Source organism: Paucisalibacillus globulus, assembly GCF_900184735.1.
GTDB lineage: Bacteria > Bacillota > Bacilli > Bacillales > Amphibacillaceae > Ornithinibacillus > Ornithinibacillus globulus_B.
The window spans coordinates 568001-625671 of sequence record NZ_LT855386.1; the positions used below are offsets into that span (position 1 = coordinate 568001).

63 protein-coding genes and 1 other annotated feature (2 of these 64 running past the window's edge) are annotated in these 57671 nt (G+C 36.1%); of the genes, 24 read left to right on the forward strand and 39 right to left on the reverse strand.

All coding sequences use genetic code 11. The features are described from left to right. The 5 genes from BN999_RS04905 to BN999_RS04925 all read left to right on the forward strand — a co-directional run. Positions 1 to 1552, forward strand: the 3' portion of a protein-coding gene (locus tag BN999_RS04905; RefSeq protein ID WP_096270259.1) for an ABC transporter ATP-binding protein. It extends 281 nt beyond the left edge of the window; 1552 of the gene's 1833 nt are visible here — the last part of the coding sequence; its start codon lies off the left edge, out of view; the stop codon is at positions 1550 to 1552. Between the two features lie 64 nt (positions 1553 to 1616). After that, positions 1617 to 2345 carry an alpha/beta hydrolase gene (locus BN999_RS04910; RefSeq protein WP_096270260.1) on the forward strand — a complete coding sequence of 243 codons (729 nt, stop codon included), beginning with the start codon at positions 1617 to 1619 and terminating at the stop codon, positions 2343 to 2345. Positions 2346 to 2458: 113 nt separating this feature from the next. Beyond that, entirely contained in the window at positions 2459 to 2977 is a 519-nt protein-coding gene (locus tag BN999_RS04915; protein WP_096270261.1) for a YjcG family protein, read from the forward strand. Beyond that, entirely contained in the window at positions 2974 to 3399 is a 426-nt protein-coding gene (locus BN999_RS04920) for a GNAT family N-acetyltransferase (protein WP_096270262.1), read from the forward strand. Before BN999_RS04915 ends, BN999_RS04920 begins: the two co-directional genes overlap by 4 nt. Before the next feature lie 93 nt (positions 3400 to 3492). Continuing rightward, complete coding sequence (locus BN999_RS04925) at positions 3493 to 4194, forward strand: DUF421 domain-containing protein (RefSeq protein WP_096270263.1); 702 nt, start codon at positions 3493 to 3495, stop codon at positions 4192 to 4194. A 238-nt stretch (positions 4195 to 4432) separates the two neighbouring features. Here BN999_RS04925 and BN999_RS04930 read toward each other — a convergent pair whose 3' ends face one another. The 3 genes from BN999_RS04930 to BN999_RS04940 all read right to left on the reverse strand — a co-directional run bounded on the left by BN999_RS04930 (position 4433) and on the right by BN999_RS04940 (position 5259). Next, positions 4433 to 4702, reverse strand: coding sequence for a hypothetical protein (locus BN999_RS04930; protein ID WP_096270264.1), 270 nt, complete (start codon positions 4700 to 4702; stop codon positions 4433 to 4435). A gap of 74 nt (positions 4703 to 4776) precedes the next feature. Beyond that, positions 4777 to 4974, reverse strand: coding sequence for a hypothetical protein (locus tag BN999_RS04935; RefSeq protein ID WP_096270265.1), 198 nt, complete (start codon positions 4972 to 4974; stop codon positions 4777 to 4779). A 90-nt stretch (positions 4975 to 5064) separates the two neighbouring features. Continuing rightward, entirely contained in the window at positions 5065 to 5259 is a 195-nt protein-coding gene (locus BN999_RS04940) for a hypothetical protein (RefSeq protein ID WP_096270266.1), read from the reverse strand. 227 nt (positions 5260 to 5486) lie between these two features. On the opposite strand from BN999_RS04940, the gene BN999_RS04945 reads away from it, so the two are divergent. Then, positions 5487 to 5975, forward strand: coding sequence for a CotY/CotZ family spore coat protein (locus BN999_RS04945; protein ID WP_096270267.1), 489 nt, complete (start codon positions 5487 to 5489; stop codon positions 5973 to 5975). A 126-nt stretch (positions 5976 to 6101) separates the two neighbouring features. Here BN999_RS04945 and BN999_RS04950 read toward each other — a convergent pair whose 3' ends face one another. Then, positions 6102 to 6719, reverse strand: a complete 618-nt coding sequence (locus BN999_RS04950; protein WP_096270268.1) for a CotO family spore coat protein — start codon at positions 6717 to 6719, stop codon at positions 6102 to 6104. Positions 6720 to 6892: 173 nt separating this feature from the next. After that, positions 6893 to 8254 (reverse strand): magnesium transporter, encoded by a 1362-nt coding sequence (mgtE, locus tag BN999_RS04955; RefSeq protein WP_096270269.1) that lies wholly within the window; start codon positions 8252 to 8254, stop codon positions 6893 to 6895. A gap of 173 nt (positions 8255 to 8427) precedes the next feature. Between mgtE and BN999_RS04960 the strand changes: the two genes are divergently transcribed. Both BN999_RS04960 and prpE read left to right on the forward strand, forming a co-directional pair. Beyond that, positions 8428 to 9606, forward strand: a complete 1179-nt coding sequence (locus tag BN999_RS04960) for an FtsW/RodA/SpoVE family cell cycle protein (protein WP_096270270.1) — start codon at positions 8428 to 8430, stop codon at positions 9604 to 9606. Between the two features lie 50 nt (positions 9607 to 9656). Next, positions 9657 to 10403, forward strand: coding sequence for a bis(5'-nucleosyl)-tetraphosphatase PrpE (gene prpE, locus BN999_RS04965; protein WP_096270271.1), 747 nt, complete (start codon positions 9657 to 9659; stop codon positions 10401 to 10403). Positions 10404 to 10410: 7 nt separating this feature from the next. Here the strand turns inward: prpE and BN999_RS04970 are convergent, their stop codons facing one another. From BN999_RS04970 to BN999_RS04980, 3 genes are read right to left on the reverse strand one after another with little or no spacing between them, the layout of a single operon-like run. Next, positions 10411 to 11289, reverse strand: coding sequence for an RluA family pseudouridine synthase (locus BN999_RS04970; protein ID WP_096270272.1), 879 nt, complete (start codon positions 11287 to 11289; stop codon positions 10411 to 10413). A 21-nt stretch (positions 11290 to 11310) separates the two neighbouring features. Continuing rightward, positions 11311 to 12111, reverse strand: coding sequence for an NAD kinase (locus BN999_RS04975; RefSeq protein WP_096270273.1), 801 nt, complete (start codon positions 12109 to 12111; stop codon positions 11311 to 11313). A 25-nt stretch (positions 12112 to 12136) separates the two neighbouring features. After that, positions 12137 to 12745 (reverse strand): GTP pyrophosphokinase, encoded by a 609-nt coding sequence (locus BN999_RS04980; RefSeq protein ID WP_096270274.1) that lies wholly within the window; start codon positions 12743 to 12745, stop codon positions 12137 to 12139. Positions 12746 to 12872: 127 nt separating this feature from the next. On the opposite strand from BN999_RS04980, the gene BN999_RS04985 reads away from it, so the two are divergent. The 3 genes from BN999_RS04985 (at position 12873) to BN999_RS04995 (ending at position 14793) form a co-directional block, all read left to right on the forward strand. Next, positions 12873 to 13439, forward strand: coding sequence for a CYTH domain-containing protein (locus BN999_RS04985; RefSeq protein ID WP_096270275.1), 567 nt, complete (start codon positions 12873 to 12875; stop codon positions 13437 to 13439). Between the two features lie 68 nt (positions 13440 to 13507). Then, on the forward strand, positions 13508 to 13885 hold the full coding sequence (locus BN999_RS04990; protein ID WP_096270276.1) for a globin domain-containing protein: 378 nt from the start codon (positions 13508 to 13510) through the stop codon (positions 13883 to 13885). 14 nt (positions 13886 to 13899) lie between these two features. After that, the gene (locus BN999_RS04995) at positions 13900 to 14793 is read left to right on the forward strand and encodes a ClpXP adapter SpxH family protein (protein ID WP_096270277.1); all 894 of its coding nucleotides are present in this window, start codon (positions 13900 to 13902) and stop codon (positions 14791 to 14793) included. An 873-nt stretch (positions 14794 to 15666) separates the two neighbouring features. Here BN999_RS04995 and pepF read toward each other — a convergent pair. From pepF to BN999_RS05050, 10 genes are all read right to left on the reverse strand, one after another. Beyond that, positions 15667 to 17481 carry an oligoendopeptidase F gene (gene pepF, locus BN999_RS05005; RefSeq protein ID WP_096270279.1) on the reverse strand — a complete coding sequence of 605 codons (1815 nt, stop codon included), beginning with the start codon at positions 17479 to 17481 and terminating at the stop codon, positions 15667 to 15669. 67 nt (positions 17482 to 17548) lie between these two features. Then, positions 17549 to 18766: a competence protein CoiA gene (locus BN999_RS05010; RefSeq protein WP_096270280.1), complete on the reverse strand. Its 1218-nt coding sequence runs from the start codon at positions 18764 to 18766 to the stop codon at positions 17549 to 17551. Between the two features lie 79 nt (positions 18767 to 18845). Then, positions 18846 to 19538: an adaptor protein MecA gene (mecA, locus tag BN999_RS05015; protein WP_096270281.1), complete on the reverse strand. Its 693-nt coding sequence runs from the start codon at positions 19536 to 19538 to the stop codon at positions 18846 to 18848. Positions 19539 to 19832: 294 nt separating this feature from the next. Next, positions 19833 to 20228: a transcriptional regulator SpxA gene (gene spxA / locus BN999_RS05020; protein WP_096270282.1), complete on the reverse strand. Its 396-nt coding sequence runs from the start codon at positions 20226 to 20228 to the stop codon at positions 19833 to 19835. Positions 20229 to 20669: 441 nt separating this feature from the next. Beyond that, entirely contained in the window at positions 20670 to 21263 is a 594-nt protein-coding gene (locus tag BN999_RS05025) for a GNAT family N-acetyltransferase (protein WP_096270283.1), read from the reverse strand. Positions 21264 to 21421: 158 nt separating this feature from the next. After that, a complete protein-coding gene (locus BN999_RS05030) occupies positions 21422 to 22648 on the reverse strand; it encodes a putative glycoside hydrolase (protein WP_096270284.1) in 1227 nt (408 codons plus the stop codon). Positions 22649 to 22948: 300 nt separating this feature from the next. Beyond that, positions 22949 to 23509, reverse strand: coding sequence for a hypothetical protein (locus tag BN999_RS05035; protein WP_096270285.1), 561 nt, complete (start codon positions 23507 to 23509; stop codon positions 22949 to 22951). Between the two features lie 4 nt (positions 23510 to 23513). After that, positions 23514 to 24146 carry an SCO family protein gene (locus BN999_RS05040; protein WP_096270286.1) on the reverse strand — a complete coding sequence of 211 codons (633 nt, stop codon included), beginning with the start codon at positions 24144 to 24146 and terminating at the stop codon, positions 23514 to 23516. After that, complete coding sequence (locus BN999_RS05045; protein ID WP_096270287.1) at positions 24127 to 25608, reverse strand: cbb3-type cytochrome c oxidase subunit I; 1482 nt, start codon at positions 25606 to 25608, stop codon at positions 24127 to 24129. Before BN999_RS05045 ends, BN999_RS05040 begins: the two co-directional genes overlap by 20 nt. Positions 25609 to 25625: 17 nt before the next feature. Continuing rightward, on the reverse strand, positions 25626 to 26150 hold the full coding sequence (locus tag BN999_RS05050) for a cytochrome C oxidase subunit II (RefSeq protein WP_096270288.1): 525 nt from the start codon (positions 26148 to 26150) through the stop codon (positions 25626 to 25628). 188 nt (positions 26151 to 26338) lie between these two features. Here BN999_RS05050 and BN999_RS05055 point away from each other — a divergent pair, with 188 nt between their 5' ends. Then, on the forward strand, positions 26339 to 28591 hold the full coding sequence (locus BN999_RS05055; protein WP_096270289.1) for a PQQ-dependent dehydrogenase, methanol/ethanol family: 2253 nt from the start codon (positions 26339 to 26341) through the stop codon (positions 28589 to 28591). 54 nt (positions 28592 to 28645) lie between these two features. Here the strand turns inward: BN999_RS05055 and BN999_RS05060 are convergent, their stop codons facing one another. Further along, positions 28646 to 29791: a PQQ-dependent sugar dehydrogenase gene (locus BN999_RS05060; RefSeq protein ID WP_096270290.1), complete on the reverse strand. Its 1146-nt coding sequence runs from the start codon at positions 29789 to 29791 to the stop codon at positions 28646 to 28648. Between the two features lie 232 nt (positions 29792 to 30023). Next, a complete protein-coding gene (locus BN999_RS05065; RefSeq protein ID WP_096270291.1) occupies positions 30024 to 30320 on the reverse strand; it encodes a DUF378 domain-containing protein in 297 nt (98 codons plus the stop codon). 235 nt (positions 30321 to 30555) lie between these two features. Between BN999_RS05065 and BN999_RS05070 the strand changes: the two genes are divergently transcribed. Then, positions 30556 to 32613 (forward strand): catalase, encoded by a 2058-nt coding sequence (locus tag BN999_RS05070; RefSeq protein ID WP_096270292.1) that lies wholly within the window; start codon positions 30556 to 30558, stop codon positions 32611 to 32613. A 103-nt stretch (positions 32614 to 32716) separates the two neighbouring features. Here the strand turns inward: BN999_RS05070 and BN999_RS05075 are convergent, their stop codons facing one another. Further along, a complete protein-coding gene (locus BN999_RS05075) occupies positions 32717 to 33574 on the reverse strand; it encodes an MBL fold metallo-hydrolase (RefSeq protein WP_096270293.1) in 858 nt (285 codons plus the stop codon). Between the two features lie 176 nt (positions 33575 to 33750). After that, positions 33751 to 33923: a binding site (T-box leader), on the forward strand. 58 nt (positions 33924 to 33981) lie between these two features. Between BN999_RS05075 and trpS the strand changes: the two genes are divergently transcribed. Then, the gene (gene trpS, locus BN999_RS05080; protein ID WP_096270294.1) at positions 33982 to 34971 is read left to right on the forward strand and encodes a tryptophan--tRNA ligase; all 990 of its coding nucleotides are present in this window, start codon (positions 33982 to 33984) and stop codon (positions 34969 to 34971) included. Between the two features lie 31 nt (positions 34972 to 35002). Here the strand turns inward: trpS and BN999_RS05085 are convergent, their stop codons facing one another. From BN999_RS05085 to BN999_RS05115, 6 genes are all read right to left on the reverse strand, one after another. Then, positions 35003 to 35776 (reverse strand): YjbA family protein, encoded by a 774-nt coding sequence (locus BN999_RS05085; protein ID WP_096270295.1) that lies wholly within the window; start codon positions 35774 to 35776, stop codon positions 35003 to 35005. Between the two features lie 139 nt (positions 35777 to 35915). Further along, entirely contained in the window at positions 35916 to 36122 is a 207-nt protein-coding gene (locus BN999_RS05090) for a hypothetical protein (protein ID WP_096270296.1), read from the reverse strand. Between the two features lie 584 nt (positions 36123 to 36706). Next, on the reverse strand, positions 36707 to 37945 hold the full coding sequence (gene fabF, locus BN999_RS05100; protein ID WP_096270298.1) for a beta-ketoacyl-ACP synthase II: 1239 nt from the start codon (positions 37943 to 37945) through the stop codon (positions 36707 to 36709). Between the two features lie 72 nt (positions 37946 to 38017). Further along, entirely contained in the window at positions 38018 to 38956 is a 939-nt protein-coding gene (locus BN999_RS05105; protein ID WP_096270299.1) for a beta-ketoacyl-ACP synthase III, read from the reverse strand. Positions 38957 to 39079: 123 nt separating this feature from the next. Further along, positions 39080 to 40039 (reverse strand): BMP family ABC transporter substrate-binding protein, encoded by a 960-nt coding sequence (locus BN999_RS05110; RefSeq protein ID WP_096270300.1) that lies wholly within the window; start codon positions 40037 to 40039, stop codon positions 39080 to 39082. 29 nt (positions 40040 to 40068) lie between these two features. Continuing rightward, positions 40069 to 40680, reverse strand: a complete 612-nt coding sequence (locus tag BN999_RS05115; RefSeq protein ID WP_096270301.1) for a hypothetical protein — start codon at positions 40678 to 40680, stop codon at positions 40069 to 40071. 122 nt (positions 40681 to 40802) lie between these two features. Between BN999_RS05115 and BN999_RS05120 the strand changes: the two genes are divergently transcribed. After that, a complete protein-coding gene (locus tag BN999_RS05120) occupies positions 40803 to 40982 on the forward strand; it encodes a YjzD family protein (RefSeq protein ID WP_096270302.1) in 180 nt (59 codons plus the stop codon). Between the two features lie 145 nt (positions 40983 to 41127). On the opposite strand, the gene BN999_RS05125 is transcribed toward BN999_RS05120, so the two are convergent. From BN999_RS05125 to BN999_RS05135, 3 genes are all read right to left on the reverse strand, one after another. Then, complete coding sequence (locus BN999_RS05125; RefSeq protein WP_096270303.1) at positions 41128 to 41451, reverse strand: hypothetical protein; 324 nt, start codon at positions 41449 to 41451, stop codon at positions 41128 to 41130. Positions 41452 to 41587: 136 nt separating this feature from the next. Then, the gene (locus BN999_RS05130) at positions 41588 to 41899 is read right to left on the reverse strand and encodes a metal-sulfur cluster assembly factor (RefSeq protein WP_096270304.1); all 312 of its coding nucleotides are present in this window, start codon (positions 41897 to 41899) and stop codon (positions 41588 to 41590) included. A 68-nt stretch (positions 41900 to 41967) separates the two neighbouring features. Next, the gene (locus BN999_RS05135; protein WP_096270305.1) at positions 41968 to 42726 is read right to left on the reverse strand and encodes a prolyl oligopeptidase family serine peptidase; all 759 of its coding nucleotides are present in this window, start codon (positions 42724 to 42726) and stop codon (positions 41968 to 41970) included. Positions 42727 to 42879: 153 nt separating this feature from the next. Between BN999_RS05135 and BN999_RS05140 the strand changes: the two genes are divergently transcribed. The 4 genes from BN999_RS05140 (at position 42880) to BN999_RS05150 (ending at position 44807) form a co-directional block, all read left to right on the forward strand. Then, complete coding sequence (locus tag BN999_RS05140) at positions 42880 to 43710, forward strand: Cof-type HAD-IIB family hydrolase (protein WP_176481877.1); 831 nt, start codon at positions 42880 to 42882, stop codon at positions 43708 to 43710. Between the two features lie 202 nt (positions 43711 to 43912). Next, positions 43913 to 44062, forward strand: a complete 150-nt coding sequence (locus BN999_RS20525) for a hypothetical protein (RefSeq protein ID WP_176481878.1) — start codon at positions 43913 to 43915, stop codon at positions 44060 to 44062. Further along, positions 44063 to 44257 carry a DUF3813 family protein gene (locus tag BN999_RS05145; RefSeq protein WP_096270307.1) on the forward strand — a complete coding sequence of 65 codons (195 nt, stop codon included), beginning with the start codon at positions 44063 to 44065 and terminating at the stop codon, positions 44255 to 44257. A gap of 286 nt (positions 44258 to 44543) precedes the next feature. Next, entirely contained in the window at positions 44544 to 44807 is a 264-nt protein-coding gene (locus BN999_RS05150) for a NifU N-terminal domain-containing protein (protein ID WP_096270308.1), read from the forward strand. A gap of 44 nt (positions 44808 to 44851) precedes the next feature. Here BN999_RS05150 and BN999_RS05155 read toward each other — a convergent pair whose 3' ends face one another. Continuing rightward, positions 44852 to 45250, reverse strand: a complete 399-nt coding sequence (locus tag BN999_RS05155) for a membrane lipoprotein lipid attachment site-containing protein (RefSeq protein WP_096270309.1) — start codon at positions 45248 to 45250, stop codon at positions 44852 to 44854. A 12-nt stretch (positions 45251 to 45262) separates the two neighbouring features. Continuing rightward, entirely contained in the window at positions 45263 to 46105 is an 843-nt protein-coding gene (locus BN999_RS05160) for a YitT family protein (protein WP_096270310.1), read from the reverse strand. 99 nt (positions 46106 to 46204) lie between these two features. On the opposite strand from BN999_RS05160, the gene BN999_RS05165 reads away from it, so the two are divergent. The 4 genes from BN999_RS05165 to BN999_RS05180 all read left to right on the forward strand — a co-directional run bounded on the left by BN999_RS05165 (position 46205) and on the right by BN999_RS05180 (position 50846). Beyond that, positions 46205 to 47065, forward strand: coding sequence for a DegV family protein (locus BN999_RS05165; protein ID WP_096270311.1), 861 nt, complete (start codon positions 46205 to 46207; stop codon positions 47063 to 47065). 176 nt (positions 47066 to 47241) lie between these two features. Further along, on the forward strand, positions 47242 to 49491 hold the full coding sequence (locus tag BN999_RS05170; protein ID WP_096270312.1) for a beta-propeller domain-containing protein: 2250 nt from the start codon (positions 47242 to 47244) through the stop codon (positions 49489 to 49491). Positions 49492 to 49658: 167 nt separating this feature from the next. Then, complete coding sequence (yppF, locus tag BN999_RS05175; protein WP_096270313.1) at positions 49659 to 49847, forward strand: YppF family protein; 189 nt, start codon at positions 49659 to 49661, stop codon at positions 49845 to 49847. A 132-nt stretch (positions 49848 to 49979) separates the two neighbouring features. Next, positions 49980 to 50846, forward strand: a complete 867-nt coding sequence (locus BN999_RS05180) for an SDR family oxidoreductase (RefSeq protein WP_096270314.1) — start codon at positions 49980 to 49982, stop codon at positions 50844 to 50846. A gap of 14 nt (positions 50847 to 50860) precedes the next feature. On the opposite strand, the gene BN999_RS05185 is transcribed toward BN999_RS05180, so the two are convergent. The 7 genes from BN999_RS05185 to BN999_RS05215 all read right to left on the reverse strand — a co-directional run bounded on the left by BN999_RS05185 (position 50861) and on the right by BN999_RS05215 (position 56834). After that, positions 50861 to 51271: an NUDIX hydrolase gene (locus tag BN999_RS05185; RefSeq protein ID WP_096270315.1), complete on the reverse strand. Its 411-nt coding sequence runs from the start codon at positions 51269 to 51271 to the stop codon at positions 50861 to 50863. Between the two features lie 535 nt (positions 51272 to 51806). Further along, positions 51807 to 52313: an NUDIX domain-containing protein gene (locus BN999_RS05190; RefSeq protein ID WP_255247401.1), complete on the reverse strand. Its 507-nt coding sequence runs from the start codon at positions 52311 to 52313 to the stop codon at positions 51807 to 51809. 12 nt (positions 52314 to 52325) lie between these two features. Next, complete coding sequence (locus BN999_RS05195; RefSeq protein ID WP_096270316.1) at positions 52326 to 52823, reverse strand: hypothetical protein; 498 nt, start codon at positions 52821 to 52823, stop codon at positions 52326 to 52328. Positions 52824 to 52889: 66 nt separating this feature from the next. Beyond that, positions 52890 to 53318: a DUF1801 domain-containing protein gene (locus BN999_RS05200; protein ID WP_096270317.1), complete on the reverse strand. Its 429-nt coding sequence runs from the start codon at positions 53316 to 53318 to the stop codon at positions 52890 to 52892. A 63-nt stretch (positions 53319 to 53381) separates the two neighbouring features. Beyond that, positions 53382 to 54557, reverse strand: a complete 1176-nt coding sequence (locus tag BN999_RS05205; protein WP_096270318.1) for a PstS family phosphate ABC transporter substrate-binding protein — start codon at positions 54555 to 54557, stop codon at positions 53382 to 53384. Positions 54558 to 54773: 216 nt separating this feature from the next. Continuing rightward, a complete protein-coding gene (locus BN999_RS05210; RefSeq protein WP_096270319.1) occupies positions 54774 to 56270 on the reverse strand; it encodes an alpha-amylase family glycosyl hydrolase in 1497 nt (498 codons plus the stop codon). Positions 56271 to 56465: 195 nt separating this feature from the next. Beyond that, positions 56466 to 56834, reverse strand: a complete 369-nt coding sequence (locus BN999_RS05215) for a YisL family protein (protein ID WP_096270320.1) — start codon at positions 56832 to 56834, stop codon at positions 56466 to 56468. Between the two features lie 215 nt (positions 56835 to 57049). Here BN999_RS05215 and BN999_RS05220 point away from each other — a divergent pair, with 215 nt between their 5' ends. Then, on the forward strand, positions 57050 to 57671 hold the 5' portion of the coding sequence (locus BN999_RS05220; protein ID WP_096270321.1) for an ornithine--oxo-acid transaminase. 575 nt of this gene lie beyond the right edge of the window; the window shows 622 of its 1197 coding nt (coding positions 1-622); its start codon is at positions 57050 to 57052; its stop codon lies beyond the right edge, outside the window.

Sequence of the window (57671 nt, forward strand, 5' to 3'; positions counted from 1 at the left end):
ACTTATAGCAGTTTACTTATTAAACTCCCTCTCTATCTTCTTACAAAGCTTTTGGATGATTGGGATTGCACAAAACACAGTATATGATCTACGTTCCGAACTATTTCATAGGTTCCACCGTTTGCCTATAGCATATTTTGACAAAAGGCAACATGGTGAATTAATGAGTCGAATTACAAACGATATTGATAATGTTAATAACACGTTAAACCAATCGGTCATCCAAGTATTCTCTAGTGTATTAACGCTTATTGGAACAATTGGCGTCATGATTTATTTAAGTCCTATATTAACCGTTGTGACGATGTCTATTGTTCCTGTAATGTTCTTTGCTACTCGTTGGATTACGAGAAGAACCGGTCCATTGTATAAGTTACAACAAAAGAGACTGGGGGAACTAAATGGATATGTAGAAGAGACAGTATCTGGTCAACATGTCGTAAAAACATACTCTCAGGAAGAACGTGTCATCAAAGAATTCGAAGTGAAAAATAAAGATTTAAACCATTCTGGTTTCTGGGCTTTAACCATAGCTGGGTTCATACCTAAAGTGATGAACATGTTGAACTTTCTAAGTTTCGGGATGATTGCTCTAGTTGGTGGTATTCTAGCAATTAATACAGAGCTAGTAACTATTGGAGTAATTGTAATCTTCACTGAGTATGCTCGTCAGTTTACACGTCCATTAAACGAATTATCTAACCAATTTAACCTTCTTCTTTCAGCAGTAGCTGGTGCGGAACGTGTATTTAATGTAATAGATGAAACAGAGGAAGAATTGGATGAGAAAAAAGCTTTCGACCTTCAGGAAACTAAAGGGCATTTCCAATTTGAGGATGTCACTTTTGGTTATGAAAATGAAGTTATCTTGAATAAGATTAATTTTGAAGCAAAACCAGGAGATTCTGTAGCCTTTGTTGGACATACTGGAGCAGGTAAAACAACAATTATTAATTTAATCTCACGTTTCTACAATTATGATAGCGGGAAGATTACGCTTGATGGGATTGATTTAAAAGAAATAAAGCGGTCTAGTCTTAGATCCCATATGGCGTTTGTATTACAGGATTCTTTCTTGTTCCATAATACTATCAGAGAGAATATTCGCTATGGGCGTTTAAATGCTACAGATGAAGAAGTAATAGAAGCTGCCAAGAAAGCGAATGCACATGATTTTATCAATCAATTACCAAATGGATATGATACCATTCTAGATTCAGACGGTAGTGGAATCAGCCAAGGACAAAAGCAATTACTAACCATTGCAAGAGCTTTTATTGCTGAGCCAACTATACTTGTTCTTGATGAAGCAACAAGTAATATAGACACTATTACTGAACTGAAAATTCAAGAGGCATTAAAAGAACTTATGAAGGGCAGAACAAGTTTCATCATTGCCCATCGATTAAATACCATTCAAGAAGCTGATCAAATCGTCATGCTCGAACATGGTCAAATCTTAGAAAAAGGTAGCCACGAAGAACTATTAAATCAAAAAGAAAACTATTATAACTTATACAAGGGACAACTTCGAGAAGTAGTCGGCAGTTAAAGTTACAATGGATACGTTTCATGGTAAACTAGGAATAGGTAACTTGTTTATGAGGTGAATGTACTTGAGCAGAAAAGGAAAAATGGTAGAACATGAAATTAATAGCACATATCTTGAAGAAAAAATGACACTAAAGATTTATCAGCCAGAATCATTCTCTCCTCTTTACAAATATCACATTTGTATTATGCAGGACGGAAACGATTACTATCAGATGGGACGTGTAGCTACCTTTAGCGATCAGTTGCATGACGATGCAGAAATTGAGAATACCATCTTTGTTGGTATTCATTATAGGGATCGATATGATCGTTTAAAAAAGTACCACCCTTCTGGTGAACAATATGAGGCCTATACCAAGTTCTTAATGAAAGAAGTTGTTCCTTATTTAGATGATATTCTTCCAACATATCATATGGGTGGTGCACGTGCCTTGATGGGAGATTCGTTAGCAGGAACACTTGCTTTAACCATGGCTATGAAATACCCAAACACCTTTGGTAAAGTAATTATCCAATCTCCGCTAGTTGATGAAATTGTGTTAGAGTCAGTTCGAAATGCAACAAATATTGAATCACTAGATATTTATCATACGATTGGCACTTCTGAGACTAGTGTTGATACAACAAAAGGACCTAATGTTGATTTCTTAACCCCAAATAGACAACTTAAGAATTTGTTAGAACAAAAAGGGTTAACGTATCACTATAAAGAAATACCAGAGGGTCAGCACACATGGAAGTATTGGCAAAAAGATATGATCAATGCTTTGAAAACAATCTTTAGTGATTAACATCTCCCATTTTTATAAATAGGAAATAAAACACTTTAACTATGGACTTATATGGTATAAATTAGAAGAAGCGATAATACTTATACGATAAAAAAATAATAGGAGGTTCTGACATGAAATACGGTATTGCTATTTTCCCTTCCAAAGTAATCCAGGACGAAGCTAATTCTTATCGTAAACGGTACGACCCACACTATCCATTAATTCCACCTCATATTACATTAAAGGAAGCATTTGTTGCTGATGATGATATGATTAACGAATTAATCCCAGAGTTAAAGCGAATTGCAAATGAAACAGAACCGATTACCATTCGTATTAATAAGGCGAGTTCTTTTGTTCCGGTAACAAATACTATTTACTTAAAAGTAGAACCTAATGAAGCGTTGACAAATCTTTACGAAAAACTTCATGAAGGAAAGTTCCCGCAAAATAAAAAGTACGCTTTTGTTCCACATATTACCATTGGTCAAAAACTAATGGATGATGAGTATTCTGATGTCTTCGGTAGATTAAAGATGAAGAGTTTTGATTATGAAGAAGAAGTTGACCGTTTCCAACTTCTGTACCAATTAGAAAACGGTTCTTGGACAGTATATGAATCGTTTGTTTTCGGTCAGGAACTTGTATGAATATAGAGATAGTTGAGACACCCGAAGAAAGAAAACATGCTTTTCATGTACGGACGGTAGTATTTGTCGAGGAACAAAAAGTGCCTGAAGAGGAAGAACTTGATCAATTCGATGAAACTGCAATTCACTTTGTTGGTTATAAGGATAATCAACCGATTGCAGCTAGTCGTTTAAGATTTGTTGAAGAATACGGCAAATTAGAACGTATTTGTGTATTAAAAGAATATCGTGGAAAGTCCTTTGGAAAAGATATGATACAAGCAATGGAAAATATCATCAAGAAAAACGGTTATACAAAAGCCAAACTAAATGCCCAAACACACGCCGAAGATTTTTATAAGAAATTGGGATACACAACAGTATCGGGCGAATTTCTTGATGCCGGCATTCCACATGTAACTATGATTAAAGAACAACTATAAACAGTCCCAATTATAGGGACTGTTTTTTTCTGCCCCTTTTTATGAATGACTTTTATAATCCGGTTCATCCTAAGTTTGAAAGGGGCGTTTTGGTTGATATCCTATTCTCAAATGTTTGCTGATACATTATTTGGCTTCATCGCCTTATATGTTTTAACAAAAGTCCTCGGAAAGACACAAATTTCACAACTCACTGCATTTGACTTTATTTCTGCAATTATTCTTGGAGAACTCGTTGGTAATGCGATGTTTGATGACAAAGCAAGTATATTTGAGATGGCTTTCGTTCTTTTTTTATGGGGGGCACTATTATATTCCACAGAGATTATCACCCAGAAGTTTAGATCGACCCGTGCTCTACTTGAAGGATCTCCCGAGATTGTTATTCGAAGGGGAAAAATGATTCGAGATGTCATGAAAAAGAACAAATTAGATGTCAATCAACTCCAGCATCTCTTGCGTGAGAAAGATGTATTTTCTGTTCGTGAGGTGGAATATGCAATACTAGAAACAAATGGTGCCATCTCCGTGCTTAAAAAGTCTGATTATCAATCACCAACTCGAAAAGATATGAAGCTAGCACCCCAACCAGCAAATCTTTCCGTCACGTTAATTAATGATGGAGAAATAATCTATGATAATTTAGAGGAAAAAAATCTCACAGAGGAATGGTTGTTAAAAGAACTAAGAGAACAAGGTTATGATCAAGTTAAAGATGTGTTTTATGCAGAGTATATTAAAGATGAAGAATTATTAGTGTTACCTTTTGTGAACCGAGGAAAAAGAAAGAAATAGTATGTATTCAAAAGAGTTATGAGACTGGGACAAAACAAAATGTTTAGGTCCCAGTCTCTTGTTGAATTTCAGTAACTAATTCATCAAAGAGTAATGGGAAATATGCATCCCAAGCTTGTAAAAAACTCCTCTTCCATGGTTCTGTTAAATTCTCCCACTTCATTAAGGATACCCCCATACTTTTTTAAACATCATACCACAGAGAAAAAGGACAGCCTAATGAATATTAGACTGTCCTTCATACCCGTTCATTTATAAAATAACCTAATCCTGTCAATTCTGTGTAAACCTCATCTAAATCTACACTCGAAACCTGTACCTCTTTATTTAGATTAGCTACTTTGAGGCTTTGGTTTCTGAGTTCTTCCTCGTGTTTTAATTCCTCATAATTGGATTTTAAGATAGTCTTATAAGGTTTCTCAACAGTTGAAACCGTTCTTTTCCTCGTTACCATTCTTTTTTGATAATCCGCATATTCATGTTGTTGAATCGGTAATATATATCCCATATTACTACCCCCTCAACCTTTTAATATAGTAATTCGAAGGTCTTTTCTTATTTATGTCTGTTACTCTCTATATATTAACCTTCCATCTTCTTTTCAAACTCTTTCACCCATTTCTCAATTTCGCCGATGGTTTTCATAAATCGTTTATTCCATTCATTCATATCCTTTTCATAAGAAATCATTTTCTTTTCGGGTTGCTGGAACCACTTTTCATTCTTCTCCAGATGTTTTTCAATAATGCCTAATTCTTCTATAAATTTTTTCTTGTCCATTTGCACCCCCCTTTATTTTTTCAGATTAAAAATGGCAGCTAAATTAGCTGCCATGGTTATGGATTAGAATTGGAACTACCTTTCTTTAGCTTAAATCCAAGAAAACGGTCCTCTGTCCCTATCATCACGATGTTCATCGTTATCTGAACTACTACTTGACTCCATTCTTCCTTCTTCTCTAACTCCACCAATAATTGGGTCATATCTTCTTTTTGGTTTAATGATGACATTTTCAGCTTCAATTACAAGGTCCTTTACACGGATTACTCTTCTATTTTCAGACATGCTTGTCACTCCTTCATGATATATGCTCGGTATTAGTCTATGTAACTAGTGTCGAGTGAGTATGGTCATCTGTCCTAAGTTATCAATCTTTTTTAGGCGGATAAGAAGAACAATAATTTATAAGGACCTTTATAAATTATCGTGCAGGTGCCCACACCATATAGCCTCTAACACATATTCTATTAAAGACAATAAGTCAATTCGTATTATGAAAGGAGAAATGTTTCATGGGTTGTAACCATGGTAGAGTAGCAGGTGCGGCAACAGATAACTGCGTTTGTGAGATTCTTCGAGATATTGTTGATGCTCAAAACGATGTTATTGAAAATTGCTGTGACACTAGTTGTGAACAATCAATAAACGATTTATTAGGTGAAACTGATCCAGGTAATGGCTTGGATACAGTACCTGTAATATTATATTGTGCAGGTGACTGTAAGCCATTTAAGGGCTTCGGTGCAAGACGTGGTCATGAACTAGGTGAAATGGGCGATATCAAAGGTAGCTTCATTTTCCGTGTGAAGACAGTTACTGATGACTGCTGTGCGGTATTAGAATTGTTACTTGATCGTCATGACCATGATGATTGTCATGAATTAAAGAGTCCATGCAATCAAAAAACTGATAACCTACAGAACACAGGAATCTGCATCACTGTAGATTTAGACTGTTTCTGTCACGTTACTTGTTTACCAGCTATCAATGTATTTAACTAATTATTTTAGGAACACCATGGAGTATAGCTCTATGGTGTTCCTTTTTTATTACAAAAAGAGCTCTGGTATTGAATACAAAAATATATTCAGACCAAAGCTTTTCTATAATTCCATCTTAGACTCTATTTAAAATCCTAATCCTAATAATTGGATATCCTTAATATCTTCTTGATTGATAAATACAGTTCTCCTTCCTACTCTCATTTGCATTTCATTATCCTCTAAACCAAGGATAATTCCTCGATATTTTCTTTCTACTGTTATCACTTCACATCTCATTCTTGGTAAGTGACTAGACGTATTCAAGAAATAATCAATTTTCTCCTGAATGTTCATATCTTTAAAATTCTTCTTGTCTTCACGCTCTTTTATATCTTGAGATGAATTAACTTCAGTTTGCTGTAATTCCTGAACTGGTTCTACTGCATCATTATGGAAAGAACTCAAAGAAGTTCTTCTTTTTTTTGTTGATTGAATTGGTGCTTTTTCTTGTTCTGGACTATTTTGCTTACTTACTTTCATTTCTTGTGGATTTTCTACTGTACTATTTTGGAATGGGCTTATAGTTGGTCTTTTTTTAATTGGTGTTTGAGTTGTTTTTTTTTTCGTTTCTGGATTTGGTGATGATGATGAGGAATTTTTGGGTGTTGTATAGAAATGCTGCATTGGTGCATTTGGCTTACCTTGAATTGGCTGTTGAATATACAATAATGGTTCATTTGCAAATTTACTACGTTTAGACATGATGTACGATCTCCTTTCTAATTCAGTTATCACCCCATTATATGAACTTCAGTAACGAATTGTGTAAATGCCCATGGAATATGTATTTCGTAGAATAATCACCATAAATATGATTCAAAAAAACAAAAAAATAGCAGGAGATCAAAACTACCTGCTATTTCTTAAATACTAAACTACAACAAAAAGCTCATAAAAGCTGTTGCTAATCCAAAATAGATTAATACAGAAATTATATCGTTTATGGTCGTTATAAATGGACCTGATGCAACTGCAGGGTCAATTTTCATGCGATGCATAATAATTGGAATCAAAGAACCAGCTAATGTTGCTACTACTAAAGTGGCCATGATCGACAAACCAACCAAAATACCTAAATATAGATTATCTTGCCATAAAAAGATTACAACCGTAATGATGATTCCACAAACAGTTCCGGTAATGAGACCTGTACCCGCTTCTCTTAAAATCAATTTTAACTTTCCTTCGGTTCCATATTCACCGGTGGCTAGTCCCCTAACGGCAACAGCTAATGCCTGTGTACCGGTATTACCTGCCATTCCTGCGATGAGCGGGATAAAAATAGAAAGAATCGTTACTTGACTTAATGTATCTTCAAACTGTCCGATTAGACTGGCTGTTAATAACCCTAAGAATAATAAAATGACTAACCATGGTAGTCTCTTTTTTGCTGCAACAAGTGGACTGGTATCAGGGCGATCCCCATCAGAAATACCAGCTAGTTTCGAGTAATCTTCACTAGCTTCTTCATCAATAACATCTAGAATATCATCAACTGTGATAATCCCTAGTAAATGTTGTTGAAAATCTACAACTGGAACCGCAAGGAAATCATAGTCTCGCATAATCTTTGCGACTTCTTCCTGATCTTCAGCAACAGAAACATAAAATACATTCTCATTCATAATGTCTTCAATCTTTGTTTCATCACTCGATATGATGAGGTCTCTAAGTGAAAGAACTCCAACCAGTTTCTTATCACGATCAATTACATATAAATAGTAAATGGTTTCGGCATCTGGTCCCTCTTCTTTTAATTGAAGCATGGTATCTCTTACTGACTGTGTTTTAAAGACAGAAATATATTCTGTCGTCATAATACTACCAGCAGTCTTTTCTTCATAATGAAGAAGATCCTTTATATCCTCAGCATCCTCCTCATCCATTATGGTTAGAAAGCTAACAACCTTATCTTTTTCCATCTCGTTTAGGATATCAACCGCATCATCTGTAGCCATTTCTGCGAAGATCATCGATGCAAAACGTGGATCCATTTCTGAGAAAAACGGTTCAGTATCTTCCAGTTCAATATGTTCCATCATTGCTGCAACTTCTTCTGGTGACAGATAGCTATATATAAGCATTCGATCGGTTGCATCAACTTCCATGAAAAATTCAGCTTGGTCAAATGGGTGCATTTCAAAGAAGTTCGTTCTAAATGTATCAATTCTCTCTTCTTGTAAATACTTTTTAAGTTTTTCGAACATCACTTCTTTCAATTCTTCAATATTTTCCATGGCGCAACCCTCCTTTTTTTCTCCACTTCTATTTATACCATACCCTACAAAATCATTCAGCTAACATTCTAAAAAAATGTTATAATAATATAATGCTTAAAAAATATACTAAAATCGTGTAAACTTTAATGGGATGTAAGTTCATTAGTTCATATAGAAAGTTAGGATAAGACATGAATACTACTAAAAATAACCTTGACTATACATTAATAACCATAATTGTTTTACTTGGCATTGTAAGTATTTTTACAATAAATACAGTCGAACCAACATTACCAGCAAAATTAGCAGATCAAAATTTCTTTGTGAAACAAGTTGTTTGGTATATCGGTGGGAGCATACTAATTGCTCTGATTATGTTAATTGATTATGACCGTTTCAGACAATTAACTTGGATTCTGTATGGTATTGGGATGACAATGCTATTTATGCTATTCCTAGGTGGGATCGGATTACCCATACCATTTATACATGAAGCAAACGGTGCAGTCAGTTGGTTTTTATTCCCCTTACTTGGGACATTACAACCTGCTGAATTTATGAAAATAATATTAATTCTCACACTAGCTCATGTTATGTATGCACATAACCAAAAATTTGTAACGCAAACCATCAAGAGTGATCTTTGGTTATTATCTAAGATTCTACTTTTATCACTCCCACCTATGGGACTTATTGCAGTCCAACCCGATCTAGGTGGATTTTTAGTCATGTGTGCTTTAACGGGTGCAATGATTTTAGTATCTGGTATTCGATGGCGATTGATCTTCTCTATTATATTAATTGGTCTAGCAATAATAGGGTTGTTTGTAGCAGCTTATTTTCTGTTCCCAAACTCTGTTGCAGTTTTTCTAGAGGAATCTGTCTTTAAGCATGTATCCAGTCGTTTCTATGGATGGTTATACCCAGAACAATACTCTGATTCGGGATTCCAACTGATTCGGGCCATGATGGCCATTGGCTCAGGTCAACTTTTTGGAAAAGGAATCGAAATAATGCAAGTTAATGTACCCGAGCGACACACTGATATGATATTTACTGCTATTGCAGAACAATTTGGTTTTATTGGTTCTAGTATTGTTGTGACCTTATTTTTCCTATTACTGTATCGTCTTATCCATATAGCAATCCAAAGTAATGATAGCTATGGAAGTTATATTGTAACTGGAATCGTAGGTATGTTTGCATATCAAATATTTCAAAATATAGGTATGTCCATCCAATTACTACCGATTACTGGACTTCCATTACCATTTCTAAGCTATGGTGGAAGCTCAACCTTAACCTATTTAATCGCAATTGGTATTGTATTAAATATCCACTCTAGAACAAGAAAATATATGTTTGAATAAAGCGAGAATAGGATAAACTATTCTCGCTTTCATTATAAGGGGGTGAATCAATGAAGATAGACGTCATTGGTGATATTCATGGTTGCTATCGTGAGCTTTGCACTTTATTTGAAGAATTGGGTTACCATAAGGAGCAAGGAATCTATGTTCATCCTAATGGTAGGATTCCTGTATTTGTAGGTGATCTAACTGATCGTGGTCCCGATTCCATTAAAGTCATTCAACTCGTGTATGAGTTGGTATTCAAAAATAAAAAAGCAAAATATGTACCAGGGAATCATTGTAATAAACTATATCGTTTTTTCCTTGGGAATAATGTAAAACAACAACACGGCCTTGAAACGACAGTTGAGGAGTATGAAGCACTAGATTCTAAAATGCAAGGCCACATCAGACAACAGTTTATTCGCTTATATGAAGAGGCACCACTTTACTTGGAATTACCAGAAGCTAATGCAGTTGTGGCACATGCAGGCATAAAAAAATCATATATTGGCCGCCATGACAAAAAAGTAAAAACCTTTGTGTTATATGGTGATATTACTGGGGAATTTGATGAGGCTGGAAGGCCGATTCGTAGAGATTGGGCACAAAACTATAATGGAAATACTTGGATTATATATGGGCATACACCAGTATTAAAACCAAGAAAGGTTAACAAAACGATTAATATTGATACAGGATGTGTATTCGGGAATAAGTTAACTGCCTTTAGGCTTCCTGAAGAAACAACTATATCTGTTCCATCTGAACAACCATTTAATGCAGAAAAATTTAGATCCTTTCCGGATGAATAATCAATATTCATCTTGAAAGGATCTTCCTCATATCTTCTGGTAAATCAATTGTAAAGGTTATCCACTTTTTTGATTCGGGATGTTCAAAACTTATAGAGTAACAATGTAATGCCTGCCTTGTGATGACATCATTTGAGCCCCCATATAAATCATCACCTGCAAGTGGGTTTCCGACATGTGAAAAATGAACTCTAATTTGATGTGTTCTCCCTGTTTCTAATTGTACATCCACCAAGGAATATAAGTCATTCTCTTTGATTACTTGGTAATTAGTAATGGCGTGCTGCCCATCGGAACGAACTACCCTCTCGATGATAGACCCGTCTTTTCTCCCAATATTTGCATCGATTCTGCCCTTCTTATCTTGTAAGGTTCCTTCCGTTATCACATAATATTTCCTTTTCACTTTCTCCTGTTTCTGAGAAGCAGACAAGATAGAATGGCTATAACGGTGTTTGGCGATTAACAGTAAGCCCGAAGTGTCTCGGTCAAGTCGAGTTACCACATGAACCGTATAGGGAATATTATTTTTCAAGTAGTGATACAAAACACCATTAGCTATTGTATTGTTCCGATGATTTGCAGAAGGTATCGTAGCAATACCTGCTTGTTTATTTATGACCAAAATGGATTCGTCTTCATAAATAATATTAATCGGAATATTTTCAGGACTCATATGAATCCCTTTTTTCTCTTTCGGAAACTCGATTAGGACACGATCCCCTGTCTTGATAATATGACGTAAATTCACTTGTTTCTCATTAACCAATATACTACCACCATCATAAATAAGGCTTTTCAGGATTCTCCTTGAAAAGCCTTGGCCATTCCGCAAGAAGTCTCGCAACAACCTACCGTCATCCTTATTTTCAATTGTCCATTTCATTGAAGTATTCACCTTAGCTTTTTAGTTATTATCCGCAATAAATGAGTCACGAACACGATTCCAGAATGGAAATGGTCTAAACCGTGCAAAGCGAATTTTTTCTTTTGCTACGCGACACTGAATCGATTTTACATTAGTGTAGTTATGTGTATTATGATCAATGGTAATAAAGAAACTTCGATCTACGATTGGCTTCAACAAGCATGTATGATGTTTCGGTAAGATTAATGGTGAACCGATGGTACGGAATACCCGATTATTAATAGATGCCATTTCTGTTAATTGAATCGCTTCTAACGATGGGTGAATAATACCTCCACCAAGTGCCTTATTATAAGCTGTACTTCCTGACGGAGTTGAAATACACAATCCATCTCCTCGAAACGTTTCAAACCGTTCTCCTCTAATTTCAACATCAAACACAACAGAACTTTCTGGTGTTTTAATAGTGGCTTCATTTAATGCTAAATAAGAGTCCATCTTATTGCCTGTTTTGGAACGTATAATAACTTCTAGTAGTGGATATTCCACAATATGATATGGGGTCTTTGCAATTTCAATAACTAGTTTTTCTAACTCTTCTGGTACATAATCTGCATAGAACCCAAGGTGTCCAGTATGTATCCCAATAAAGGCTGTATTGCTTAATCGATGCTGATAACGGTGGAATGCCTCTAAAAAGGTTCCATCCCCACCAACAGAAATAACTAAATCGGGTTCTACTTTATCATATACTAAGTCAAAATCTATCAAATGCTGTTTCATTCTTGCTTTTATAATATTTGACCTCTCATCACCTTTGGAAATGATTTTGAATTTCATATCAAGACCTCCCTTTTCACAGTCACTATTTCCGGTGAAAAATACGCTGTGCTTCCTGTACTTCTGTTTTTATTTTCGACATTTCCTCATCCAACTTGAATGCCGCTTCAGCCGCTCGTTGTAATCTCTTTTTAAGATCAACCGGAATTCTTCCTTTGTATTTATAATTCAACGAATGTTCATTTGTAGCCCAGAAATTCATGGCAAGTGTACGAATTTGAATTTCTGCAAGAACCTTTTTATTACCATGGATTGTTTCAACTGGGTATTCTATTGTCATATGAAATGAACGATATCCACTAGCTTTTTTATCTGAGATATAATCTTTTTCTTCAATTATGGAAAAGTCTTTGCGGGAACGGAGCATTTCTACCACTGTGTAAATGTCATCAACAAACTGACAAACAACACGGACTCCAGCAATATCTTGTATTTCTTCCTCAATTCTTTCTAGAGGTATTTGTCTTTTCTCCGCTTTTTCTAGAATACTTTGTACTGGTTTCACTCGACCAGTAATAAATTCAATTGGTGAATGCCTCGCTTCATATTCAAATTGCCTACGCATTCCTTTTAATTTAACTTTAAGCTCTTCGACAACCTGTGCATATGGTGCAATAATTGCCTCCCAATTCATTCAAACACCACCTGTGACTAATAACTATTCGTACTTATTTTAACACAATTAAAAAGGATATTCTTTGCATATTTACATCAATTTAGACATAATCAATGTAATTAACGAAACTTTAGGAGAAATATGTATGGCTCAAGAACTAGAAATTGAATTTAAAAACCTACTTACCAAAGAAGAATTTGAAAATCTACTAACTTATCTACCTTTCCCTAGTATTGGAATAGAACAAATAAACTATTATTTTGAAACAACAGATTTCAAACTACGTCACCATAAATCAGCATTACGAATACGTGAGAAAAATGGAAATTACCGACTAACATTAAAAGAACCTTATGGTGACGGACTCCTTGAAACCCATGATAGTCTTACAGAAGAAGAAGTTGCCCACTGGATTAATGGTAATCCAGTGCCAAAAGCAGAAACTATAGTGCAACTAAGAAAAATGAATATTTCCATTAACGAGTTGCAATACTATGGTAATTTAACGACTATCCGTAGAGAGTACCATCATGACGGGCTAATCTATGTATTAGACCATAGCCACTATCATGGTCATGAAGATTATGAACTAGAGATAGAGGCAAGTGATGTAGAAACTGGGAAGGAAGCCCTAGATACCATTTTAAGGGAGTGTGGGATTACTAGGAAAGATACACCAAATAAGATTGCCCGCTTTTTCCAAAAGATGTAATCAGATAATTTGCCCAGTCTTCACTAATGTTGCTACAATATATACACAAACTTTGAGGAGTAATTACAATGCATGGAACTATATATGAGGCAATTGGTGGATCTGAGACAATTGATCGCCTAGTCACTCACTTTTATAAAAGAGTTGGGAAACATCCGAAATTAATTCCAATCTTCCCAGAAGATTTAACAGAAACAGCAAGAAAACAACGTCTTTTCCTAACTCAATTTTTCGGTGGCCCAAGACTTTATACGGAAGAACGTGGTCACCCCATGATGCGACGCAGACATTTACCATTCGAAATTACACCTTCTAGAAGAGACGCTTGGTTAGAATGTATGGAGCAAGCTTTGGAAGAAGCAAAAATTGATGAACCCTATCGTTCAGCCATATTTGAAAGACTAACCATGACCGCCAATCATATGATGAATACACCTGAATCATGAAAGGAGATATCGATGTGAGTTGGGAACGCACTGAGCTATTAAGAAGCTCACAGAAAGCAAACACATCGTCCGAATATAGTTATGGTACTATCAAAAAACCAATTGAAATTTATTTATTTATCGACCCGATGTGCCCGGAATGCTGGTCACTTGAGCCGTATTTAAAAAAGCTATCAATTGAATATGGACGATTTTTTTCAATTAGACCAATTATTTCAGGATCTTCGAAACCACTTAATCATGATAATTTTGACCAACCAAGGAAACTAAGAGAAATTTGGGAACGAACTGCTTCTAGGACTGGAATGAGTTGTGATGGTGACTTATGGATTGAGAATCCTATACACTCACCAATTACTGCCTATTTAGCAGTAAAAGCTGCTGAACTACAAGGAATTCGTTTCGGAAAAGTGTTCTTACGAAAAGTACAAGAAAGTCTATTTTTAAAGAAACAAAATATATCTGATGAAAAAGTTCTCTTAGAATGTGCGAAAGAAGCAAAACTAGACATTCAGGAGTTTATAAATGACCTACACTCTGTTTCTGCTAAAAAAGCCTTACAAAGCGACTATAAACTGAATGAAGAAATGGAAATTGATTATATGCCTACCATGGTCTTTTTCCATAAAAACATTGAAGAACAAGGAATAAAAATTTCTGGGCTCTATCCATATGATATTTATGTTCGTGTGTTAAGTGAGATGGTAGAACATCTACCAATTCCATCACAACTTCCAGCACTAGAGGATTTTGTTCAACACTATGACGTTATTGGAACAAAAGAGGTTTCAGTGGTTTATAACTGGTCTATGGAGAAAGCTGAGCGTGAAATGAAAAAACTACGTTTAAAACAATATGTAAAAAAAATCCCGGCAAAACACGGTTCATTCTGGCAATATATAAAATAATAAGGAAAAAAATAAAGGATATACGGGGCAGCGTATATCCTTTTTCTCACTTCTTTGTATATAACAAAGGGGGATGGGAGAAAGTTTCATGATCAAACAAAGGGGTTTTGTTTGTGATTCATCTCACATATATAATATAACAAGAGCCCAGTTTTTTTTCAAGAAGTTTGTTATACATTTCACAAATCTGTCACTTCTATTCCTTCTTTTGATTACATATATATTAGTAGACCATTATTTATGTAGATAAGGGGGATATGTCAGATGCGTGAGTTACTTCCATATGTATTTATAATCCTTACTTTTATTGCTGTCTTTTTAAATCTTTTTGGGCTAATGCAATTGATACCATTATACATAACCCTACCAGTTCTGTTTTTTTGTATTTACATTACATTATTTTCGTTTACCAATAGGAATAAATACCGGGGACGTGCGAGGTGATTGATTGCCATTCAGGCACGCTTTTTGGATGTAATCTAACAAATAGTAGATAGAAACTGTGCGGTATGACAGCACCTACTCCTAACACAAAGATTTAGGTAACTGAATATATAATCAGAAGAATAGATCAGCGTAGGCAGAATACGGAGACTCCTGCGGGAATAGCACGTGTCCGAAGACCCCGCAGAGGTGAACTTTCCTCGAGGAGGCTGAGGCCGGGCCCGCGGCAAGGTAGACACTGCGACGGTCTTTTCGAGCAGATGTCGCCCCTGTGCTGACAGTAAAAGCGGAGTATTCTGCCGGAGCGGTATCATTCCTCCATACTGATTAATTTAGAGGGTAGTTACCGCACAGTCCCTTTAAATAGCAACTAAATATATGAAAACAGCATAATCAAAAAAAGAAGGATGACCTAGGTCATCCTTCTGCTTATTTATTCAATAGTAGTTGTTCCATCTCATTTAGCTTTTCTTCAAATACATCTAATGCATCTAAAATCGGTTGTTTAGACGTCATATCTACTCCAGCTTTTTTCAATACTTCAATAGGATAATCACTGCTACCTGATTTCAAGAAGCCTAAGTAACGTTCAACTGCTCCTTCTTCACCCGATAGAATTTTGTTTGCAAGTGCAGTTGCAGCCGAATACCCCGTTGCATATTGATAGACATAGTAATTGTAGTAGAAGTGAGGAATCCTAGCCCACTCTAAGCCAATTGCTTCATCTGAAACAACGTCTTCGCCAAAGTATTTCTTGTTCAGTTCATAGTACATATTTGTTAAATAATCAGCAGTTAATGCCTCACCATCTTGAGCACGTTTATGAATTTCATGCTCAAATTCAGCAAACATAGTCTGACGGAAAACTGTACCACGGAAGCCTTCTAAGAAGTGGTTTAATAAATACAACTTTTGTTTTTCATCATCTAATGTTTTTAACATATGATCATTTAATAGAGCTTCATTACATGTAGAAGCTACCTCTGCAACGAAGATTGAATAATTCCCATAACGATATGGCTGGAATTTTCTTGTGAAGTAACTGTGTGCTGAGTGACCAAGCTCATGTGTTAAAGTAAATAAGTCATTTACACGATCCTGCCAGTTCAGTAGGATGTATGGATTTGTTCCATATGCTCCAGATGAATATGCTCCACTGCGTTTTCCTTTGTTCTCTTCCACATCGATCCAACGATTGCTGAAGCCTTCTTTGATGACATCTAAGTACTCTTCGCCTAGAGGTTGAAGACTATCTAATACGTATTCTTGTGCTTTCTCATATGGAATCTTCATATCGACATCTTGAACTAAAGAAGCATACATATCGTACATATGAAGTTCGTCAACGCCTAGGACTTCTTTACGTAATTTAGCGTAACGGTGTAATAAAGGTAGTCTCTCATTTACCGCTTCAACTAAATTATCGTATACTTGCTCAGGAATATTATTGTTATCTAGAGCCGCTTGACGTGCTGATTCATAATGGTGCACCTTTGCATCGAAGTTATGTGCTTTCACTGTTCCACCTAACGTAGAAGCGAATGTATTTTTAAATTGACCATACGTATCATACATTGCATTAAATGCTTCTTCACGAACACGACGATCCTTCGATTCTAAGAAACCAACATAACGACCATGGGTTAAGTCCACTTCTTCCCCGTCTTCATTTTTAATGCTAGGGAATTTTAAATCTGCATTGTTCAGCATCCCAAATGTCTGAGAACCAGTCGATAACGCTTCAGATGCCTCCGCAAGAAGTGCTTCCTCTGATTCACTTAACACATGTTTTCGTTGTCTTACAATTTCATTTAGGACATGTTCATAATGCTTTAATTCTTCTTTCTCTTCTAAATACTGTTTAATTGTTGACTCATCCATTTTTAAAATCTCTGGAACTAAATAACTCATCGAACTTTGTGCTAGTGTCAACACATTTTCTGCTTTTGCATTTAGAGCCTGATAAAATGAATTTGTAGTATCCTGGTCATAACGCATATGTGCATATGTATATAGTTTTCCAAGTCTTTCTGATAATTGATCTTGTAGTTTTAAGACGTTAAATAATGTATCAGCAGACTCTGCTACTTTTCCTTGATATTCATTGATCTCGGGAATATCATCTTTAAGACTATTAAGTTCCTCTTCCCAACTTTCATCCGACACAAAGATATCTTCTAATCGCCAAGTTCTTTCAACTGGTACTTCGCTTCTACCTTGTAGTTCTTTAGTCGCCTTTGCCATTTTTCATCCTCCAATGCTTTTTTCATTTAGTAATTCCAGATAATATAAAATCCTGTGCGGAACCACTCTAATATTTAGTATAACGAAACATATGTGAAACATGCTCGTATTTTGTCTTGAAAAATTTTGAAAGTTCATCCATTAATTTATTATCTCCTTCGAGAGCATCTTCAATATGTGTAAAATGATTTAGTTCTCTCAATTTCACAAACTCATGTTTTGATTGCTGTTTAATAATGTTTAAGGAACATAGTATCTCGAGGTATTCAAGGATGGGATCGCCTGGGGATTTAATAAGTGGTAATGATCCATTTGAGATGGATTGTTGTAGTTGATAGCGACAAGTACTTAATGAAAATATACCTTGTAATGGCAACGGATCGATAATTCCTAGGCATAATCTACTCTGCCAATCCCAAGGAGGAGTTATCATCTTGTATTGTGATGGTACTGGCAAATAAATGGCGGATGGTAAGTGTTCACGATGTGTCCCCTTATAATAAAGCCACTTGTACCATAGTTGTTCTTTACCAAATATCCTTTTTGGTTGGTGGAATCTAAACTTATATTTTGCTTTTTTCCATTCACTTATTAAAAGACTTTGCTTGAAATGAGAAACTTTAAATAAATCCATAAAATGCATATGATTAAGTTTCTTCATGTTAAGACTCCCAATCATGCGATTTGTATCTGTCTGAAAGAGGTTGAATGCAGTAAGGAAATTATTTGAGTGAGGATCAAAGAAATACATTAATGGTAGATAATCGTGGCCATATTGGTGTAGGAATTGAAAAGTAAAATGATCTGTTTTTAACAGGTTTCTACTTATGCGTTTAAAAAGATTAGCTCCTAATATCCATATTGGTTGGATATTTTCCGATAGATATCCTTGTGTACGACTTTGTATATCAACTGATGAGATTCTTGCACATTGGTATTCGATTGCAATCTTTTTATCCCTTATTCTAAGCAAGATATCTGGGCGCTGTTTGATGGATGAGATATATTCCTCCAATGATACGTTTAATCCTTGCCCTAATAACCAGTTATATAACATAAGCTTACCTTTTTCGTGATATGGTCCTTCTCCTCCTTCACTTGAATAACAGTTTGTTATACTCTGGTGTGCAAAATGGGCAATGGTTTTTGACCCAGCCCTAATAATTACTTGTTCATTACAGCTTGGACAATAAAACTGCTGATTTTCTCGAAGATTTTCAATTTCCATTTTGGAATATTGAAATAAAGTAATTAACTTTCCATTTTTTAATTTTGCTTGAAGCAATTATAACACCTCCATTCTTTATTATTCGACAGAGGTGGTGAAAATCCTGCTAACAAAAAAAGATGCCCCGAAAGGCATCTTATAGAATATTAGCTGGGAAGTGGGAACGAACATCTTCAAAAGTGGTCGTATCAAATATTTTCTTACCGTATTCTTCCAAGACATGAATCGTAATATTCGAATCATCACCGTATTCAAATATTCGAGAAATAATATCTTCTTGTGAATTCTCATCCAGTACATCTTGAGAGAATTCCATATATAGATAGTATTTACCATTATAGAAATATAAGGTTTCTTCTTCACTACCTGTATCCTCTTGGAAATGATGACTTAATTGAATTACATCTTCGAAATCATTAAACCCTGCAATAATCCAAAGATTTTCTTCAATAAAATCTTCTTCTAATTCATCCTTCTCACTTTTACCAAATTTTTCTTCCAAGAATGATTCAACTTTTTCATCAACTGGAATATCTATTGTAGAGCCATCTTCATCAATTGGGAATTCTAAATTATCCCCATTTTTTGAAAGTTGAGCTTTAGTAACAACAATTTCTAAACCTTTTTCTAAGGCATGAACTTGGATCCATAGAGGGCCATCTACATGAAAGTCTTCTTGATAATTTACCTCGTCCATCATCTGCCAAAATAATTGTTCGCTACGTTCGCGATTGTACCATATTTCTTCTCTTCCAAAACCACGATCTTCAATATCTACATAAGAGATAAAGAACTTAACCGTATTTTCATTTATTCTTTCAATTTCCATGTAATTTCTCTCCCTTCTTTTATATTTAAGCCAAAGCCAAAAACACCGAAACCGCGGGAGCCTTTGCTTGTAAAATTAGGCAGAAGAAGGTCTGAACCTAATCTATAGATAAAAGTATGATATCTTATTTATATTGTATGTTAGCATATTGCATATTGGAAATTAATATGCCTAGGATTATCTATTTAAATTAATATTTTAACTCAAATTAACGATTTTGTCACCTTATTAATCGGATATCAAAAGCGCAGATCATCCATTTCGATCTGCGCTTTTTACTTTTATTATTACCTTTTAATTCACCATACGTCGTGCTTCTTCTAATTGATATGTGCGTACAGTTCTTGGTAAAAATCTGCGAATCTCATCTTCATTATATCCAACCTGAAGTCTTTTATCATCTATGATGATTGGTCTTCTGAGTAATCCGGGATTTTTCTGAATTAATGTTATTAATTCTTGTAATGGAAGTTGATCTATTGTAACATCCAAATTTTGAAATACCTTCGAACGGGTAGATATAATTTCTTCTGTACCGAATTCAGTCATTCTTAATATTTCTTTTATTTCATCGACAGATAAACTTTCAGAGAACATGTTTCTCTCTGTAAAAGTTATATCATGATTTATTAACCACGCTTTTGCTTTTCTACATGACGTACAACTTGGTGAGGTATAAAGTGTTACCATGGTACTTCACTCCTCAATCTGTAGTTCCATTTTATGAACATTTTATTTGTTATTAAATTAAAATCACTTTAAATAACAACATAGTTGATTATACTATATATGTCTAGCGAAGGATAGGTCATATCGACTCAATTTAACAATGTTCACAAAATGTTTTTATTTTCCTACTATGGATCCCTAAACTGTTTTGGTAAGTCTGTCTTCTTACAGTTTGATGCTATTTATTAGAAACTGTTCGGTAACTAGTTTAATTACAACAGAATTAGTTATTGGGTATAGCTGTACGACACCGCTACGGCAGAATACTCCGCTTTCCACGGGCACGGCCTCAGCCTCCTCGAGGAAAGATCGCCTCCGCGGGGTCTTCGGACACGCGCTAAAATACAGCCTTTGGTAAATACCTAACAACATGAAAAAAGGCTGCACTTGGCAGCCTTTTTTTTACTTAATTTGATTTTTTTCTAGTCCAGCTAAAATATCATTAGACTCTCGTTCTTCATCGAAAGTCAATACCTCGTCTACTGGTTGATATGCTTGACCGTATATTTCTTCATCTTTGTATGTGTGTATAGATTCATACATTTTCTTCATTTGTTCAAAAATCATTTCTTCTGTTTCATTATTTGGTGACCAGTAAAGAATTTCCATTGGATTTTCCTTATTGGTTGCTAGAGATCTGCGGTTATAACCAATTGATTGTGCATGACTAAACCCTTCTCGTTTATAAAAATGAAGTCTTTTTTCTGTATCTGTGTCATCATAATCGACAGGTTCAACTTCTAGAATGATTGGCTTATTTCGTTGCTTTAGTTTCTCAATTAACTTATGTCCAATCCCCTGTCCTCTTGATTTTGAAGAAACCCATACATAATCAATAAAAATAAACGTATTAAATTCTGCGTACATCATAACATGGTATGGGCCTTCATCTTTATGATAAACGTCCCCTTTTTCTTTCAATAATAGCTCCATATGCTCTTTTGATTTCATTTCCTCTATTGGAAAATATTCACTTAATTTCTCATACCAATCCATGGATCTACTCCTTTGACTTTTCTACGTAGTAAGTATAACGAAATAACAAGATTATGTTAAATCGCTATTTGGGTTGTATATGTTCAGTATGTGTAGTTATCTAAAAAAAAGCGAAAAAAAACGGAACTTTTTATTAAAGTTCCGGCTTTTTTCAATCATTATGGCGTATAATCAACGTTTTCACTATACGTGTTTCCAGCGTTCCATATTAGATACTCATTTATTCCATTATCTTGCAATGCTCGAATCTGTGCTTCCACTTCTTCTTTTCCGTATTGTGTAACTGGAATACCAGTTCCATTGTAAATCCATGGTGCTTCAAAATCCTGTATCCAAGGTCTTGATACTGGTGGATTTTCGAGTTTTGAAAGTACTTCATTTTCTACTTTTGCATATTCATCTGTTAAACGGTAAGGTTCCGTATCAGGAAATGGAATGCCAAAATAGTTATTGGACCAATGACTAGGATAAATCATGGAAGAAATAACATCCACATTTTCAGATATCTTCGAGAAGTTTTGGCCTATTCCTGGTGCTTCCGGAATAGTTGCAGAATAACCAAAAATATCAACCGCAACATCAACATCATAGGGTTCTAACTCTTGCTTGGCATAGGCAACAAAATCAGTAACTGCTTGAACACGTTGTTGAACATCGTCTGTATCATCATCAGCATATTCCCCTTTTGAATAGCCTAATTCCTCGTCACGATGCTCGAATCCCTCTGGGAATCTAACATAATCAAACTGAATTTCTTGGAAACCTAATTCAGCTGCCATTTTAGCAAGTTCTACATTATATTCCCAGACTTCCTGTTCAAACGGATTCACAAAAGCTTCTCCACGGTTATTTTTCCAAACGGATCCATTTTCAGTAAAGGAAAGTTCAGGGCGTTTCTCAGCAAGAACACTATCTTTAAATACAACAATTCTTGCTATTGGGTAAATTTCATTTTCTTCAAGGGTCTTCATCATCTCTTGAATATTTTTAATATAATTTTGTCCGAGGTCTGAATAAGGTGAACCTTCTTCTGGTATAAAGGTTAAATATCCAAAATCATCCTTAATATCAATTACCATCGAATTCAGATCAGTATTATTCACTAAGTCTACTAAAGATTCAAATCGACTGCCGCCAGCAGAATGTCCTGTCACGTAAATCCCACGTACAGCATCTGGATATTCAAAATGATAACCTGAGTCGAAAACAAATCGATTTAAATTTGTATTTTCTTCAATTAATTGAATCGAAGTTTGCCTTTCAATATGAAAAGAAGCAAACAATTCTTCATCCCCACTACTTTTAGTTGGCATTGCAAACGGAAGTATAATAACGAGTAGGAGAACAATTGGTATCATGATTCTCTTAAGTTGTTTATTATGCATTCTATCAATCTCCTAAACTAAAGTATTAAGATTGCCCCCGGGAAGTTGACATGAACAACTTTACGTTTGCAACACTTTATTATTCATTATAGAACAGAACCGCTAGATTTTGAATGGTATTTACTAGATTTTTGTCATTTTTATAGAAAGATTGTCGATTGTACCAACTTCCACCTTCTAAATCATATTAAAACAAAACAAAATTATGCTCTAAAAACCGTTTGAAGTATGGTTTCCTAACAATAAAGGGCACATGAGTTATTAAACTCACGTGCCCTTTAATTTTTCTACATTTAATTATCATTCTTCTATGCGCCTACGGTCAATAAACACATATTGCAACACATATACAATCATTGAAGCCGTAATAAAGATGAAGCCCCATCCTAGAGTTTTCTGCTGCGTTATTAGATAGTTATTACATAATTGAATAGGAGAATCTAGATAAAGCCAGCCCATCAAGGCAAACATAGATAGGTAGTTCAAATAGATAAAAATTTGTCCAACATCTCTTATTTTTGCCCAGCTATCAGCTAATAATAGGCCCACTAAAGGTAAACTAATAAATTTGAATACTTCATATTGTGGTAGTGTTAGTGCTTCATCCAACGTTCTCGGAAGCATCCAATACATGGTAATAGCAACAATTAATATCATTCCCGGAACTCCATTTTCGTTGATAGCATGAAAGACTTTTGGTGCCTTATAAACAATGTATTTACCTAGAAACCACCCGACTACCATTAACAAGGGTAATTGGATAAGCATATGGATAATCATGATGGACTCCATATAACTACGGATTGGAGGGATTATTAATATTAAGTATAGTAAGGCCCCTATATATAAAGGTTTTCTCATATAACTATCCCTCCATATTATTTTGAATCACCTCAACAACTTTATGAGCCGCTTCTTCTGGTTGTTGAAAGTCTAATATGTCCAGTAATTCCCCATCTGTTCCTACGAAATAGAAAGCTGAATTATGAGTAAAGCCACCACTTCCATCAGGTATTACGATGACACCGAATTCATCTAACAAAGCTGTCAATTCAACTTCATCCATAATCCTAGCCATCCTCCAAGTATCACCATCACTATTAAATAATGCTTGATACTTTTCTAATGTAGCCGGATCATCTCGTTTTGGGTCGAAACTTATACTCAAGAATATGATTTCTTTTCCTAATAGTTCAGCAGGTATACGTTCATAAACCTTAGCAAGATTCATCTCTAACTTTGGACATACATCTGTACAAGCAGTGTATATAAAGGTCAGGAGGACATATTTCCCCTGAAACATGGTGAAAGGATAGGTTCTCTCCTTGCTATCTTCTAAGGTGACATTTGGAAAAAGGGGCTTCTCCTCCATTAACCTGTACACTCTTGCGCTCTCAGCTGTAAATGCCTGAAACCCATTCGTTCCAATAAAAAATAAAATAAAACTTATAACCAAGCTAAAACAGATTAGTAACAGATTATGCAGTCTTTTGTTCATATTTATCGCTTCCTAGTTTTCCTCTATTCTTCATATAACGCACGAAATGGATAATGAAAATAGTAGTGGCAATAACTAGAAATACACCGGCAATTGCACCGAATACAGCTGGAGTCATCCAACCTGGATAATGAATCGCCCATCGTCTAGGGGTGCTTAGAGCCCCTGAGACTAGGAACTGAACACTAATAGAAATCATTGCGAGCGCATAACACCATAAAGCAATCCTATCAATCTTAGATTCTTTAACCGTACTATCTACTTTTGCTAAATAATACATAAAGGAGAATAACATGACTACTGCGCCAAGTCCCATATACATGTGAAAATGTCCAGGTACCCATTTCGTATTATGCATGACATGGTTGACAACGATTGTAGCATCTACAATAGCCGGAACGACACCAACAGTCCAACCGAACATAGACAGAAATGCTAACCCAGATCCCATATCCCATTTAATTCCTGATTTGTGCACAATCATTAACGCTCCATATGCTGTTACAACTAACACCGGTAAACCATTCGCATAAGATAAAGCCTGTCCCATAATTAGCATCCATTTTGGCATAGCAAAATCCATTAACATATGATGAGTATAGATAACTAACGTAAATGCTGTTGACATTGTCCACGCAATGAGGAAGACTCTATTCACTACCCATTTACGATTGGTATATTTCGGTAATAATTCGTACACTACAATAACAGCCATATAGATTATTGCATTAGCAAATATATGTCCAAAAGCATACGTTAAGTTTTTAGCTAGCATCGGATCAAACGTGAATGATGGGTTGATTACATTAATAATATTCATAATGAGAACTGCTGCTCCTGCTAGGATTGCAGTTGTATTCACTATTGTTACCATGGTACTAGCAACAACGGCTTTTGGCGGTGCATCTTCTTCTTTCTTCTTACCAGAGATAACATCCCACCCTAGACCTTTGCCAAGACTTCCATATTTTTTAATAATTGCTCTTCCTGTATCCATATATAAAAGCAAGAATCCCGTACCTAGAATTAACATTCCAAATAAATATAATAGTGCCCCAATAGTACCCCAAGCGCTAGCAGATATAGTAGGTAATGGATATAAGAACGTCCATGCACCAGCAAATTCAAATGAAAATACACCAATAACTACTAAGATCACTCCAATAATAACTAATCCTAAAAACCAATTAAATATGCTTCTTGAAAGTTCAACATATTGGTTCAAGAAATACCACATTACTCCTGCTGCTGCTAGTGCTGCTGCACCAATCATCCCAGTTCCATGGATTGTTAAGAATTGGTAGAACATAGCATCTGGCACGTCAATTACTCCACCTTGTGCAAGAAGCATTAATATCCCGAATATCATCATAACAGCAATGATTACGCCACCAATTGTTAAAGAAGTTGCTACTGTCTTATTAGTTGACTTCAAATTATTCATTCCAACAAAAGCACCCATTTTTGACGCTCCTTTCGTTATTCTGTAACCGTGATTTCAGTTACCATATAATGATGCGCGGTTCCACAATATTCTAAGCAAAGTATTTTGTATGTACCAGGCTTTGTAAACGTAATGTATACATTGTTCGTATACTCTGGCATTGCCTGTGTTTGAGCGATGATTGTCAAATCCTCATCATATATGCCAAATCCATGGTTAACATCTTTACTAGTAACATGAAATTCAACTGGTTCCCCCACCTTAAATTCCGTCTCACTCATAAGCCAACCAAATTGAACTGCCTCTACATCTACAATCGTTGGATCTTGAGCTTCCCCATAAATTGGTAAGTCATAAGGTAATTCACGTAATGTGTAAATACAAACCACCAATAATATGGTAACTAAAGTTGTCGCATAGAAAATTCTTGCTTTATACCATTTTTTCTTAATGTGCTCATAGTCACTCTTAACCCTTGACTTCCATGCTACTACTCCAAAAACAATGAAAACTAGTGACATAAAAACTAGGCTTGTAACCCAGGCTGCTGTTTGAACCATTTTTATACCCTCCCTATTTTAGAAGATTACTTTTTCTGCCCTAATCATATCTACATACACAATACAAACCTGTGAGAAAAGTCACAATGAAAATAAAAAATTAGGGATTTTTAACTATAAAAGATTAATTTGTAATTATACGGGCAAATTACAGAAGAACTGTTATATCTTAAGAAAGGAGTATGAAAATGGATAAACAAATGTGGATTGTAATTGCTGCTGTTGCACTCTTAACAGTAGTAGGATTCTTTGCTTTTCAAAATATGGCAGAAGATGATACCACAGAACCTCCAGCTGAAGAGAATCTGGCTGAGGATGAAAAAGCAGCTGAAAATGAAGAGTCTGAATCTACCCAAACACCAAAAGAAGACCACACTGCTGTTCAACACTCAGAATATCAAGGTGAGATAGCACCAGAATTTTCTTCAGAAGACTTACTTAAACCACCAAGTACAAATTGGATTACACATGGTGGAGACATGTACAATCGTAGATACTCCACATTAGAAAAAATCAATACTTCTAATGTAGCTGATCTAAAGCTTGAGTGGGTTACTAGTTTAGGTTCTGGCTTAGAGTTTAAATACTCTGCTGAGGCAACTCCACTTGTATATGATGGCATTATGTTTAATATTACGGGTGCTGATGTTGTACAAGCGATGGATGCTACAACTGGAGAGATTATTTGGGAATATGTCCCGCAATTAGCAGACGGCCTAGACACTGCATGTTGTGGATGGATTAGCCGTGGTGTAGGACTTGGAGATGGGAAAGTGTATGTAGGTCTCCTTGATTCAAGACTAGTTGCTCTAGACCAAAAAACAGGAAAAGTTGTATGGGAAACAACAGTCGATGATTGGGAAAAAGGTTACACGATTACCGCAGCTCCTCTCTATCATGATGATAAAGTATATATCGGTGTTGCGGGTGGTGAATATGGTATTCGTGGCTATCTGGCAGCGTATGATGCAGATATGGGACGGGAAATATGGCGTACATATACAGTCCCTGGTCCAGGTGAAGTGGGTCACGATACATGGCCTCAGGAAACGGATGCATGGCTTAAGGGCGGTGCGCCAATCTGGCAAACACCAGCCATTGATCCAGAATTAAATATGATCTACTTATCAACAGGTAATCCATCACCAGATTTCGATGGAAGTCAACGTGAAGGTGATAATCTATTCTCTGCTTCCATCTTGGCATTAGATTTAACTACAGGTGAGTATAAATGGCATTTCCAAGAAGTGAAACATGATATATGGGATATGGATGCTCCTAACCCAGTTATACTATTTGATGTTGAAATGGATGGAGAGACACGAAAAGGACTTGGACAGGCAGGTAAAACTGGATGGGTTTATTTACTGGATAGATCGAATGGTGAACCACTTGTTGGAATTGAGGACAAACCGGTTCCACAGGATGAAAGACAAAAAACAGCAGAAACCCAACCATACCCTGTTGGGGATAGTTTTGTACCTCAATCTATAACCGAAGAAATGCTTAAAGAAGATCTTGGTGAAGACTTTGAATACCAGGTTGCAGACATATTTACACCTTTCTGGGATGAACCAGTAACAATTACTCCTTCACCACAAGGTGGTGCCAACTGGCCACCATCAGCGTATAACCCAGAAACAGAGTTATTTTATGTATTAGGAAACTGGACTTACTTTGCATTTGCACATTATGAGGGCGATGAAGCAAATGAATATAAAGAAGGACAGAACTGGATAGGTAGTGTTATGCAGCCAATTCAAAATGCGCCGAACCGAGGAACCGTCACCGCAATTGATGTAAAAACAAATAAAATAGTTTGGCAAAAACAATGGGATGACCTTGCTTATAGTGGCGTTCTAACAACTAGTGGGGACCTCGTATTTGTGGGTCATAATGATGGAAGAATCATTGCATATGATGCAACAAATGGTGAACAGCTTTGGGAATTCATGACCGATGCTGGTGCAAATGCTCCACCAATGACATATGAAGTGGATGGAAAACAATATATATCCATCTTCTCTGGAGGAAACTCCCTTGCTGGTACACAACATGGTGATAAGATTTACACCTTCTCCTTAGAAGGACAATATGCTACATTAGAAGATGTTCCAGATGATGGAATAAATTCATCACCATTCTTTAAAGATACCGATAATGAGAACGGCCAAGGACAAACAGAAGCTCCTGAGGGTGACGCAGTTGTTCAAGAAGGCTTGAAGATTTATGAAAACAACTGTCTAGCTTGTCATGGTGCAGAAGGGGTTGGAGGTCACAACGGACCGAAGCTTAACAATCTCGACTGGACGAAAGAAGAATTAATAGCACAAGTTAAGAACGGTAGCGGAAATATGCCTCCATTCGAAGGAAGCTTGTCTGAAGAGGAAATAAATGCCGTAGTAGAATATTTAGAATCACTCATCAACAAGGATAAGTAAGTTAACATGCCAAAAGAGGTAATTGCACACCCAGTACAATTACCTCTTTTTCAATTAGTTAGCGGATGTTTTTTCCACTAATGGGATATGAATCAAGCGATCATCTTTATCCGTTGGTTCTCCGCGACTGTCATGATTACTTGTTACAACATATAACGCATCGTCTTCTATGAATACGTCACGCATTCTTCCAGCTTCATCATAGAAATCTGCCACTGTCTCTGTAGCTATGTCATAAGTAAAGATCTTCTTACCAGCCAAGGAAGCAATGTATAGTTTACCATCACTGAATCCGACCCCTGAAGGTGCCCATGTAGTTTCACCGGAATGAATTAAAGGAGATTCCATTCCCTCAGCCTCTTCATCTCCTTGAATCTCTGGCCAGCCATAATTCTTACCCGATTTAATTAGGTTAATTTCATCATGCCCATCTTCACCATGTTCTGAAGAGTACATATTTCCATCATTGTCCCAAGTAAATCCTTGAGCATTCCTGTGTCCGTACGAGAATACATACGAATCTTCAAAAGGATTGTCAGATGGGATGTCACCGTTAAGTTCCATACGTAAAATTTTACCCGCTAAACTATTTAAATCCTGTGCCAAGTCATTTTTTCCAACATCACCAGTAGCAACATAAAGTTTCTCATCCGGCCCAATTGCAATTCTACCACCAGTATCTTTTTCCCCTCCAGGGATATTATCAAAAATAACCTCTTGTTCCTTCCATGTAGAACCATCTAATACTAGTGACACAATGCGGTTCACAATTTCACCGTCTTTATCATACGTATGATAAGCAAATGCTTCATTAGATTCTTCAAAATTTGGCGCTAAAGCAAACCCAAGAAATCCCGCTTCTCCTTTATGGAAGATCTCTTCAGATAAATCTACATCCTGTACATCTACTATGCCAAAGTCACCATCAATTTCTACTACAGTTCCATCGCGTTGACTTAAATAGAATGTACCTCCTGTTTTGTTAATCGTCCAAGGAATAAAAAGCTTATTAGCATTAATATTGCCATCATCTGTTGCGGTAACCTCGATTGATTCCTCGAAGACTTGAACTGCCTCTGGATCATTTTTTTGTTCCTGATTGGCTTCATTCTCTTTTGAATCATCACCATTTACGAATAGGAATACAAGTGCGGCAACTAAGAGTACTCCTATCAAACTAATAAAACCATATTTTTTCAAATCTTTCACCTCTTAATTTTTTTCTTCGTTTAAAAGACGAAGTAATATATATAAGGTATTATTTCCAAAATTTTGTAGCTTATACATATTTTCATAGAATGAATAGTATTTTCACAGAATTGAAGACTTAGATAAATCATTTTTATCCAAATGAAACTGAGGTATGTTATCCATTTCTACTTATTGATCCACAAAAAAATAGAGCTATACACATGTACAGCTCTATTTTCTACTATAGATCGTTGTCCTCTTTCTTAATTCTAGAAAAGTCTTCTTCCTCCGCAAACTCAGTACCATAATTTAATCTGCCTGTTGCTGCTGTATCATTATGTTCTCTTGCTGGTTCAAATAAATATGGAATACTTAATAATCCAGCTAGTCCAACTAATGAATAGACAATTCTAGAAAGTAAAGCATCTTGGCCACCAAAAAGCGTTGCAACCAAATCAAAATCAAAAAGTCCAATTAGTCCCCAGTTTATTGCGCCAATTATTACTAAAGTTAAAGCTATTCTCTTTAATGTGTCCATTTTCATCCCACCTCACTTCCTAATACTTATAGAACAAAACAAACATTGACTTTTTTTAAGTCAGTATTATCTTCTGCCATTTATTAATAATTCATACCAAGAAAACGTGTTATTTCAACACATACAGTCAAGATTTGTTTAAATAAACTTCCTAAAAAAATGTAATAAGTTCCAGTTAGTAGGCATAGAATATAAATGGTAAATTTTATCTAAAATATTAGGATGGGTGATACACATGGACGATAAGTCATCAAGAAATCAAAAGCCTCCTAATGATCCGAAACAGGCGCAGTTAGATCAATTCCGTATAAGAAATACTGGAAAACCTATGACAACTATGCAAGGAAGAAAAAGATCTCAAGATACGGATCAATTAAAAGCCGGCATACGTGGACCTTCTTTACGCCAAGATTATGATTTCTTTGAAAAGATGTCGCATTTTAATCATGAAGAAATACCAGAAAGAGTGGTTCATGCACGAGGATATAGTGCACATGGAGAATTTGAATGTTACAAATCAATGAAACATGTAACAAGAGCTAAATTCCTATCGGAGCCAGGGAAAAAAACACCTTTAACAATCCGTTTTTCCACTGTACAGGGACCTAAGGGATCCTATGATACAGCTAGGGATTTACGTTGCCAGGGTGTTAAGCTATATACAGAAGAAGGAAATCTGGACCTAACAACGATTGCGATGCCTGTATTAATAAACCAGGACGCCATGAAGTTTCCAGATGCAATGCATGCTTATCAAGCAAAACAAGATGATGATATCCCAACAGCTACTGGTGCACACGATCATTTTTGGGATTATGTAGCCAATAACCCAGAGTCGATACACATGGTGACGTGGATTATGTCTGATCGTGGTATTTTAAGAAGCTATCGAATGATGGAATCGTGGTCCATCAATACGTATCTATTTGTAAACGAACAAGGGAAAGCAACATTTATGAGGTATGTTTGGAAACCAGTCTTAGGAGTTCATTCCTTGACTCAAGAAGAGGCAATTAAACTTGGTGGAATTGATCCTGACTTTCATCGGAAAGATTTGAGAGAAGCAATTGACAAAGGATTTTATCCTGAGTATGAATTAGGAGTACAACTCATATCGCTTGAGGATGAGTTTAAATTTGATTTTGATGTTCTAGACCCCGCAAAGTTTTGGCCTGAAGAGCTCGTCCCTGTGGAAATCATTGGTAAGATGACTTTAAATCGAAACATTCAAAATTACTTTACGGAATCAGAACAGGTTGCATTTAATCCGGCAAATGTTGTACCAGGGATTGATTTCTCTAATGATCCTGTCTTACAAGGAAGATTAATGGCGTACAGAGATACACAACAACATCGACTTGGTAGTGCCAATTATGATGAACTTCCAATCAACCGATCACTTTGTCCATTCCATAACAATACACGTAGAGGTGTGATGAGACAGCGAATTGATGTGGAAGAGGTAGATTACCACCAAAATTCCTTAGCCAATAACACGCCTTATACTGTACCACCAGAAGAGGGCGGTTATGAATATTATCCTAAGAAGGTAGAAGGACACGTCATCCGTGCAAGGAGTGACTCATTTAAAGACTACTACTCTCAAGTAAGAATTTTTTGGAATAGCTTGACTCCTGTAGAAAAGCAGCACACAATTGAAGGGTTTAGTTATCAACTAGGAAAGGTAAGAAGTGAGTCTGTCCGTCAACAAAATGTTGATTTATTAGTCAATGTTGATAAAGAATTAGCTACTATTATTGCTGATAATATTGGTGTGAATCCTCCAACTGGTACTCATGTTCCGGTTGAGACCAGCTATCCATCTCTCAGCCAATTTAACACACCACGTTATGCTGTTACACAAAAAGTAGGTGTTTTGATTGGTAATGGTTTTAATGGGAAAGAAGTAACTAGTGTACTCAACACATTACAGCAACAAGGAATATTTGTTGTTGTAATTAGTGAGAAACTCGGTACAGTCACAGGTTCTGATGGTACAAAAATTAAAATCAACGATACGTTCCTTACATTAAGTCCATACCTGGTTGATACACTCTATGTAGTCGGCGGAACTGCTAGAAATCAAGAGAAGTTTAATGCTGATGTTACGACATTCTTACATGAAGCTTATAAACAATATAAGCCAATTGGTGTGGCTACAACAGGGCAGTCTTTTATACAGCCTTCCAACAATAATAATTTAGCAGGGGTTGTCTTCGCCGCTAATAATCCAAACTTCGAAAAGGATTTCGTTACTGCAATTGGTCAAATGCGTTTCTGGAATCGAAGATAATTTAAACATTTTAAGAAATCCATTAATTAATTGACTAACAGTTAGACGAAAAGTATATAAAATAGAAAGCCCTTATCACTGATGATAAGGGCTTTTTTACTATTTAATGAAAATCTCCATCAACATATTTTCCGTAATCGGGAATCGCAATTCGTTCAAATTCCTGTACTAACTTTTCCAAGCTCTCCGATAACAAATCACCAGTCATAGGTAATCCATGTCCAGTAATAGCAACAGACGGTTTTAATGCTTCTAATCGAATAACAGATTCCTTAGCGGCCTTCCAGTCAGTAGTTAGATATCTCGGTGGACCATTTATCTCTTGTTCTTGGGTTAATACTTTATACAGGGAATCTTGCTTCACCGTAACGAATGCATCCCCAACAATTAGCGCCTTGTCTTCATCTCGAAATAATGATACATGACCCGGGGAATGACCAGGCGTATGTATCCAACGAAAATCAGGCAAATGTGGGATAGCCCCATCTGAAGGCAATGCCTCTACCTTATCACCCAAATTAATAGGCTCATTTGGAAACATTGGTGACATCTTTGCTACCATACCACCTTCCACTGTTGGATCAGGTTCAGGATAGCTTTTCTGCCCCGTTAAAAATGGCATTTCTAATTCATGTGCATAGACAGGAATTTGCCAATGTTTGACCAAATCTATAATTGCACCAACATGATCAAAATGTCCATGTGTCAGAATGATTGCTTTCGGACGACTATTCTTACCAAAGCGTTCTTCAACGATTGAAATAATGTTGTCTGCAGAATTAGGCATTCCTGCATCAACTAGGACAAAATCCTTTGTTCTCGGATTCCCAACTAGTATGATGTTTACTATCTGGATTGTATGACAATACAGATCATGTGATACCTCCATTCCCATCCCACTTCCAACAGAAGTTGCAGGTATATATTTATAATCACTACCATATTCCATTTCATTATCCATCTTCATATACCTCCTTTCTAATCCGAACTATCATAGGTATTGTTCCTCAAAAAAGGATGAATATGATAATCACCTCGATCAGTTAAATACCTCAATTGAATAATATAAACTGGCTCATATACCTTTTTCCACTTGCATTTCTTTAAATGACTATATATAATATAAAAAAATCAATATCTTTAGCAATGAAAAAGGCGCAGTACTTTTTACCCTCTGTTTGTAGAGAGCTTGTGGTTGGTGGGAACAAGCATCATGGTAAACAGGAATTGGACTTTGGAGCTAATTTTAATGAAGTGATCTTAATGTTTTAAGATAATTAGGGTGGCAACGCGGTTCATTCGTCCCTTCTATTAGGGGATAAATGGGCTTTTTTTTTATTGCCCAAATAAATAAAGGAGTGAATAACTATGCAAACCATCTTTTCAGGTATCCAGCCTAGTGGTTCATTAACAATTGGAAACTACATTGGTGCGATTCGTCAGTTTGTGGAGCTTCAGAACACACATAACTGCTTTTTCTGTATTGTGGATGAACATGCTATTACGGTTCCACAAGACCGAATTAAACTCCGTAATAACATCCGGTCTTTAGCAGCATTATACCTAGCGGCAGGAATAGACCCTAACAAAGCAACATTATTCATCCAATCAGAAGTTCCTGCACACACACAATTAGGATGGATGATGCAATCCATTAACTACATGGGTGAGCTAGAACGAATGACACAGTTCAAGGATAAATCAGAAGGTAAAGAAGCTGTTTCTGCAGCCCTTTTCACTTACCCATCCTTAATGGCAGCAGATATTCTACTATATCAAGCTAACCTAGTACCAGTTGGTGATGACCAGAAGCAACACTTAGAACTAACTCGAGATCTTGCGGGACGTTTTAATAATCGTTTCCTAGAAGTCTTCACTATTCCAGAGATTAGCATTCCAAAAGTGGGTGCTAGAATTATGTCTCTTCAGAATCCAGAAAAGAAAATGAGCAAGTCAGATGAAAATGTTAAGGCATCCATATTTATGCTTGATGAGCCTAAACAAATTGAAAAGAAAATAAAAAGTGCTGTGACTGATTCAGAAGGTATTGTAAAATATGACAAGGTTAATAAGCCAGGAGTTTCTAACCTACTAGATATCCAATCTGTATTCTCTGGAGAAACAATTGAAGAATTAGAGAAAAAGTACGAAGGTAAAGGCTATGGTGATTTCAAACAAGGTGTTGCGGACACCGTGGTATCTGTATTAAAACCGATTCAAGATCGCTATTATGAAATCTTAGAATCAAGTGAGTTAGACGATATATTAGATCAAGGTGCTGAAAAAGCATCACGTGTAGCTAACAAAACTATCCAAAAAGCAAAAAAAGCAATGGGACTTGGTAGAGTTAGAAAATAAATAGAAACAAAAAACCAGTGAGGCGAAAACCTCACTGGTTTTTTGACTTCTGTTTAGATGTACCTTCTGCATAATTGTTTTCGAGCTCCCACATCTTTTCAAGGAATGGTTGCCCTTTAATTAATTTTTCACAAAGCTCTTCATGAGCTTGACTCCAGCCATACTTTACGCCTTCATATAAGGCTTGCCACACTTCTTCTTCATCCATGTAACGAATATCAGGATACTTTTTTGGATCCCATTCAGTTAACCAATAACGCAATTCTCCAATATTATTAGCTGTACGAAGTTGATCTAATCCCATCATTAATAACTGCTTTATTTGTCTTTCCCTTCTTGTTAAACCAAATACAAGGTTAGGAGACATGGAAAGCATATGATATTCCTTTACATAATTGGAATCATCGAACCCGAAGCTTTGGGCTTTTGTCTTTTCAATCATTTCATAAACTAATTGTTCTTGTCTTGGGATTAACCGACTTTTACGAATTGGAATACGGTAGCCAATAGTGTCAATAGCTAATATGTCATTTCCATCAGTTACAATACAGGCATATTCGACTACAGAACGTTCCTGACCTTTCCGAGTATATGCACGTTTATAAATGGCATCTAATAAACCTTGTGGTAAATCATGCATATCATTTTCAATATATTGATAAAGCGATTCCGTTATGTAGATTAATGGTACTTGGTCAAGTAGTTCGATACCGTCGTCTTTACGCCATTCATGGAAATAACAAACATTATACCCGTTTTCTTCTCCTTCAAACCAGTTCACCCAAACATCGTGTAAATATAACATACAACACCCCTCACTCCCAAAATGAAACATTCGAGGTTGTTCAAAAATTACCAGTTATACCATAATTTTTGAACATACACTTTAGAATACATTATGACCATCATTTGAAATTTTATTCGAGAGAGCGCAAATTAACTGGTCAAGGTTTAAACGGAGATGTGTAGATAACAAACGTCATAATTAATAAACCGATCGGCAGAAAATAGCATTCTAATCTACCACTTACAAATAAAAAATACTCACCCCATGACACCCCTGCCGGTAAAAAGTTCATATAGGCAATCAGTGTCACACCACCAGTCACAGCAAGTCCAAATCCAATTAAAAACAAAAATATATAGCCCATCTTTTTCTACCACCTATGCTTGTCCTAAAGTTTATTTTTATGTATATGCTAGCAATTTCGGAAAAATGATAGAAATGATAGAGCGAATAGATTTAACTTTTACTTGGTTTTGGTAAAGGAATATGGTTTGCAGGAGAAGGAGCATGATGTTTGGGTGTGGGCGCATGGTGCTTAGGCTTGGGCACATGGTTTCAAACTTCAGGAGCATACTGGTTGGCTGGGGGCACATGGTTTCAAACTCCGGGAGCATACTAGTTGAGCTTGGGCACATGGTTTCAAACTTCGGGAGCATTCTGGTTGGCTGGGGGCACATGGTTTCAAACTCCGGGAGCAAACTGGTTGGACTTGGGCGCATAGTTTGAAACTTCGGGAGCAACCTGGTTAGGCTTGGGCGCATAGTTTGAAACTCCGGGAGCATTCTGGTTGGGCTTGGGCACATGGTTTGAAATTCCGGGAGCATTCTGGTTGGGATTGGGCACATCGTATGAAACTTCGGGAGCAACCTGGTGCCTAGGGGCATAATTATGAAAAGCCCAAACCACAAAAAAGACTGACCAGACAAGGTCAGCCTTTCCTACTTTCATTTATTCATATTTTTTAAATATAAGTGCTACGTTATGACCGCCGAATCCAAGAGAGTTACTTACAACAACATTTACGTTTTGCTTTCTCGCTTCATTTGGCACATAATCTAAATCACATTCTGGGTCTGGAGTTTCATAGTTAATAGTTGGTGGAACCACGCCATCTGCAATTGCCTTAACTGAAATAACTGCTTCCACTCCACCAGCAGCCCCTAGCAGGTGACCTGTCATAGATTTTGTTGATGAGACAGCTAGTTTATAAGCATGATCTCCAAAGATTGTTTTAATTGCTTCTGTTTCATATTTATCATTTAGGTCTGTACTAGTACCGTGAGCATTGATGTAATCCACGTCTTCTGGTTTTAACCCAGCATCTCGGAGTGCATGTTGCATAGCTCTTGCTGCACCTTCCCCATGTTCTGCAGGTGCCGTGATATGATATGCATCTCCAGTAGCTCCATAGCCAACAATTTCTGCATATATATGAGCACCGCGTTCTAGTGCTGTTTCTAGGGTTTCTAAAATCAGAATACCAGATCCTTCACCCATGACAAACCCATCACGGTTTTTATCAAATGGACGACTTGCTGATTTCGGATCTTCGTTAAAGGACAATGCCTTCATTGCGGAGAATCCTGCATAGGACATGTTCGTAATTGGTGCTTCTGCTCCACCCGCAATGATATAATCTACATCACCACGTTTTACCGCTTTAAATGCATCACCAATTGAGTTTGCCCCTGATGCACAAGCTGTTACCGAACAAGAATTAATCCCTTTAGCTCCTGTTTGAATGGAAACTTGACCAGCAGCCATATCTGGTATCATCATCGGTACGAAAAATGGACTAACACGTTTAGGTCCTTTTTCCATAAATTTACGGAACTGGTCTTCATAAGTTTGCATTCCACCTATTCCAGAACCAATCCATACTCCCACTCGATGAGCAATATCTTCACTGACTTCTAGTTTCGCATCTTGTAGGGCCATTTTTGACGCTGCAACGGCAAATTGTGTAAATGGATCCATTTTACGTGCATCCTTCTTATCCACATATAAGGTTGGATCAAAATCTTTTACCTCTGCGGCAACTTTTGCTGGGAATTCATCCTTATTTACTTGTGTGACAAAATCAATTCCAGATTTTCCTGCAAGAAGACTTTCCCACATGGTTTGAACGTCATTACCAATTGGGGTTACTGCTCCAAGCCCTGTTACTACTACTCTTCTTTCCGACATGATTCGGTATTCCTCCTAATTAAATAATGGTTTTTTTGGGAACGAACCACCCCTGAGATTTGCTGAATTTAATTAGCAACCCCAACGTAATGCTACCGCTCCCCATGTAAGACCTGCTCCAAATCCAACCAGAACAATTACATCATTTTCCTTAATTTTACCATCTTTTACACTTTCTGATAAAGCCATAGGTATACTTGCAGAGGAATTATTACCATATTTATTAATAACCTTAGCCATTCTATCCTCAGAGATACCTAGTTTTTCCATAGCCGCTTCCATAATACGAATATTGGCTTGATGTGGAACTAAATAATCCACATCCTCTTTTTGTAAGCCTGCCTTTTCAATAACATTTAAGGATGATTCAGGCATCTGTCTAACCGCGAATTTAAATACTTCACGACCATTCATGGTAATAAAACCATCATCCTTCTGATAGAGATGCTTTCCACCTCCACCGTTTGCTCCAAGCTCAAACGATAATATTCCTTTACCTTCTGAAACTTCCCCCATTACAGCTGCCCCGGCTCCATCACCAAATAAGACACATGTGTTCCGGTCAGTCCAATCTGTTATTTTCGAAAGTTTCTCAGCACCTACAACTAAAACATGTTTATAAACTTTTGTTTCAATAAATTGTTTTGCGGTAATCATTCCGTACATAAATCCAGCGCAAGCAGCACTCACATCCATTGCAGCTGCATTCCATGCCCCTAGTTTCTCTTGTAACATACAAGATATGGATGGGAATGGTGTGTCCGGAGTAACCGTAGCGACAAGAATTAAATCTAGATCCTCTGGTTTTACACCTGCGTCTTCCATGGCACTTAATGAAGCATGATATGCCATATCAGAAGTATTCATATCATCTTCTGCTATTCTTCGTTCCTCAATACCAGTACGAGTACGAATCCACTCGTCATTCGTATCAACAACTTTTTCTAAATCACTATTCGTAACTATATTAGTGGGTACATAATGACCTACTCCTAAAACGCCAACACCCATATATACATCCCCTTAGCTTTTTGTTTATTATCAAATATTATGACTTGGTACTAATTTTAATCTAAAAAAGAATGACTTGCAAGAACTAAGTTTCAGAGGGAGGTAATAATACCTTTACTTCTCTTAGTACTGATTAGGAAGCAAGCCAGTTTCTTTATATTTTTCTATTGAATCATTTAATTTCTTTTGAAAATATATTGGAACTTCTGAACTATACTTACCTAAGGTAATATAGTCATCCTTAAAATCAAATGATAGTATTTCACCATTTAACTTGCCTTCATTAAATTTCTTTGCTGCAAGCAAATATAGTCGGTCAACGTGTTGAACTGTACTAGTTAGTACTGTTTCCGGTTCAATGTTTAATTGATCTGACACAAATCCAATTGCATATAAACCATCTTTACCAGCATTTCTTATAACACCTTCACTGAAAGCATCCCCAGCTGGATATATGACATCTATACCTTTTTGTTTCATTCTCTCATAGGCTTCGATTGCCACTTCACTCTTTGTCCAATCATAGATAAATTCCATATTTACATTAGTCTCTGGATTTTGATACTTAACACCTTCATAAAACCCTTCTATCTCTGGTTGCCATTGATAAGCAGCAATAATTCCGACTTGTTTTGTATCAGACATCTCGCTTGCAATCATGCCAGCAAAAAAACCCATTGCATGTGAATTAAACGTCAAACTTGTCAGGTTTTCACTGTAATAATTCCCATTAAAATATACAAAGTGAACATCTGAATATGTTTTTGCAAGATGGTAAAACCTTTCTCCATAAATACTACTATGACCAAAGATCAGATTAACTCCCTCATTGACGAGTTCACTAACTGCTTTTGAGATTTCCACATCAGTAGAAACATTTTCTCTTACCTCAATATCGACGCCTAATTCCTCTTCAATTTCTAATAAACCTTCATACCCTTTTTCATTCCAGGGTTTTTCGTTTACCACACCTTCGAGGATCATGCCAACTTTAATTACATTTCCTTGCTGTTGTTGTGTACACCCGCTAGCAAATAATATTCCTATAAATATCACTAAGATAAATCCGTATCTTCTCCTCAAGTCCGTGCACTCCATTCAATTACAATGCGTTAATAGAAATTCTTATAGCGGCGATAATGAGCTAATACACTTCTCATTTTTTCTTCTATAGGTATATTGTCACGAATATAGATAGAATTTTCAAGTTTGACAGACTCATTAAGGAAAATTTTCTTTGAAAACACATTTATAGTTGTAGAATTAGGGGGTGCTTTCAACACCTGGTAGGTTGCTTTAACAAAATCTCCAATGTAAACAGATTCGGCTTGGAATTCTTCAGAATCGAATCGTGTCAGTTTCTTTCCTGTCATGAGCCCCTCTTCTGTCATTTCCATCCATTCACCAAATAAAAGTGGTGCCTTGATAATAATGGCATCCTCTAACTTTTTTTTCAATCCATTTACATCAATTTGAATTATTTTATCTGCCTTAATACTAGTTGTAGAATCACAACTACCAATAATAATAGCAGTATCAACCTTATGTTCTTTCGGAGAATCGATTAATGAGAACGAGCTATTTCGCCCAATGGACATGTAAAGATTATCTTTCTTCTCAGAGTCGATTTTGTCTACACCTTTAACCACTATACCCTTTTCGAGTAAAAAATTAACATAATGATAACCAATCCAATGAAAACAATTTTGTACAAGAATTGTCACTTAATATTCCTCCTTTCTATGTAAACTATGAAGAAATACTTTTCATTTATGTGTTGATTTGGTAAACTTAATAAAGGAAATTATGATAGTTTTTTTGAAAAAGAATAGGAGTGTTACATACAATGCGTTATCTTGCTACAATTTTTTGGGCAGTTTTAGTAACGTTCGTACTTTCTTACGTATTATCTAGTATGGCAGGTGCAACATTAGACCTAGTAGCTACTTTAGTAATGTCAGCGATTTTCTCTATTTTTATTTTTATTCTTGGAGATGGCATACTACGCGAGAAAAAAGAACAATAACTTGGGCAGCGCCTGAAGCAATAGCATCTAATAACTTAGAAACCCTTGCCTAGTCTTTTGGGCAAGGGTTTACTTATGTTTAGAAAACCTAACTACTCTTTTCTCAATTATTAGTTAGGTCTTCTAATCCAATTAAAAGCACAGTTTAATACCATGGTAATACACTTAATGCAGCAAGTGCAGCTAAAGGTAAAACAAGTCTTCTAAATCGACGGCGTGGACCAAAATATCCATAGCCCGGATAACCAAATCCAGGATAACCATAACCATACCAACCAAATTGACGTTGTTCGTTCATATTAGGCATCATTTGTGAATTGACCTCATTTTCAATTGGCACAGCAAAATAAACATATTCTTCATCTAATCCCGTAATTATGCCATCAAAATTAGTCCCATCCTCAAGCTCTGCTAACACATAAGAGTGCATATGAGTCTTACATAAATCGTACATATGTTTATGTTTCATGTTGTTCGACCTCCTCACAAAATAGACTATTCAAATGCCTATAGTGAGGTGACTAATTTTACCAAAATGACTATTAATATAGATTTAATATAAAGAAATAATAAAACCGACTGTTTTTTAACAGTCGGTTTACATATCAATCTGGAATTCCTAATGCTATTTTTGCATAGCGGGACATTTTATCTTTGCCCCAAGGTGGATCCCATACAATATTTGTTCTTGTTTCTTTTACTTCTGGAATATCAGATAATGCACGCTGGATATCTGCTTCAATATGTGCTGATAATGGGCAACCCATTGCTGTTAGTGTCATTGTTACAACACAAACGCCCTCGTCATCTAGATCAACATCGTATATTAATCCTAGGTTAACAATATCAATACCTAGCTCGGGGTCGATTACATTCTCAAGAGCACCCATGAGATTTTCTTTTAACGCTTCATCCATGGTATTACCTCCTTCTTTCATCATATCTTCATTTAAACATATTTCTAAGTATTTTTAAATGATTTAAATCACAGATGTTGGACAAACCATTTTACCGTTTCTAAGATTGCATATCTACTCACTTTATGCCCTCTATCTTTTTCCCTAATAAACCTTAAATGGTTCGGATTCAAGTATATTTTTTTGGCATATTCATAAAAGCTATGGGAATGATCAAATGGTACAACAGGATCACTATCTCCGTGCCAAAATAATAACGGTCTATCCGATAATCTTTCAGCTTGTAAGGATAAATCATATAAAGTTAATGTGTCATATAATTGATTTATTTCATCACTCGTTAATGGCAGTTTTCCTGTTCTTGCGTAAACATCTACAAGTTCTCTTGCAAAAGTAGTCAATTTTGGAGAACCCATTAAGATGGCAGCGGTTTTTATCCATGGGTATTGTGAAAGTGCAGAAGCAGTTGTTATTCCCCCCATGCTTGTTCCCGCAACCCCTACTCTCCCTTCTAGGATAAGACCACGATTTTCAAGGTCCTCTTTCATGTCTTTCAATTCCATTACATTTTGTAAGACAATTTGAAACAAGTAATAGGTTACTTCTTTAATATCAGCAACTTCTCTTTCTCCATGATACATGCTATCCGGTAGCACTACCCGAAATCCATTTTCTGCTAGTAAAAATCCTTGAGTTAAATTATGTTCTTTAGCACTTGTAATCCCATGAAAATAAAACACAGTTGGAAGAGGCTTGTTTTCGTGCGCCTCATCGACAACAATAAGACTTGGAACCCCGGCTATTTTCTCTTTATAAATTCCGATCATTCTGTATATTCCTCTCATCTGTAAAATATATATATTAATTATATGATAATCTTTTTAAATAAATAGTTAAACTAATTTAACTATTTTTTACACTATAATCCTTTACATAATAGTCAAACACTAATAAACTAAGTCATACGAGGTGAAATAAATATGCCAAAACAACATTTAATCGCATTAGATTTAGATGGTACATTACTATCTGATGCGAAAGAAATTAGTACGAAGAATAAAGAGATTCTGCAAAGAGCAATGGATGAGGGTCATATTGTCGTAATTGCAACAGGCCGACCACATCGTGCGAGTATTCAGTATTATCAAGAACTTGGTTTAAAAACGCCGATGGTTAACTTTAATGGTGCCCTAATCCATCATCCGGTGGATAAAAAATGGGATGTGCTTCATAATCCTATGTCAAAGCGTACAGCATTAAGTATCGTTCAAGCTTGTTATGATTTAGATGTTCATAATGTATTAGCAGAAGTCAAAGACAATGATTATCTTGATAAATATAGTCAAGAAATTATAGATATCTTTTATCAAACAACAGACGACACACCATTTGTAATTGGTAGTTTGAAAAGTAAATTAAATGAAGATCCAACATCCTTATTAATTCATCCGAAAGAAGAACATATCCACACTCTCCGTGACCACTTAGACGAATTCCATGCTGAAGTAATAGAACATCGCAAGTGGGGTGCACCATGGAATATTATTGAAATTGTCAAAAAAGGCATAAATAAAGCAGTTGGTCTACAAAAGATTGCACACTACTACCAAATTCCAGAAGACCGGATTATCGCTTTTGGTGATGAGGATAACGACCTAGAAATGATCGAATATGCTGGTGTTGGTGTAGCAATGGGGAATGCAATTGACCCACTTAAAAACATTGCGAATCATGTAACGGTTACAAATGAGGAACATGGTATTGGAACCTTTTTAGAGGAATACCTTAAACTCAATGCAAAAGTTAGGTAATATGTAATTAAAGCTAGGGCGATTATGTCTTAGCTTTTTTTGTGCAGTATTTTCATTTCTACCATCCATTCCGTATTTTACCTTCAATAAATTTAGAAGAACTTTTCCATACTACAAGTGAACGGATTAAAAAACGTTCACTTTTTTCTTAGCAGATTGGAAAGAAAACGTTCTTTCCTACCTGCATAAAGGAGGAATTGTCTTGGCCAAAGGGAGTAAATCGAGGAGATTTAGCCAACAGAGCGCAGACGCTGTAAAGAAACATGCTGAAAAATTCCCTTATCGTTCTACCTTCACAGAGGCAGAACGAAAACAGGAAGAAGCAGATAATCATACAGTAGGAGGATTCTAAATGCAGAACAATTTATTTCAACAAGCAAAAGATGCTGTAGCCCAATTTACAAATAATCTTGCCGGTGGAACAAATGAGCAAGATAAACAAGCTGCTCAAAATGCTATCCAGGCTGCAATGCATGATGCTACTGGTGAAGAAAAGCAACAGTTGCAGCAGTTACAGCAACAGCTTGAACAAAACAAACTTAGCTAACACCCTCCAAATTCCTCAAAGTTAATGAATCAGTCTTGTTATGGTAATAGCCAGTGCATTCTTCGGATGGAACGGTATTACTGATGAAACAAGCCAATTAAAGGTGCTCCGTTTGGAGCACCTTATACATAAGTGGTATAAAATCCGTAGCGATAATACGAATAAAACCCCAATCAGCAGATTTCATTCTTGCCATTCATACAGCCTATACGTATATTCCTTTTTAATCCAGAGCTTTTCTGCTAATATAGTAAGTAAAAGAAGAAGTATTGTGGGAGGTAGAAAAATGGCAGTTAGAGCAGAAGGCACTCCAAATCCAAATGCTATAAAATTCACAACAGACAAGCTAATTTTCCAAGGCACAAACAGTATTTCAGTAATGCCTGGAGACACGAGTGAGCATGAAATAATGAATGACTTGATGAAACTAGAAGGCGTCGACAATGTCTTTGGTTATCAAAACTTTATTACAGTAAATAAAAGCTTCGACGCTGAATGGGATACGGTCACTCCTAAAGTGAAAGAAGTCTTCGAAAAACACGGATACTAAAGAATGAGGATGAGGGTTGTAGCCCCATCCTCTTTTTATTGATGCTATATTTCAAGGTCAAGCGGAACATAATTAGGATTTACCATTCTACCTTCATCATCTTTGTTATACATTTTTACGATCACAACGTCTTCTGATTCTTTCATTTCCTGTGTAATCCGAACAATTATTTCGAAGCTACTCCAATCACTGTCAACTTCGACTATATCTTCTCGCATCAATATTTTTTCGCCTTGTTCAACTTGATAATAGAATTGATTACCTGAAGCGTTAGCGTCACCAGCAATACGAGCTTGATTTTGTTCTGTTTGTATATCGATATTTTGAAATTTAGCATATGCATCTGGACTTGTTTGGGACACAGATGTCTCCTTCTGTGGCTCTTCATCACCACATGCAGTTAGCAAAATCAAAAACCCAATAACTACGATAATTTTCTTCATAATTACAGTCCCCTATTCTTTTCTAAAGAAACCAAAAATCCCGGTAGTTTGAACTATATTCGTAAATGCTTCTGGATCTACTTCCTTAATAATTCTTTCTAAATCGTATAATTCATATCGTGTAATAACCAAATAAAGCATATTTTTATTCTCATTTGTATAAGCACCGACAGCTGGTAAAATAGTAATTCCACGGACCATCGTACTATGTATTGCCTGTTGTAATTCTTTTGCTTTACGTGTCACGATCATCGCAGTTAATTTATTAAATCTAGTGTGAATAGCATCGATAACTCGAGTAGTAACATATAACGCTACCATCGTGTATAATGCGTTTTCGGGTTCATATAATATACCCGCAAATGCAATAATTACAGCGTTCAATGAAATAAAATAAACACCAAGTGGCTTATCTTTTAGGCGGGACAAGTACATGGCCACGATATCCATTCCACCTGTTGAAGCACCAACCTTTAGTGTCATACCTACACCTACTCCAGCAACAAGCCCACCGAATACTGCATTCAGGATAATATCTTCTGATAACTGGATTATGGGTAGAAATTGTAGGAATAAGGATGAAAATATTACGGAAATAATACTATATATAGTAAATCCCTTCCCTACCTTAAACCAACCAAGTATAAATACTGGAATATTTAGTAGGAAGAGTAGAATCCCTGTCGATACACTTATCCCCACAAAATCAGTAAAGACACTTGAAATTAATTGTGCCGTTCCAGTAAAGCCACTGGCATAAACATTAGCACTTTCTAAGAATAAATTTAACGATAATGCATTTAGTAGCGAACCAAGAATAACAACTATAATTCGCTTTGCCTCTATTAAAAACATAACAGTCTCCTTTTTTATCACAATTGTTTTGACTATAACCCATTATAGCTATAAACTAAACATAATATAATTATTTCAGAGGATTGAGGGTGAATCGAGATGAGTATTAAAATTATGGCTGATTCAGCAAGCGACCTGACAAAGGATTATTTTTCTAAATACGACATGGAAATGGTCTCACTTACAGTTCATTTAGACGAAAAAGATTATGAAGATGGCATCAATATTACACCAAAGAACGTTTTCGATGCAATGAGAAAAGGTAAATCTCCTAAAACATCGCAAGTTTCTCCACATACGTTTAAAGATATTTTTACCGAGTATGCAAAGTCTAAACAAACTTTAATTTACTTAGCATTTTCATCTGAATTATCAGGTACATATCAAACTGCGAAAATGATGGAAGCAGAAGTAAAAGAAGAATATCCAGATGCAGATATTCATGTTATCGATACAAAATGTGCTTCAATTGGGTACGGCTTAGTTGTTCTAAATGCAGCTAAAATGGCACTTGAAGGAAAAAGTAAAAATAAAATTATTGAAGATGCAAAAAATCGCGCTTTACACATGGAACATATCTTTACAGTAGATGACTTAGAATACCTCAAACGAGGTGGACGAGTTAGTAAAACAGCAGCTTTTGTTGGTACATTACTTAACATTAAACCGATCCTCCATGTGGAACAAGGGAAATTGATTCCCCTTGAAAAAATGCGAGGCTCGAAAAAAGTGTTAAGTCGTATGCTAGAGATTATGGAAGAACGCGGTGGCAACTTCGAGAATCAAGTCATCGGTATTAGCCACGGTGATGACCTTGAACGCGCTGAAAAATTAGCTGAAATGATAAAAGAAAAATTCGGAGCAAAGGAATTTGTCATCGAATACGTCGGCTCAGCAATAGGAGCCCACGCCGGTCCAGGAACACTATCACTATTTTTCTTAAATAAATCATTCAAATAAACTCGGGGGATTCCCCCGAGTTTTTTTGTTTGAGGGTGCCTGTCACTTCCCGCTTTTTGTCTTTTATTGTCGAATGAATTAACTTTGACCTTACACCATTTTTGAAACATATTTAATTATCAGTCCGTCTTATCGATAAAGGACAAAATTTCCTTTATTAAAATGGGGTGAACAAATTGTATAAAAAGATTGGGTTAATTAGTATTCTCTGCATTCTTGGGGTTTGGGCAATAGTATTCTTTAGTTTTTCCAATAAGATTACGGCTGAAATCCCTTCTGCAACAAGTTTTGTTCTTGCCAATAAGGACTGGACCGTTCATTTTTCCGAACCAATGGATCCAGACACCTTTACTCAAGATAATGTAATGGTGAAAACTAAAGATGGTGTGCTAATCTCTACAGAAATGGAGTGGAATGATGCTTTTACCGTTCTAACCTTACGAGCACCAGATGAAGGATATAACATCGATGAGGAATATGAAATCATCATTACAAAAGAAGTTCTAACCGCCAGTGGAGAAAAACTTCCTAAAACATTTAAACACCAATTTACTGCCATGGCTAACTTACCAACAATCAAAGATCAAAAGCAACTTGTTACACTATTAAAAGAACGAATGAAAGAGGAAAATAGAGGTATTAACTTATTTAACAGTGATGCACAAGAAGATTCTGCTATGGAAACAGCCGAGTCATCGAATGATAGTTCTGCTGGAGGAGACGGTACTTCCTCTACCAATGTTCAAGTTCAGGGTATTGATGAAGCAGACATTATTAAGACAGATGGTAAATCTATTTTCTTTGTACGTGACGGAGATATTGTGATTACCTCAACAGAAAAAGAAAATAGTTCTATACTGAGTAAAATAAAGGTTGATAATTTTTACCCACAAGAAATTTATGTGCAAGATGATTTATTAATTACAATTGGTCAAACGTCTGAACCACTAAGAGAAGTTAAGAAGTCAGAGTCGAAAGACGAAATCGGAATTCCAGAACCAATTTATTATAATCAAACTACAATCTTATTTTATGATATAAAGAATCCAAGTGAACCAAAGCAAATTCGGGAAGTCAGTCAAGAAGGAAGTTACCATACATCTAGAATCCTGGATGGCTATCTGTATTTAATCGCAAACGAATATCCACCCTTCCATATATTACGTTCCGATGAGGATGTTGAAGTAAGACCATTTATAAAAGACACGGTTGTTAGTGACGAAAGTATGCCAGTTGACTTTGATGATATGTATTTCTTCCCAGAAAGTAAGGAAGAACAATTTCTTATATTAACTTCGATTGATCTAAGCAATATGGAAAAAGAAGCAAATATGGAAACATATCTTGGGGCTTCCAACCAAATATATATGTCACATGACAATCTTTATGTAGCGGTCAACAAATATAAGGAACTGGAAGAATCAGATACAGAATCTAAAGAAGCAGAAACAAGTGAACTAGTAATGGACATCGCTATCTGGCGCCCACAAGATGTGGATACGGAAATCAGCCAGTTCAGAGTAGAGAATGGTTCCCTGACATATAATGCCTCTACATTGGTCAATGGTACTTTGATTAATCAGTTTGCGATGGACGAGAGAAATGATACGTTCCGTGTGGCAACTACTAAAGGTGGTACTTGGGATGAAGAAAATCTATCCACGAACAATTTATATACCTTTGATATCAACTTAAAACCACTTGGATCTGTCGAGGGACTTGCTGAAGGGGAACGAATTTATAGTGTCCGTTTTATGGATAACGTGGCATATATGGTAACATTTAAAGAAGTCGATCCATTATTTGTAATTGATTTAGAGAACCCAGAAAAACCTACTGTCCTAGGTGAGTTAAAAATCCCAGGCTTTAGTAACTATCTCCATCCACTCGATGAGAATCATGTCATCGGTTTTGGGCAAAACACCAAACTTATTGAAGAAAAAGGAAATAGTGAACCTAGGGTACAAACCGATGGTATCAAAATATCTATCTTTGATGTTAGTGACCCAACCAATCCGAAAGAAAAGTATTCAGAAGTTATTGGTCAAGGTTGGTCCTACTCGGAATTACTGTATAATCACAAAGTGTTATTTAAGCATCCAACTGAGAATCTGTTTGGGTTCCCAGCTGTACTAACCGAAACCAAAACAGTACGGAAAGATGATATCACTTATGAAGAAGATAGAGTTATTTTTGAAGGGGCACTTCTATATGAAATTACACCTGAGGGAATTAAATTATTGGATACTATTACACACCAGGGTGATTTTGAGGAACATCCAGAATGGCACTCCGAAATACGAAGAATGGTTTCTGTAGATGATACAATCTACACCTTCTCTTTGGATAAAATGAAGATTTACGATATGAATCAAAAGCAAATAATAAAAACAGTTGAATTACCGGAGTTGTCTTTTGAATATTGATCTAGTAAGAGAATGCTTACAAGCATTCTCTTTTTTTATGTTAGTCATCATCTACCATAATTGAAGACCAAATTTCTCGATATATTCAGGAATGCCAACTTTTTGTCATTATTCCCTCCTCTAATTCATATACTTTTGTACAAGCGATTTCTTTAGGGGGATATCATATGCTAATAAACGAATTAATCTCTGACTATGAAACTAATCGTAAGGAAGCACCTAAAACACTAAATGACATATTAGATTACTACCAAAAGAAATATATCGCTGGTGAGATCGATATTAAATTTTACCGTGATATTTATAACTTCCTCCATCAACAAGGAGCGACATCTGCTCATGAATATGTCTACTAAAGTCCTAACCTAGGGCTTTTTCTTTTGGAGAAAAAACCACATACCTATCACACTTATTCTAATGTTCTCCACATGGATTCCACACAATTGGGAAAAATGGATAAGGAATTCATTTTAGGGAGGCTTTCTGAAATGGCTACAAACAAAGAACCAAAGACTCCACCACCCCAGGAACAAAAAATACAACCAGGCATTGAATCCCAAATGCAGCCTGAACCAGAATATATCCGCAAAAATTACCAAGGTAGTAGTAAACTAAAAGGAAAAACTGCTCTCATTACTGGTGGTGATAGTGGTATTGGACGTGCCATAAGTGTTCATTTTGCAAAAGAAGGTGCCAATATAGCCATTGTCTATTTGAATGAGGATGGTGATGCAGAAGTAACGAAACGTATAGTCGAAGAAGCCGGACAGAAATGCTTATTAATCCCCGGCGATATAGGTGATCCCGATTTTTGTCATGAAACAATCGCACAAATACTGGACCAGTTTAACCAAATTGATATCCTAGTGAATAATGCAGCTGAACAACATCCTCAAAGCTACTTTCTAAATATATCCAAGCTCCAATTAGAAAATACGTTTAAAACCAATATATTTGGAATGTTCTACTTAACTCAAGCTGTATTACCTCATATGAAACAGGGCAGTACGATTATAAATACAACATCAATTACTGCCTATGAAGGACATAAGGATTTAATTGATTATAGTGCTACTAAAGGTGCAGTTACCAGTTTTACCCGTTCTCTTTCTGCTTCCTTGGTTGGGAAAGGTATTCGTGTAAATGCAGTTGCACCAGGACCTATCTGGACACCATTAATCCCTTCCACCTTTAACGCTAAACAAGTGGACACATTTGGTTCCAACACTCCCATGAAACGGATGGGACAACCAAAAGAACTTGGACCAGCTTATGTCTATTTGGCAAGCGATGATTCTAGTTATGTAACTGGACAAGTCATCCATATAAATGGTGGAACAATTGTAAACGGATAAATGGAAACCAGCTATTAGACCTCCTCTAATGGCTGGTTTCTGATTATATTCTCCATTATTTTCTGGTCTTCTGGATATACATGTTCTAGATTCTTGATGTCTGATAATGATTTCCAGGCTGCTTCCTCAATTAGAAAATCGGGATCGTTAATCCCACTACTTTCACCAATCTTTTCTACTAAAAAATAATATGTTTTTACTGCAATACCTTTTATCTCTGTTTCTTTTGCAAATAATTCTTGTTTAATTTGTACCGTATAACCGGTTTCCTCTTTTAATTCACGTATACAGCACGCTTCTGGGGTTTCGCCTTCTTCTATGCCACCAGAGGGAATTGCCCATGCATTTGATTCTTTTCCACGTACCATTAATACCGCATTGTCTTCATTTATACATATACCAGCTGCACCATGCCATTCCTTCATGTATTTCCTCCTCTTTTTTATTCTTGGTCATCTGAAATTAATTAAATATCCAATTAAAGGTTTATCAAATAGGCTATTTTTGTACGGTTGTTGTCATTTTACAGAAACTGTGCGGTAACTAGTTTAATTACAAAAGAATTAGTTATTGGGTATAACAGTATGACACCGCTCCGGCAGAATAGATTCTAATTAATGTTAGAGGTTAAATTATGTATTTTAATAATAAGATGCAATTAATTTTATTCATTTCCTTCTTACTAGCGAAGGAAATACACGGAGACTCCTGCGGGAGGATAGGCATCGGTGAGACCCCGGAAGAGCTTTAGCTCTGAGGAGGCTCACCAGTCGCCCGCGGCAAGGTAGACACTGTGAGGTCTTTTCGAACAGATGTCGCCCCTGTGCTGGCAGTAAAAGCGGAGTGTATTTCCGTAGCGGGTATGTTGCTCCATAATAAATTATTAGCAGCACAGTTCCTATCTACTATCTGTTAGACAAAACTATCCAGCAAAAACAGTAACCTTTCAGAAAACAGCCATTAAATATAATCAAATATCCTTATATCAACCTCATCTATAGCTCCAATATCTGTTTCTAAATCCCACAACATAATCTTTGAAATTTCATCATTATCACGAAATGGCATGAGTTCGTCTATATTGGAGAAATAAACTGGATTATATTTGATTTCCTTATTCATTATTTTTTCAGTTTTTAATAGCCCGATAAAATCCATATCCGTTACTTTTTGTCCGGTTTCTTCATAAAGTTCTCGTTTTGCACATTGCAAGGGGGTTTCTGTTCCCTCTCTGCTCCCAGCTGGTATTTCCCATTGTTCGCGCCACTTATTGTAACAAAGAAGGTATTTTCCTTTACACTGAATGACCGCAAATGATCCTGCAATTGGCTGGAACTTATTCATATTTGCTTCCTTCTCAAATATGAAATCCCGAAAAATTAATCCATTATTTTTAGTTTGGATCTTCTCTTTCCCGGACTTACTTCTTATAGGATCATGACTTGCTAACTGTTGTTGTTTATTCACAAGAATCCGCCCCTATTTACTATCTTCTTTATGCTTATCAAAATACTGTAGCCACTTCAAAAGCTCATTTTCCCAATTTGGTTCGATTGAGAATTCAATAGTTTTGAGTTGTTGATTATCCAAATAGAGTTGCTCCGTCCAGATTTTATCTTGTTTTCTTTGGTTATATGTAATGGTGTTAAGATACTTTTCCTGTAAGATATGGTTATCTTCCATATTAATGAAAAAGACGTAAAAGCCATTTTTTAACGCATGTATCAAATCGTCCCTTGTAATCTTATCAATATAATTTGGTTCAATAATGATTAGATTACTTTCCTTTAAATCTATGTTTATAGTGGAAGGATTCTCAAATTCTATCTCTAACTTTTCAAGTTCTGCAACTATTTTTTCTTGATTACCAATATACTGAATGCCTGAAGACAATAGTTTTTCGCTTTCCTCTTCTTTTGGTGTACATGCAATTAATAGAAAAAGTGCTAGAATTCCAAGCATATGTTTTAGCTTCAACAGGCAATCCTCCTTAATAGTATAAAAAATGACTATCAAAATTTACATGATAGTCATTTATACGTATTAATCTGTTCCCTCTGGATAGGTTTCTCTTAAAAACTTGATGGATTGTTTTATCATTGCTTTCATAACATCTACGTCCACATCAGCAATCTTGTTAATATAGACACATGCTTTTCCAGTAGTATGTTTTCCAAATTCCTTTAGCAATTCCTCGCGTTCAGGGTCTCCAGTTGCAAAATAAAGACTAATTTTTGCCTTACGCGGAGAGAATCCTACAAGCGGTGCATCTCCTTCGTGACCGGAAGCGTATTTATAATGATAGGACCCAAATCCAATAATACTTGGTCCCCACATCTTGGCTGGATAACCTGATGTTTCCGTGAAGATATCTAACAACTTATAGGCATCATCTTTTTTCTTTGGATTTTCAACGGTTTCAATAAATTCTATGACACTACTATCATTTTCTTTGGTTTTTAATTCATACATACAAACCACCCCTTTTATTTTACAGTATAGCCTCGCACATCACTGTCTTATTCTGTTCCTTCATTAATTTTCTGAAGGATTTATAGAAACATACCCTGTTTCCTCAATAATAAATTGCCCCTGTTCTGAGAGAATCCACTCAATAAAAGGTTCGATATTCGGATTCTGACTTCCTGCCGTGACAACATAAAATTCGGAAGTAATCGGATATTCCCCACTTTTGATCGTCTCTACTGTTGGGACTACACCATCAATAGCAAGGTGACGAATTGCATTATTTTGAACCATCTCATTAGAGAAAAATCGGAATGTATACCCAATGGCATTTTTATAGTTCTTATAGGCTGCAGTTTCTTCTATTATACCACCCATCAAGTTAACAATGTCCTCCGATGGTGCTTCCATGATTGGTGTATCACCCATTAAATTTTCAAGTGCTGTCTGGCTTCCACTATCAGCTGGTCTTTGGAAAGCTCGGATGGAATCGTTAGAACCACCAACCTCTTTCCAATTCGTTATGTTACCAGCGTAAATATCCTTAATTTGATCTAACGTTAAATCACTGACTTCATTCTTGGAATTTACAAAGAACACAAAAGCCTCTATTCCTATCGGTGTGAGCTCTAATTCTACACCTCTATTTTTGGCACGATTTATTTGCGCTTTAGATGGAGCTGCAGCAAATATAATATCTACTTCGCCACTAATTAATGAATCATAAGCTACTTGAGTTGTATTAGACATTACCTCACTTGCGTATACGTCATACCCTTTTTCTGGGTAAGTAGCCTGTGCAAACGCAGCATAGATTGGATACAAGGCAGTAGCCCCATCCATTATAGGGAGTTCACCCTCCATCTTGAATATAGCAGGTTCATCAAGCTTCACTGCCTTGGTATCCTCAGCAAAAGGTTGATATTCAAACAGATCGACATCACCATTACCAATCGTGGGGATACTTCTATCATAGGCACTAATCACCTCATGAACAGCGATAGCGAGTATGGCAATTATAATACACCCATATACAGTCCGCCTTAGCACCTGTCCTTTTAATAATGGAAAGAAGCCATTGAAGACGAAAAACAAGAAAACAAGTGCAACCGTAATAAGAAAGGGCATATAAAACTTTTGCACTCCAAATAGTAAAGTAGCTATACTACCAATAAAAGTAAATAACCCTACCACACCACTAATTAATAAAAATAATAATATCCGAACCCCTACACTTTTTTTCATGTTTACTTGCTCCTTTGGATGCTATTTCGAACTAGCCTATCTTACTATCAAGATCAATCGATTTTGCAACTATACCCATCCCTTTATCCTATGGGTATAAAAAATAACTAATCTTTAAGAAACATAATTTTCCATTTAATTGTACCTAATATTCTAAATTGTTACAACCAAAAAAAGTAGCATTAGAACTCACTCTAATGCTACAGAAGTTTGTAATTATTTAGCCTCACGTTTTTTTTGTTTTCTACTTAAATAAACAATTGCCCCTATAAATAACACAAGAACTACAACGATTGGAGTAATAAACATCCAATTCAAACCGGAATTTTCTTCAATAATATAAACATCGGCAGATTCTCTAGCGAGCGCAACTTTATATTCGCCATTTGATGTCTCACGAACTAAATCATCACCTAGGAGACCGCGCAATTGTAAATCCGGTTCTAGATCAGTTATGTTAACCCTTCTTGATTCACTATCATTATTTATCGCAATATACATTGTTTCATCTTCATAGGTGCGCTTAAACAGGCTCATTCCTTGATCTGAACCAACAAGCTCAAAATCACCGTATTGTAATACCGGAAACTTTCCTCGTAGTGCCAATACCTTTGAAAAGACTTCTTCTAAATCTTGATCACCACTGTTAAAGTTCACTAATTGCTGAGCCTGTTCTATTCCTGATCCGTACATTGGAATATCTGAACCTTGAAACAGCGAAGGAACACCTGGAGTTGTCAAAAGATAGACAAGTGCTAGATTCCATGTATTCACATCATCACGCTTATTTTCAGCCGCGATTTGTGTAAAACGGTCCATTGATTTGTTATCTACGTAGATAAGTCCACCCTCACCACCAAGTTCTTCCCATTTCTCATAGATATTTCGTACAGGAGTATCAGCTTTAGCAAATACATCCACAATAGCATGAGATAGGGCTTGATTTTCTACAACATCAATAGTCGGCATATTTTGTAATTCAGAAGGAACCTCTTCAGAGATAGTATCTGCTATTACATACATGTCTGGCTTAGCTGCCTTTAATTCTGTTGTTAGTGATTGAATAAATTCTACGGATGATTGATCAGCCGCATGTAATACAAATCCATCCACATTACTTTCATTCAACCAAAACTTCGCAACATCAATTAACATTTCACTAACTTCGGGGTTATCTTGATTCAATACTGAAACATTCTCTAGCCAAGGCTCTTCTGCAGTATTAATCTGTGCATCTTGAAGAAGCCAGTCTTGCTTTTCTGAATCAGATACAATCGGATGGCTTTCAGCTACATAATTAGTAACAAGTTCAAGAATGACCTTCATATCCCGGTTATGTGCTTCTTTAACTAGAGTTTGTAAATCTTCCATGCTACCAAGTTGCTCGTCTATAGAATAGAAATCTTCAACCCAATATCCATGATATCCATCTGTAGCATTTTCCATAATAGGCGAAAGTGAGATGGCAGTGAATCCTAAATCTTTAAAATCATCTAGCTTTAACGTAATCCCCTCTAAATCACCCCCATGATATGCATAAGGGTCATCTATCCTGACCTGTTCACTAAATGCCTGGTTACCATTGTTATAGCGGTCTACCAAAATATTATAAATTATTTCTTCTTGAATAGGATTGTCCTCTGCAAAGCTAACTGCTGGATATGTACTCATCAATAACAGTATCGCTAAAAATAATATTGAAATTCTTTTCATTCTATGTCCTCCAGCTTATTATAGTATGATTTTATTTACCTATGAAGTATTTCAAAGACCCATTATTCTTTTATACTCATGTACTAATTATTACCTTTATCTAGAAATAATCAACATAATCTATTTAATTGTAGAAAAAACGCCATAAAAAAAGGATGTTTAAGGGCTAAAGCCTTGAACATCCTCCTAAACTTATTACATTAATCCACCCGGCAAACGGAAAAATCCTAAAATTATAGTAATTAAGATTGAGATTAATAACACGCTCCAGCCAACTTTAGCTGAATCACCATCTTTAATTTTACCTAGAGTCATTTCCATACCGGCAATAACCCCTACTCCAGCTAATCCCTTAACAATGGCTTCAGCAGTCATCGCGCCACTACCATTTAAGTAATGCATGATTAAATCTCCACCGGAATATAAAATTAACAGATAGTCTAAACGAAGAATCATTTGTACAATTTTAGCTGCTTTTTCTTTACCTTGCTTATGTAATACTAGTGATACAATAAACAGAATGATCGCAAGTGCCCATGCTGTTACATGTAGATGTGTGTTCATTATTTTCCTCCTATTTCTAAAACAAGTCTATAATATATCTATTCTACTATACCACGGATATGAATGATAACATATGAAAAATTATTGACAAAGTTAATCTATTTTATTCTCTATAGGGTTTTCATGTTTAAAATGGGTCCATATTCTTTCATGGCAATTTCAGTTTAACAATTTTCTAAGTTGTGTTACATTTGCTATATAGGAGGCGAATTTGAATGGCAAATTTGAGTAAAAAAATAATAAATCAAACTGATAATTTCGGTGCTAAGAACTACCATCCACTACCTGTTGTTGTGGCTAAAGCAGAAGGTGTTTGGGTGGAAGATCCTGAGGGCAATCGTTATATGGATATGCTTAGTGCATACTCTGCTGTAAACCAAGGACATCGACATCCAAAAATAATTGACGCATTAGTTGAACAAGCAGGTAAAGTAACACTAACCTCCCGCGCTTTTCATAATGACCAATTAGGTCCATGGTATGAAAAGATTTGTAAGCTAACGAATAAAGATATGGCTCTTCCCATGAATACTGGTGCAGAGGCTGTAGAAACAGCAGTAAAAGCTGCTCGTCGTTGGGCATATGATGTAAAAGGAGTACCAGAAAACAAGGCTGAAATTATTGCGTGTGAAGGAAACTTCCACGGGCGTACAATGCTAGCTGTTTCTTTATCATCTGAAGCGGAATACAAGCGTGGTTTTGGTCCAATGCTTCCTGGAATTAAGTTAATCCCTTATGGTGATATCGATGCACTTAAAGCTGCAATAAATGAAAATACTGCTGGATTCCTTTTCGAACCAATCCAAGGGGAAGCAGGCATTGTCATTCCACCAGAAG

Coding starts and splice junctions, on each gene's coding strand:
- BN999_RS04915 (WP_096270261.1), top strand. CDS start 2,459: ATGAAATACGGTATTGCTATTTTCCCTTCCAAAGTAATCCAGGACGAA.
- BN999_RS04920 (WP_096270262.1), top strand. CDS start 2,974: ATGAATATAGAGATAGTTGAGACACCCGAAGAAAGAAAACATGCTTTT.
- BN999_RS04930 (WP_096270264.1), bottom strand. CDS start 4,702: ATGGGATATATATTACCGATTCAACAACATGAATATGCGGATTATCAA.
- BN999_RS04935 (WP_096270265.1), bottom strand. CDS start 4,974: ATGGACAAGAAAAAATTTATAGAAGAATTAGGCATTATTGAAAAACAT.
- BN999_RS04940 (WP_096270266.1), bottom strand. CDS start 5,259: ATGTCTGAAAATAGAAGAGTAATCCGTGTAAAGGACCTTGTAATTGAA.
- BN999_RS04945 (WP_096270267.1), top strand. CDS start 5,487: ATGGGTTGTAACCATGGTAGAGTAGCAGGTGCGGCAACAGATAACTGC.
- BN999_RS04950 (WP_096270268.1), bottom strand. CDS start 6,719: ATGTCTAAACGTAGTAAATTTGCAAATGAACCATTATTGTATATTCAA.
- mgtE (WP_096270269.1), bottom strand. CDS start 8,254: ATGGAAAATATTGAAGAATTGAAAGAAGTGATGTTCGAAAAACTTAAA.
- BN999_RS04960 (WP_096270270.1), top strand. CDS start 8,428: ATGAATACTACTAAAAATAACCTTGACTATACATTAATAACCATAATT.
- prpE (WP_096270271.1), top strand. CDS start 9,657: ATGAAGATAGACGTCATTGGTGATATTCATGGTTGCTATCGTGAGCTT.
- BN999_RS04970 (WP_096270272.1), bottom strand. CDS start 11,289: ATGAAATGGACAATTGAAAATAAGGATGACGGTAGGTTGTTGCGAGAC.
- BN999_RS04975 (WP_096270273.1), bottom strand. CDS start 12,111: ATGAAATTCAAAATCATTTCCAAAGGTGATGAGAGGTCAAATATTATA.
- BN999_RS04980 (WP_096270274.1), bottom strand. CDS start 12,745: ATGAATTGGGAGGCAATTATTGCACCATATGCACAGGTTGTCGAAGAG.
- BN999_RS04985 (WP_096270275.1), top strand. CDS start 12,873: ATGGCTCAAGAACTAGAAATTGAATTTAAAAACCTACTTACCAAAGAA.
- BN999_RS04990 (WP_096270276.1), top strand. CDS start 13,508: ATGCATGGAACTATATATGAGGCAATTGGTGGATCTGAGACAATTGAT.
- pepF (WP_096270279.1), bottom strand. CDS start 17,481: ATGGCAAAGGCGACTAAAGAACTACAAGGTAGAAGCGAAGTACCAGTT.
- mecA (WP_096270281.1), bottom strand. CDS start 19,538: ATGGAAATTGAAAGAATAAATGAAAATACGGTTAAGTTCTTTATCTCT.
- spxA (WP_096270282.1), bottom strand. CDS start 20,228: ATGGTAACACTTTATACCTCACCAAGTTGTACGTCATGTAGAAAAGCA.
- BN999_RS05025 (WP_096270283.1), bottom strand. CDS start 21,263: ATGGATTGGTATGAGAAATTAAGTGAATATTTTCCAATAGAGGAAATG.
- BN999_RS05030 (WP_096270284.1), bottom strand. CDS start 22,648: ATGCATAATAAACAACTTAAGAGAATCATGATACCAATTGTTCTCCTA.
- BN999_RS05035 (WP_096270285.1), bottom strand. CDS start 23,509: ATGAGAAAACCTTTATATATAGGGGCCTTACTATACTTAATATTAATA.
- BN999_RS05040 (WP_096270286.1), bottom strand. CDS start 24,146: ATGAACAAAAGACTGCATAATCTGTTACTAATCTGTTTTAGCTTGGTT.
- BN999_RS05045 (WP_096270287.1), bottom strand. CDS start 25,608: ATGGGTGCTTTTGTTGGAATGAATAATTTGAAGTCAACTAATAAGACA.
- BN999_RS05050 (WP_096270288.1), bottom strand. CDS start 26,150: ATGGTTCAAACAGCAGCCTGGGTTACAAGCCTAGTTTTTATGTCACTA.
- BN999_RS05055 (WP_096270289.1), top strand. CDS start 26,339: ATGGATAAACAAATGTGGATTGTAATTGCTGCTGTTGCACTCTTAACA.
- BN999_RS05065 (WP_096270291.1), bottom strand. CDS start 30,320: ATGGACACATTAAAGAGAATAGCTTTAACTTTAGTAATAATTGGCGCA.
- BN999_RS05070 (WP_096270292.1), top strand. CDS start 30,556: ATGGACGATAAGTCATCAAGAAATCAAAAGCCTCCTAATGATCCGAAA.
- BN999_RS05075 (WP_096270293.1), bottom strand. CDS start 33,574: ATGGATAATGAAATGGAATATGGTAGTGATTATAAATATATACCTGCA.
- trpS (WP_096270294.1), top strand. CDS start 33,982: ATGCAAACCATCTTTTCAGGTATCCAGCCTAGTGGTTCATTAACAATT.
- BN999_RS05085 (WP_096270295.1), bottom strand. CDS start 35,776: ATGTTATATTTACACGATGTTTGGGTGAACTGGTTTGAAGGAGAAGAA.
- BN999_RS05090 (WP_096270296.1), bottom strand. CDS start 36,122: ATGGGCTATATATTTTTGTTTTTAATTGGATTTGGACTTGCTGTGACT.
- fabF (WP_096270298.1), bottom strand. CDS start 37,945: ATGTCGGAAAGAAGAGTAGTAGTAACAGGGCTTGGAGCAGTAACCCCA.
- BN999_RS05105 (WP_096270299.1), bottom strand. CDS start 38,956: ATGGGTGTTGGCGTTTTAGGAGTAGGTCATTATGTACCCACTAATATA.
- BN999_RS05120 (WP_096270302.1), top strand. CDS start 40,803: ATGCGTTATCTTGCTACAATTTTTTGGGCAGTTTTAGTAACGTTCGTA.
- BN999_RS05125 (WP_096270303.1), bottom strand. CDS start 41,451: ATGAAACATAAACATATGTACGATTTATGTAAGACTCATATGCACTCT.
- BN999_RS05130 (WP_096270304.1), bottom strand. CDS start 41,899: ATGGATGAAGCGTTAAAAGAAAATCTCATGGGTGCTCTTGAGAATGTA.
- BN999_RS05135 (WP_096270305.1), bottom strand. CDS start 42,726: ATGATCGGAATTTATAAAGAGAAAATAGCCGGGGTTCCAAGTCTTATT.
- BN999_RS05140 (WP_176481877.1), top strand. CDS start 42,880: ATGCCAAAACAACATTTAATCGCATTAGATTTAGATGGTACATTACTA.
- BN999_RS05145 (WP_096270307.1), top strand. CDS start 44,063: ATGCAGAACAATTTATTTCAACAAGCAAAAGATGCTGTAGCCCAATTT.
- BN999_RS05150 (WP_096270308.1), top strand. CDS start 44,544: ATGGCAGTTAGAGCAGAAGGCACTCCAAATCCAAATGCTATAAAATTC.
- BN999_RS05155 (WP_096270309.1), bottom strand. CDS start 45,250: ATGAAGAAAATTATCGTAGTTATTGGGTTTTTGATTTTGCTAACTGCA.
- BN999_RS05160 (WP_096270310.1), bottom strand. CDS start 46,105: ATGTTTTTAATAGAGGCAAAGCGAATTATAGTTGTTATTCTTGGTTCG.
- BN999_RS05165 (WP_096270311.1), top strand. CDS start 46,205: ATGAGTATTAAAATTATGGCTGATTCAGCAAGCGACCTGACAAAGGAT.
- yppF (WP_096270313.1), top strand. CDS start 49,659: ATGCTAATAAACGAATTAATCTCTGACTATGAAACTAATCGTAAGGAA.
- BN999_RS05180 (WP_096270314.1), top strand. CDS start 49,980: ATGGCTACAAACAAAGAACCAAAGACTCCACCACCCCAGGAACAAAAA.
- BN999_RS05185 (WP_096270315.1), bottom strand. CDS start 51,271: ATGAAGGAATGGCATGGTGCAGCTGGTATATGTATAAATGAAGACAAT.
- BN999_RS05200 (WP_096270317.1), bottom strand. CDS start 53,318: ATGTATGAATTAAAAACCAAAGAAAATGATAGTAGTGTCATAGAATTT.
- BN999_RS05205 (WP_096270318.1), bottom strand. CDS start 54,557: ATGAAAAAAAGTGTAGGGGTTCGGATATTATTATTTTTATTAATTAGT.
- BN999_RS05210 (WP_096270319.1), bottom strand. CDS start 56,270: ATGAAAAGAATTTCAATATTATTTTTAGCGATACTGTTATTGATGAGT.
- BN999_RS05215 (WP_096270320.1), bottom strand. CDS start 56,834: ATGAACACACATCTACATGTAACAGCATGGGCACTTGCGATCATTCTG.